General features: G+C 58.4%; 51 protein-coding genes (2 of these 51 cut by a window edge). 32 read left to right on the forward strand and 19 right to left on the reverse strand.

Translation table 11 applies throughout. The features are described from left to right. Nucleotides 1-16, forward strand: the end of a protein-coding gene (locus tag H8K11_16350) for a hypothetical protein (GenBank protein MCS6265322.1). The gene continues 1,469 nt to the left of window position 1, outside the view; 16 of the gene's 1,485 nt are visible here — the last part of the coding sequence; its start codon lies beyond the left edge, outside the window; the stop codon is at nucleotides 14-16. 17 nt (nucleotides 17-33) lie between these two features. On the opposite strand, the gene H8K11_16355 is transcribed toward H8K11_16350, so the two are convergent. Then, nucleotides 34-849 carry a glycosyltransferase family 2 protein gene (locus H8K11_16355; protein MCS6265323.1) on the reverse strand — a complete coding sequence of 272 codons (816 nt, stop codon included), beginning with the start codon at nucleotides 847-849 and terminating at the stop codon, nucleotides 34-36. A gap of 193 nt (nucleotides 850-1,042) precedes the next feature. Between H8K11_16355 and H8K11_16360 the strand changes: the two genes are divergently transcribed. The 11 genes from H8K11_16360 (at nucleotide 1,043) to H8K11_16410 (ending at nucleotide 10,855) form a co-directional block, all read left to right on the forward strand. Further along, the gene (locus H8K11_16360) at nucleotides 1,043-1,816 is read left to right on the forward strand and encodes a hypothetical protein (GenBank protein MCS6265324.1); all 774 of its coding nucleotides are present in this window, start codon (nucleotides 1,043-1,045) and stop codon (nucleotides 1,814-1,816) included. Nucleotides 1,817-1,945: 129 nt separating this feature from the next. After that, nucleotides 1,946-3,481, forward strand: a complete 1,536-nt coding sequence (locus tag H8K11_16365; GenBank protein ID MCS6265325.1) for a Do family serine endopeptidase — start codon at nucleotides 1,946-1,948, stop codon at nucleotides 3,479-3,481. 80 nt (nucleotides 3,482-3,561) lie between these two features. Beyond that, nucleotides 3,562-4,506 carry a twin-arginine translocase subunit TatC gene (tatC, locus tag H8K11_16370; GenBank protein ID MCS6265326.1) on the forward strand — a complete coding sequence of 315 codons (945 nt, stop codon included), beginning with the start codon at nucleotides 3,562-3,564 and terminating at the stop codon, nucleotides 4,504-4,506. A gap of 80 nt (nucleotides 4,507-4,586) precedes the next feature. Beyond that, nucleotides 4,587-5,543 carry an Mrp/NBP35 family ATP-binding protein gene (locus H8K11_16375; protein ID MCS6265327.1) on the forward strand — a complete coding sequence of 319 codons (957 nt, stop codon included), beginning with the start codon at nucleotides 4,587-4,589 and terminating at the stop codon, nucleotides 5,541-5,543. A 14-nt stretch (nucleotides 5,544-5,557) separates the two neighbouring features. Next, the gene (locus tag H8K11_16380) at nucleotides 5,558-6,856 is read left to right on the forward strand and encodes a molybdopterin molybdotransferase MoeA (protein ID MCS6265328.1); all 1,299 of its coding nucleotides are present in this window, start codon (nucleotides 5,558-5,560) and stop codon (nucleotides 6,854-6,856) included. A gap of 20 nt (nucleotides 6,857-6,876) precedes the next feature. Then, on the forward strand, nucleotides 6,877-7,386 hold the full coding sequence (mobB, locus tag H8K11_16385) for a molybdopterin-guanine dinucleotide biosynthesis protein B (protein MCS6265329.1): 510 nt from the start codon (nucleotides 6,877-6,879) through the stop codon (nucleotides 7,384-7,386). Continuing rightward, nucleotides 7,379-8,083: a NapC/NirT family cytochrome c gene (locus H8K11_16390; GenBank protein MCS6265330.1), complete on the forward strand. Its 705-nt coding sequence runs from the start codon at nucleotides 7,379-7,381 to the stop codon at nucleotides 8,081-8,083. The genes mobB and H8K11_16390 overlap by 8 nt, the downstream gene beginning before the upstream one ends. A gap of 20 nt (nucleotides 8,084-8,103) precedes the next feature. Next, nucleotides 8,104-8,832 carry an ABC transporter ATP-binding protein gene (locus H8K11_16395; GenBank protein ID MCS6265331.1) on the forward strand — a complete coding sequence of 243 codons (729 nt, stop codon included), beginning with the start codon at nucleotides 8,104-8,106 and terminating at the stop codon, nucleotides 8,830-8,832. Between the two features lie 45 nt (nucleotides 8,833-8,877). Then, nucleotides 8,878-9,348 (forward strand): hypothetical protein, encoded by a 471-nt coding sequence (locus tag H8K11_16400; GenBank protein ID MCS6265332.1) that lies wholly within the window; start codon nucleotides 8,878-8,880, stop codon nucleotides 9,346-9,348. A gap of 6 nt (nucleotides 9,349-9,354) precedes the next feature. Beyond that, nucleotides 9,355-10,146, forward strand: a complete 792-nt coding sequence (locus tag H8K11_16405) for an ABC transporter permease (GenBank protein MCS6265333.1) — start codon at nucleotides 9,355-9,357, stop codon at nucleotides 10,144-10,146. Between the two features lie 34 nt (nucleotides 10,147-10,180). Next, complete coding sequence (locus tag H8K11_16410) at nucleotides 10,181-10,855, forward strand: 2OG-Fe(II) oxygenase (protein MCS6265334.1); 675 nt, start codon at nucleotides 10,181-10,183, stop codon at nucleotides 10,853-10,855. 116 nt (nucleotides 10,856-10,971) lie between these two features. Here the strand turns inward: H8K11_16410 and H8K11_16415 are convergent, their stop codons facing one another. From H8K11_16415 to H8K11_16445, 7 genes are all read right to left on the reverse strand, one after another. Continuing rightward, nucleotides 10,972-11,580, reverse strand: a complete 609-nt coding sequence (locus H8K11_16415; protein MCS6265335.1) for a helix-turn-helix transcriptional regulator — start codon at nucleotides 11,578-11,580, stop codon at nucleotides 10,972-10,974. Nucleotides 11,581-11,712: 132 nt separating this feature from the next. Then, nucleotides 11,713-12,984 carry an ABC transporter ATP-binding protein gene (locus H8K11_16420; GenBank protein ID MCS6265336.1) on the reverse strand — a complete coding sequence of 424 codons (1,272 nt, stop codon included), beginning with the start codon at nucleotides 12,982-12,984 and terminating at the stop codon, nucleotides 11,713-11,715. Then, nucleotides 12,985-13,830 carry an ABC transporter permease gene (locus tag H8K11_16425; GenBank protein MCS6265337.1) on the reverse strand — a complete coding sequence of 282 codons (846 nt, stop codon included), beginning with the start codon at nucleotides 13,828-13,830 and terminating at the stop codon, nucleotides 12,985-12,987. A 172-nt stretch (nucleotides 13,831-14,002) separates the two neighbouring features. After that, nucleotides 14,003-14,230: an acyl carrier protein gene (locus H8K11_16430; protein MCS6265338.1), complete on the reverse strand. Its 228-nt coding sequence runs from the start codon at nucleotides 14,228-14,230 to the stop codon at nucleotides 14,003-14,005. Between the two features lie 151 nt (nucleotides 14,231-14,381). After that, nucleotides 14,382-15,953 carry an SDR family NAD(P)-dependent oxidoreductase gene (locus H8K11_16435; protein ID MCS6265339.1) on the reverse strand — a complete coding sequence of 524 codons (1,572 nt, stop codon included), beginning with the start codon at nucleotides 15,951-15,953 and terminating at the stop codon, nucleotides 14,382-14,384. Next, nucleotides 15,940-17,937 carry an HAD-IIIC family phosphatase gene (locus H8K11_16440; protein MCS6265340.1) on the reverse strand — a complete coding sequence of 666 codons (1,998 nt, stop codon included), beginning with the start codon at nucleotides 17,935-17,937 and terminating at the stop codon, nucleotides 15,940-15,942. Before H8K11_16440 ends, H8K11_16435 begins: the two co-directional genes overlap by 14 nt. Before the next feature lie 124 nt (nucleotides 17,938-18,061). Continuing rightward, nucleotides 18,062-18,640: a serine acetyltransferase gene (locus H8K11_16445; GenBank protein ID MCS6265341.1), complete on the reverse strand. Its 579-nt coding sequence runs from the start codon at nucleotides 18,638-18,640 to the stop codon at nucleotides 18,062-18,064. Nucleotides 18,641-19,383: 743 nt separating this feature from the next. Between H8K11_16445 and H8K11_16450 the strand changes: the two genes are divergently transcribed. Next, nucleotides 19,384-19,710, forward strand: coding sequence for an RNA-binding protein (locus H8K11_16450; protein MCS6265342.1), 327 nt, complete (start codon nucleotides 19,384-19,386; stop codon nucleotides 19,708-19,710). A gap of 121 nt (nucleotides 19,711-19,831) precedes the next feature. Here H8K11_16450 and H8K11_16455 read toward each other — a convergent pair whose 3' ends face one another. The 9 genes from H8K11_16455 to H8K11_16495 all read right to left on the reverse strand — a co-directional run bounded on the left by H8K11_16455 (nucleotide 19,832) and on the right by H8K11_16495 (nucleotide 30,389). Further along, a complete protein-coding gene (locus H8K11_16455) occupies nucleotides 19,832-20,551 on the reverse strand; it encodes a hypothetical protein (GenBank protein MCS6265343.1) in 720 nt (239 codons plus the stop codon). Nucleotides 20,552-20,698: 147 nt separating this feature from the next. Next, on the reverse strand, nucleotides 20,699-21,595 hold the full coding sequence (locus tag H8K11_16460) for a tetratricopeptide repeat protein (GenBank protein ID MCS6265344.1): 897 nt from the start codon (nucleotides 21,593-21,595) through the stop codon (nucleotides 20,699-20,701). A gap of 229 nt (nucleotides 21,596-21,824) precedes the next feature. Next, complete coding sequence (locus tag H8K11_16465; GenBank protein MCS6265345.1) at nucleotides 21,825-23,345, reverse strand: efflux transporter outer membrane subunit; 1,521 nt, start codon at nucleotides 23,343-23,345, stop codon at nucleotides 21,825-21,827. Then, nucleotides 23,342-24,334, reverse strand: a complete 993-nt coding sequence (locus tag H8K11_16470) for an efflux RND transporter periplasmic adaptor subunit (GenBank protein MCS6265346.1) — start codon at nucleotides 24,332-24,334, stop codon at nucleotides 23,342-23,344. The genes H8K11_16465 and H8K11_16470 overlap by 4 nt, the downstream gene beginning before the upstream one ends. Next, entirely contained in the window at nucleotides 24,331-25,098 is a 768-nt protein-coding gene (locus tag H8K11_16475; GenBank protein ID MCS6265347.1) for an ABC transporter ATP-binding protein, read from the reverse strand. The genes H8K11_16470 and H8K11_16475 overlap by 4 nt, the downstream gene beginning before the upstream one ends. Then, a complete protein-coding gene (locus H8K11_16480; protein ID MCS6265348.1) occupies nucleotides 25,095-26,225 on the reverse strand; it encodes an FtsX-like permease family protein in 1,131 nt (376 codons plus the stop codon). Before H8K11_16480 ends, H8K11_16475 begins: the two co-directional genes overlap by 4 nt. Then, nucleotides 26,222-26,638, reverse strand: coding sequence for a hypothetical protein (locus H8K11_16485; protein MCS6265349.1), 417 nt, complete (start codon nucleotides 26,636-26,638; stop codon nucleotides 26,222-26,224). Before H8K11_16485 ends, H8K11_16480 begins: the two co-directional genes overlap by 4 nt. A 176-nt stretch (nucleotides 26,639-26,814) precedes the next feature. Beyond that, on the reverse strand, nucleotides 26,815-28,857 hold the full coding sequence (locus H8K11_16490; GenBank protein MCS6265350.1) for a sigma 54-interacting transcriptional regulator: 2,043 nt from the start codon (nucleotides 28,855-28,857) through the stop codon (nucleotides 26,815-26,817). A gap of 68 nt (nucleotides 28,858-28,925) precedes the next feature. Beyond that, entirely contained in the window at nucleotides 28,926-30,389 is a 1,464-nt protein-coding gene (locus tag H8K11_16495) for an NFACT family protein (GenBank protein ID MCS6265351.1), read from the reverse strand. 321 nt (nucleotides 30,390-30,710) lie between these two features. Here H8K11_16495 and H8K11_16500 point away from each other — a divergent pair, with 321 nt between their 5' ends. Both H8K11_16500 and H8K11_16505 read left to right on the forward strand, forming a co-directional pair. Further along, nucleotides 30,711-30,938 carry a hypothetical protein gene (locus tag H8K11_16500; GenBank protein MCS6265352.1) on the forward strand — a complete coding sequence of 76 codons (228 nt, stop codon included), beginning with the start codon at nucleotides 30,711-30,713 and terminating at the stop codon, nucleotides 30,936-30,938. A gap of 244 nt (nucleotides 30,939-31,182) precedes the next feature. Beyond that, entirely contained in the window at nucleotides 31,183-32,730 is a 1,548-nt protein-coding gene (locus tag H8K11_16505) for a hypothetical protein (protein MCS6265353.1), read from the forward strand. Nucleotides 32,731-33,173: 443 nt separating this feature from the next. On the opposite strand, the gene H8K11_16510 is transcribed toward H8K11_16505, so the two are convergent. Continuing rightward, the gene (locus H8K11_16510) at nucleotides 33,174-34,295 is read right to left on the reverse strand and encodes a hypothetical protein (GenBank protein ID MCS6265354.1); all 1,122 of its coding nucleotides are present in this window, start codon (nucleotides 34,293-34,295) and stop codon (nucleotides 33,174-33,176) included. A 2-nt stretch (nucleotides 34,296-34,297) separates the two neighbouring features. Then, on the reverse strand, nucleotides 34,298-36,112 hold the full coding sequence (locus tag H8K11_16515; GenBank protein ID MCS6265355.1) for an APC family permease: 1,815 nt from the start codon (nucleotides 36,110-36,112) through the stop codon (nucleotides 34,298-34,300). Between the two features lie 356 nt (nucleotides 36,113-36,468). Between H8K11_16515 and H8K11_16520 the strand changes: the two genes are divergently transcribed. The 17 genes from H8K11_16520 to H8K11_16600 all read left to right on the forward strand — a co-directional run. Beyond that, on the forward strand, nucleotides 36,469-41,334 hold the full coding sequence (locus H8K11_16520) for a multicopper oxidase domain-containing protein (protein ID MCS6265356.1): 4,866 nt from the start codon (nucleotides 36,469-36,471) through the stop codon (nucleotides 41,332-41,334). A 158-nt stretch (nucleotides 41,335-41,492) separates the two neighbouring features. Continuing rightward, nucleotides 41,493-42,401 (forward strand): carboxypeptidase regulatory-like domain-containing protein, encoded by a 909-nt coding sequence (locus H8K11_16525; GenBank protein ID MCS6265357.1) that lies wholly within the window; start codon nucleotides 41,493-41,495, stop codon nucleotides 42,399-42,401. Between the two features lie 29 nt (nucleotides 42,402-42,430). Beyond that, entirely contained in the window at nucleotides 42,431-43,357 is a 927-nt protein-coding gene (locus H8K11_16530; protein ID MCS6265358.1) for a carboxypeptidase regulatory-like domain-containing protein, read from the forward strand. Nucleotides 43,358-43,388: 31 nt separating this feature from the next. Beyond that, a complete protein-coding gene (locus tag H8K11_16535; protein ID MCS6265359.1) occupies nucleotides 43,389-43,994 on the forward strand; it encodes a hypothetical protein in 606 nt (201 codons plus the stop codon). Nucleotides 43,995-44,023: 29 nt separating this feature from the next. Next, on the forward strand, nucleotides 44,024-45,421 hold the full coding sequence (locus H8K11_16540) for a HEAT repeat domain-containing protein (GenBank protein MCS6265360.1): 1,398 nt from the start codon (nucleotides 44,024-44,026) through the stop codon (nucleotides 45,419-45,421). Between the two features lie 209 nt (nucleotides 45,422-45,630). Further along, nucleotides 45,631-46,428 (forward strand): hypothetical protein, encoded by a 798-nt coding sequence (locus tag H8K11_16545; protein ID MCS6265361.1) that lies wholly within the window; start codon nucleotides 45,631-45,633, stop codon nucleotides 46,426-46,428. Nucleotides 46,429-46,710: 282 nt separating this feature from the next. After that, nucleotides 46,711-47,700, forward strand: coding sequence for a methyltransferase (locus H8K11_16550; protein ID MCS6265362.1), 990 nt, complete (start codon nucleotides 46,711-46,713; stop codon nucleotides 47,698-47,700). Between the two features lie 8 nt (nucleotides 47,701-47,708). Next, complete coding sequence (locus H8K11_16555; GenBank protein MCS6265363.1) at nucleotides 47,709-48,425, forward strand: DUF420 domain-containing protein; 717 nt, start codon at nucleotides 47,709-47,711, stop codon at nucleotides 48,423-48,425. 62 nt (nucleotides 48,426-48,487) lie between these two features. Next, the gene (locus H8K11_16560; protein MCS6265364.1) at nucleotides 48,488-48,961 is read left to right on the forward strand and encodes a PCP reductase family protein; all 474 of its coding nucleotides are present in this window, start codon (nucleotides 48,488-48,490) and stop codon (nucleotides 48,959-48,961) included. Nucleotides 48,962-49,037: 76 nt separating this feature from the next. Beyond that, nucleotides 49,038-50,123 (forward strand): hypothetical protein, encoded by a 1,086-nt coding sequence (locus H8K11_16565; protein MCS6265365.1) that lies wholly within the window; start codon nucleotides 49,038-49,040, stop codon nucleotides 50,121-50,123. Further along, nucleotides 50,120-51,985 carry a cytochrome ubiquinol oxidase subunit I gene (locus H8K11_16570; protein ID MCS6265366.1) on the forward strand — a complete coding sequence of 622 codons (1,866 nt, stop codon included), beginning with the start codon at nucleotides 50,120-50,122 and terminating at the stop codon, nucleotides 51,983-51,985. Before H8K11_16565 ends, H8K11_16570 begins: the two co-directional genes overlap by 4 nt. A 29-nt stretch (nucleotides 51,986-52,014) precedes the next feature. Further along, nucleotides 52,015-52,671, forward strand: a complete 657-nt coding sequence (locus H8K11_16575) for a DUF3047 domain-containing protein (protein ID MCS6265367.1) — start codon at nucleotides 52,015-52,017, stop codon at nucleotides 52,669-52,671. Between the two features lie 34 nt (nucleotides 52,672-52,705). Next, nucleotides 52,706-53,107 carry a hypothetical protein gene (locus H8K11_16580; protein ID MCS6265368.1) on the forward strand — a complete coding sequence of 134 codons (402 nt, stop codon included), beginning with the start codon at nucleotides 52,706-52,708 and terminating at the stop codon, nucleotides 53,105-53,107. Between the two features lie 15 nt (nucleotides 53,108-53,122). Beyond that, nucleotides 53,123-54,037, forward strand: coding sequence for a formylglycine-generating enzyme family protein (locus H8K11_16585; protein MCS6265369.1), 915 nt, complete (start codon nucleotides 53,123-53,125; stop codon nucleotides 54,035-54,037). Nucleotides 54,038-54,048: 11 nt separating this feature from the next. Then, nucleotides 54,049-55,002, forward strand: a complete 954-nt coding sequence (locus H8K11_16590) for an SUMF1/EgtB/PvdO family nonheme iron enzyme (GenBank protein MCS6265370.1) — start codon at nucleotides 54,049-54,051, stop codon at nucleotides 55,000-55,002. 512 nt (nucleotides 55,003-55,514) lie between these two features. After that, complete coding sequence (locus H8K11_16595) at nucleotides 55,515-57,434, forward strand: cytochrome ubiquinol oxidase subunit I (GenBank protein ID MCS6265371.1); 1,920 nt, start codon at nucleotides 55,515-55,517, stop codon at nucleotides 57,432-57,434. Between the two features lie 86 nt (nucleotides 57,435-57,520). Further along, nucleotides 57,521-57,671, forward strand: partial view of a nitric oxide reductase gene (locus tag H8K11_16600; GenBank protein ID MCS6265372.1) — the beginning only. It continues 1,169 nt past the right edge of the window; 151 of the gene's 1,320 nt are visible here — the first part of the coding sequence; its start codon is at nucleotides 57,521-57,523; the stop codon falls past the right edge of the window.

The following is a 57,671-nucleotide window of genomic DNA, read 5'->3' on the forward strand; positions in this document are numbered from 1 at the left end:
GAGACGGAGGGGATGATCGGGTGGACGGGGCTGCTAAAAATGGGTGGGTTCGACGGAAGCTAAGGCCGGTTCGACGGCGCTTGGTGCGGGACGGAGACGGGGCTCGTAGAGCCCTTGCTCTTCACGTTTCCGGATGGCCAGGAGTTCTTGCAGCATGACCAACCCGTCGCGCCAAGGGCGGACTTTCGAGCCCGGCTGGTCGATCCAATTGATGGGGACTTCCGCAAGCCGGTAACCGCGCTGCCGCGCGACGTACAGCAGCTCCAGGTCGAACGCATAGCCGTCGACACAGGCGACCGAAAACAGGTCCTGCGCGATCGATCGACGAAACAGCTTGAATCCGCATTGAGTGTCGGTGATATCGCGAAGACCCAGGTGCTGCACGATGTTGTTGAAGACGGTTCCCAACAGGCTTCGATGCCACCGTGCCCGGACGGTGAAGGCTGGATCTTGGGACGCCAACGCCCGTGATCCGATGGCGAGATCCGCTCCTGCCAGAAGCGCCGATTCCAGCCGTGCTAGTTCTTCGATCGGTGTGGCCCCATCCGCGTCCGCAAACAATTGATACGTGCCCCGCGCGGCCTGCATGCCACGGCGGACGGCCGCGCCCTTGCCCATATTGCTGGTCAATCGAATGAGTCGCAGGTGCGGGCAGCGATGGGCCACCGACTCGACGGCCTGCGCGGTTTGGTCGTGGCTGCCGTCATCGACGACGAGGACTTCATAGGTCCGGCCGCGCTGATCTAGGTAGGCAATGACTCGTTCCAGGCAGAATGGAAGACGGCGCGCCTCGTTATAGGCCGGGATGATGATCGAAAGAGAAGGCGTCTGAGTCGAGCACGGTGTCACGTTGGGACAGCCTCGTGTCGGAGTATGACGGGACCGATCCGTCTGTTGAAGGCGAATGGTGGCCCACGGTATCTGACCGAGGGGCGAAATGCAAGCCGTGGGTGCCGGGTCTTGACAGAGCCATCGACCGGGGGTGATCGTAATCTCACAGACTGTAGGTGCCCAGGCGTCGCTCTCTGGCCAGGAGGTTGCGATGAGGCGGACACAGTACAGGTTTATGTGGGTGGTCGGAGCGCTGTTGCTTGCCGGTTGCGCCGTGGCGACTCCACCCAGCCGGTTAAGTCAGTATGTCGCCCCTGTCGTGGCGGACGAATCAGCAAGCCCCGGGCTTCCGGTGCAGCGCCCGCTTCGAACCGCGCTGGTCGTGCTGGCCGATCGGTCGGCTCAGGAGGCTGCCCCGGGTTTGCCTGAAGAAGCTCAGGCAAGGCTGGCTGAGGCGCTCAGGGGGCAGGTCAATCGGGGCTTCCCCATCGCCATTGAACGGGTGGTGAATCTCGGTGAGATTCCGGTCGGAGCGCCTCCTCCGAATTGGATCGACCTTGCCGGGCAGCAGGGTGTGGATTTTGTCCTGGTCGTGATCCTTTCGAGTACGGAGCAGGAGTATCCGGTATCGCTGTTCCTCGGCTGGACGACCCACCTGCAGCCCGGATTCCGTCGCGACAATTGGTCCCTCGCGGAGGCCGCCTTCCTCGATGGACGAACAGGTCGGCAGCTTTTCCGTGCGGAGGGGCGAGCCATGGCGACGTTGGACCGCCCCACGGCGCCTGGGATTTCGCAGTGGTATCCGGTGATTTATCTGCGACCGCAGAATCCGGAGCGACGCATCTGGCCGCCATCCTATGAAGGCGCCCCTGTGACGCTCCGTGTGGTGTCGATGGAGCAGGCGGCGACGCGATTGGCCGGGAATCTGCAGCGAGCCTGGGTCGAACAGCGGGAGCTGGAGTTGGCCGCGCTGCCAGGACCATGACTCCTGTCCACCGGAGCAACGGGCCCTGCTTTTTCCTCTTTGAAGGCGATTCTGTGATTAGTGTAGAATGATTCATTCACGATGGCGCGGAGGATGGTCCCTCATTTTCAGGCTTCCAGAGGAGTACACATGACGTATCGACATCGGCGCAGGAACGTGCTGTCCGTGCTGGCAGGGATCCCTATGATTGCTGCCACGCTTTTAGTCGGCGGAATGCAGCCCGGGTCTCAGGCTCAGGCGGCGGGTGTCCCCCCGGCGTTTGCGCAGGGATTCTCAGAAATCGTCAAGGCGGTCACGCCTGCGGTCGTCAACATTGCCGTCACCGGTGGAGGGGAAGGCCGTCGTGAAGGCCGTCGTCAGCTTCCTCCAGGCGGACCATTCGGTGGCCCGCCTCCTGGACCCGGTGATGAGCCGCCCGGCATGGAACCGCCAGGTGGTCCCGGTGGACCTCCCGGCCCTCCGGGTGGTGGCCCTCATCGCCCCGAGCAGAGTGCCGGATCCGGTGTGATTCTCGATCCGAACGGATATATCGTCACGAATAACCACGTGGTCGAAGGCGCGACCCAAATCACCGTGACTCTGTCGGACCGTCGTGAATTTCCAGCCAAGATCATCGGAACCGATCCGAAGACGGATTTGGCCATCATCAAGATTGAAGCCAAAGATCTCGCGTCCATGAAGTGGGCCGATTATGATGAACTGCAGGTCGGAGACGTGGTGCTTGCAGTGGGCAGTCCGTTCGGCCTGAGTTCAACCGTGACCCTGGGCATTATCAGCGCGCTGGGACGCGGGAACGTGGGCATTGCCGATTACGAAGACTTTATTCAGACCGATGCGGCGATCAACCCCGGTAATTCCGGCGGCGCCTTGGTCAATATGCAGGGCAAGTTGATCGGCATTAACACGGCGATCTTCTCCCGCACCGGAGGATCCGAGGGCATCGGCTTTGCCATTCCGAGCAGCATCGCAACCGATATCGTTGAGAGTTTGACGAAGACCGGGAAGGTGGTGCGTGGTTGGATGGGCGTGGCGATTCAGGAAATTACCCCGGCGCTGGCAAAATCCTTCAAGTTGCCGGAGCAGCGCAAAGGCGTGCTCATCAGCGACGTGAACGAGAACGGGCCCTCTCATTCGGCCGGCATGCGGCGCGGCGATGTGGTCATTGCATTCAATGGTAAAGAGGTACAGAGCGTCAGCCAATTGCGGAACCTGGTGGCACGCATGGGCGTCGGGAAAGACGCCGACATCAAGATTTTGCGCGAAGGCAAAGAGCAGATCTTGAAGGTCAAGGTGGCTGAGCGGCCGTCGGATGAAGTGCTTGCCAAGAGGGAGCCGGGTCCTGCGGCCCCTCAGACCGAGACCGTGAAGCCGCCGGACAATGTCCTGGCGTCCTTGCGCGTCCAGATGCTTGATGCCGCGATGCAGAGCCAGTTGAATATTCCTGCAAAAACGAGCGGCGTGGTGGTCAGTTCGGTTGAGGCCGGCAGCGCTGCCGAATCCGCAGGGCTACAGCGTGGCGATGTCATCCAAGAGGTCAACCACGAAGTGGTCAAGAGCCTTGAGGACTACCAAAAGGCGTCTGCGAAGGTGAAGAAGGACGAAATGGTTGTGCTCTTGCTGAGTCGGCAGGGAAACAACCTGTTCGTCGCCGTCAACCCGAAATAGACAGCAACCAGCAGACAGCGTTCAGCTATCAGGCCGATTCCGGCTGATGGCTGAAAGCCTCCTGCTGAAAGCGATTGTGAATGGCTGACGGGTTCAAGTTTCAAGAGTGGCTGCAAGATACGGTCTTTAAGCCGCTTGAAGATAAAAAAATGCCGGTCATGGAGCACCTGGTGGAGCTCCAAGTCCGGCTGACCCGTGCGGTCATCGTGACGGCGATTATCTTTGTCGGCACGTTTTTTTATGCCGATACGTTAGTGAAGTGGATCCGGGTACCGCTCCAGAACATGTTCGTGCCCGGATCCCTTTCCTGGATTCCCACCGATCTTCCCACCGTCCCCTTCGTCTTCCTCGCGCCGGCAGAAGCGCTGTGGCAGAACGTGAAGGTAGCCGGCCTCTTTGCCCTGGTGTTAGGGACTCCGTATATTCTCATTGAGTTCTGGCATTTTGTGGTGCCGGGTCTGCACGCGCAGGAGCGGCGATTCGTCGGTCCGTTTGTGATCCTGAGTACGCTGGCGTTCTACCTGGGCCTGTTGTTCTCGTTTTTCTTCGTGCTCCCCTTTGCTCTGAACTTTTTGATTTCGTATGGCGTGAATGCGGGCTTTATTCCGCAACTGTCGATTGCGCAATATGTCGGATTCGCGCTGTGGTTCCTGCTGGTCTTCGGTCTCATTTTTGAAGTGCCGTTGGTGATTACCCTGCTGGCCAAACTTGGCTGGGTGGACGCCCCACTGCTGAAACGATATCGCAAGTGGGCCTTCCTCGCGGCGTTTATCTTCGCCGCCATTCTGACGCCGACGCCGGACCCCTTCAATCAGTGTCTGATGGCGCTGCCGATGTACATTTTTTATGAGGTCGGGATCGTGAGTGCCGGAATCTTCAACAAGAAGAAGGCGGGCGCTCCCGAAGAGGCGCTTGTGCCGGCGGTTGCCACGGCGGGCCCCGGTCTCGGGAAGCCGGGACCGTCCATGCCGTCCGGCGGCGGGGATAGTGAATATGTCGGTGTGCCGACTGGTCGTCGAGGGTAACGCAGGGCAGGAATCAGCAACGTGACGAACGCACATGTTTGTCCCACGCATCATGATATACGCTTTATGAGGAGTCTAGGATGCCACGTGAGTTAAACGTCATTTCACAGCCCGGTTCCAGCAGCGGCGGAGATGCCTGCACCTATATGTGGGCCTGCGCCATTTGCGACGAGAATGAAACCTGTCAGAAAGACAAGGAAGGCCACAGCCGGTGGCTCGTCGCCAAACGCATGGAACGGATCGAATATAAGGTCCTGGTCATGAGCAACAAGGGTGGAGTGGGGAAAAGTACCTGCACCACCAACCTGGCGGTCAGCCTCGCGCTCAAAGGCTGGCATGTCGGGATTTGCGACATGGATATCCATGGTCCCAACATTCCCAAGATGGTCGGGGCGGAAGGGCAGAAGCTGAAAATCAGCACGTCCGGGGGAATCATTCCGTTTCAAGCCTACAACATGAAGATTGCGTCGATGTCGTTCCTGTTGCAGAACTCCGATGATCCGATCATCTGGCGCGACGCGTATAAGTATGAGTTCATCAATCAGTTGCTGGGGGGGGTGGAATGGCAGGATCTCAATTTCCTGTTGATCGATCTACCCCCAGGCACCGGCAATGAGTCGGTGACGACCATCGATCTCTTAGGCGGAGTCAGCGGAGCGGTCATCATTACGACGCCGCAAGAAGTCGCACTGCTCGATTCCCGCAAGTCCGTGACCTTCTGTAAAGACAGCGAAGTGCCGATTATTGGCATCGTCGAGAACATGAGCGGGCTGGAATGCCCTCATTGCCACAAGGAAGTGAATGTGTTCCGCAAGGGCGGGGGCGAAGCGTCGGCTTCGGATATGGGCGTCCCGTTCCTGGGCCGGATTCCGCTCGATCCCGATGTCGTGACACAAAGTGATGCCGGTGAGCCATTCGCGCTCTTTAATTCCGATTCGGCGACCGCGCAGGCCTATCACGACATCGCAAATCAGGTCGAAGCGTTCTGTAAGAAGAGCGGATCGCTGGTCAAGCTGGCGCCGCGTCAACAGCATTGATGGGACGGTGACGCGTGAAAGCTCCTGATGCGACAACCGGATTGACTCCGCTCCACGAAGCTCAGCGCATTGTGCTGGACGCCGCGACTCCGCTGGGGCTTGAAAAGATCTCGATTCTGGATACCCTGGGGCGCGTGCTCGGCGAAGATATCATCGCTGAGCGCCATAATCCGCCGTGGGACAATTCCGCGATGGACGGATTCGCGGTGCGGGCGGAGGACATTCAGCAGGAGCACCCGATCTCCAAGCCGGTCACGTTGACGGTGATCGAGGATGTGCCGGCCGGAAAGATGCCCACCAAATCCGTGGGGCGGGGCCAAGCCATCCGGATCATGACCGGCGCGCCGATTCCGAAGGGCGCGGATACCGTACTCAAGGTCGAGGACACGGAACATACGCCCGATTCGGTGCGCGTCTTCAAGCCGGAACCCCGTGGCTCAAATATCAGGCCGCAGGGTGAGGATGTGAAAAAGGGCGATTGCATCATTCCAAAAGGAACGACAATCCGTTCCGGCGAAGCGGGGATGCTGGCCATTCTGGCCAAATCGTTCGTGCTGGTCTATCAGCGTCCGCGTGTCGCGATTTTATCGACCGGCGATGAGTTGGCCGACCTCGATGAACGATTCAGCGAAGAGAAGATCATCAACTCGAACAGCTATGGGATTGCCGCTGCGGTGCAGGAAGCCGGTGGCGTGCCGATCCTGCTGGGGATTGCGCGGGACACGCCGGCTGCGTTGAAGGAAAAGATTTCGCACGGATTGAATGCCGATATTCTGGTGCTCTCAGGCGGCGTGTCGATGGGGGACTACGACTTCACGAAAGCGGTCTTCCGGGATTTAGGCGCCGAAATGAATTTCTGGAAGCTGGCGATCCGTCCAGGCCAGCCCCTTGCGTTTGGAAAGATTCAGGGCAAATTGGCATTCGGACTACCGGGAAATCCCGTCTCCTCAATGGTGACCTTCGAACAACTGGTTCGGCCTGCCATGCTGAAGCTGGCCGGGGCGCGAGGATATGGGCGACCGCTGCTTGAAGCGGTGTTTCAGGAGAAGTTTTCGAAGCGAACCGATCGCCGTCATTTTCTCCGCGGGGTCTTGTGGCGGGAAGACGGGGTCTTCAAAGTCCGGACGACGGGCGATCAGGGGTCCGGCATCCTCACCTCCATGGTCAAAGCCAATTGTCTGATCGACATTCCCGTCGATGTGGAGCGGGTCAATCCCGGCGACTCAGTCACCGTACAGCTTCTCAGTGGATCGGCATGGCTGGAGCAGGCGGCCCCGATGGCCTCGACCGGTCATCGTCCTTCCTGTTGTTGAGCCGCGAAAGGAACATGTTCATGTCCGTGCCGATTTTATCTTTTGTCGGGCGATCCAACAGCGGTAAGACGACGCTGATCGAGCGTGTCATCCCGGAACTGGTGCGGGCGGGATATAAGGTGGCGACCGTCAAACATGCCGGGCATGGGTTCGATTTGGATACTGAAGGAAAAGACAGCTGGCGGCACAAACAAGCCGGGGCGAGCAGTGTCGTCATCATTTCCAAGAGCAGCCTCGCCATGTTCGCCGATGTGTCGGACCATATGAACGTCGAGGATGTTCGTGAACGGTATCTGGATGCGTCCTACGACTTGATCCTCGCTGAAGGCTGGCGGAGCGAAGGGTATGCCAAGATTGTGGTGGTTCGCGACCAGATCGGCGAGGTGCCGGTGTCGCAGGACGGTCTACTGGCTGTGGTGTCCAATAAGCCGGTCGAGACCTCGGTCCCACTTCTCGACCCCGACGATGTCGCCGGTGTCGCGGCGTTGATCATCCGACACTTTCCCAAATCTCAACGGGACGATGCGTAAATCCTCCGTCATTGTGCTCGGAGCGATTGTGGCCGGCGCAGTGGCAGTAGGGGGAGTTGCGGTTCCGCTGACCAACCACCCGAAGTTTTGTGCCAGTTGCCACACCATTCAGCCGGCCTATGAGCGCTGGCTGGAATCATCGCACAAAGAGGTGGAGTGTGTGGCCTGCCATGTCAGGCCCGGCGTCTCCGGTTGGTTGCAGGACAAGGCATGGCATGGAACCAGGGATGTGGCCATCTATCTCTTCGGCAAACCGACCGAGCCTCACAATCTGCAAGCGCATGTTGATTCAGGCGTGTGTCTGAGTTGTCATCGGAACATCCTTCGGGTGTCGGAGATTGCGACTCGTGATCTGCCTGCGCCTGTGAAGGATGTGGGCTTGGTCATGAGCCATCGCAAGCATATGGACGCATTCGGGCAGCGAGGGCAGGGCGAGGGCTGCACGACCTGTCACGCAGCGGTCGTGCACGAGAGGCCGATCAAAGGCTACCCTATCGTGATTCCTCGCGGGCACGTGTCGGCCGATAGCCGGCCCTGGAAGCCGGAGCATCCGGAAGGTTCCGTCCTGCACAAGCGGGCGCAGGCGGATTGTTTCCGCTGCCATGATAATAAAACCGAGTATGAAGGTAGAGTCCTGAGCCGGAAGTGCGAGACGTGCCATCTGCCTGAGAAACTCACAGAATTCTTGTCGTTTTAATCCACGGGAATACTCGCTCCATGTCGCCCTCGGTCGTCGAAGTGCGCAATCTGACCAAACGCTTCGGCGGGTTCACGGCAGTAGACGGGATTTCGTTCGACATCGGCCGGGGTGAGATTCTCGGGCTGTTGGGCCCAAATGGCGCCGGAAAAACGACGACGTTTCAGATGATGCTGGGACTGGTCACACCCAGTTCCGGCTCGATCCGGATGTTCGGACTCGACTTGCAGACCAATCGGGAGGCGATTCTTCAGCAGGTGAACTTTTCCTCCACGTACATCTCGTTGCCCTATTCTCTGACGGTGGAGGAAAATCTCAGCGTCGTCGCTCGGTTGTACGGAATGTCCAACATTGCCGGCCGAATCGATGACATGGTGAAGAAGCTGGAGATGGGCGAGTGGCGAAACAAGCTCACCCGCAAACTTTCGTCCGGGCAGATGACCAGGCTCACCCTGGCCAAAGCGCTGCTCACAGAGCCCAAGGTGCTGTTTCTCGATGAGCCCACGGCCAGCCTGGATCCGGATATCGCGCACAAAATCCGTGCGATCCTCCTGGAAGAACGGCAGGCCACCGGGCTCAGCATTCTCTACACCTCCCACAACATGCGGGAGATGGAGGAAATGTCGGATCGTATTATCTTCCTGCAGCGGGGCAAAATCGTTGCGGAGGGCACGGCGAAGGACATTGTCGCCAGATTCGGACAGGCCGATCTGGAAGAGGTGTTTCTCAAGTTAGCTCGCGAGCAGTAGCGGCAGATCGGGATCGCGGCTTCGTGGAAGGGAGTATGGGCAGTCATGGTTGACGCAGGAGTGTCCTTCGGAGTGGGTCTGCTCATCGGCGGGTTGGGCCTGATGTTGGGGTGGGGATTGTTGTGGCTCGCCGTCGGCGCCATCGGCCTGGCACGACAGACGTGCGGGTGGGCGATCTTCATGAGCAGCGTCAGCAGCACGGTCATCGCGGGGCTGTCGATGGCGGGAGTATTCTGGATGGTGGATTCGGCGAGGCTAGGTAGTTCTGCGCTGCATGCCGGTCTGGCCGGGGTGCCGCTGGCGCTGCTTGTCGCAGGGTTCTGCCGTTTGGAGGATGGACGGCAGATCGGTCCGGCCTTCCTGGAAGGCAGCCGTCTCATGTTGCATCAACTGCTTGGTGTGCATGACGAGGGATGCGGTCATTGCCACGAGAAACCTGTCGAGGAGCCGCCCTGTCACCAGAAACCCTGTTACGAGCAGTCCTGCCACGAGAAACCTTGCGAGGGGAAGCTCTAGCTGCCGATGGCCTATCATCGTATTGCAGCCCTGGTGATCCGCCACCTGTATCTCTACCGTCGCAGTCTGCCGCGGGTGATGGAGATCATCTACTGGCCGTTTCTGGACCTCGTGGTCTGGGGATTCATCACCGTTTATCTGGCGACGTTTCAAGGGCAGATGCCGGCGGTGGTCACGTTCCTCCTCGGGGCGTTGATTCTCTGGGACGTGTTATTTCGTTCGCAGCAGGGTATCACCATTTCGTTTCTCGAAGAAATCTGGGCGCGTAATCTGATGAACCTGTTCGCCAGCCCGCTCACGCCGAGCGAATTTCTGGCGGCCACCATGGTGATGAGCCTGTTTAAAGTGACCGCGGTGTCGATGGTCATGTCGGTCTGCGCCTGGATCTTTTACGGGTACAACGTCTTTATCATCGGGCTCTGGCTGATGCCGTTCATCGTGAATCTGGTGCTGACAGGCTGGATCATCGGTGTGTTCACGACGTCGCTGATCATGCGGTTCGGACAGGAGGCGGAAGTGTTGGCCTGGAGCATGGTCTTTCTGTTTCAGCCGATCTCCTGCGTCTTTTATCCCATGGAGGTCCTGCCGTCCTGGCTGAGAGCTGTGGCTTCGATCAACCCGGCCGCCCATGTGTTTGAGGGCATGCGCGGCCTGCTGGCCACCCATGCGGCTCCCCTGAGCAGCCTGAGTCTGGCCAGCGGGTTGAATCTTGTGTATCTTGGAGCGGTCATCCTGTGGTTTCATCACACCTTCAGTGTGTGCAAGGACCGTGGATCGTTGGTGCGGGTCGGTGAGTAGGTGATCTATCGGACAGGGAAGTGGGAGTAGCGGGATGAATATCACGTCAGGGCAAGTCAGGCAGGCACTGCTGCCGGTCGGTCTCGAATCGTTTTCGTTTCATCAGACACCGGTCCTCGTCATCGAGAATTTCTGGTCCGCCGAGGAGCGGGCCCAGTTTCGGCAGGCGATGAACCGGGCGAATTGGAATCAACTTCAAGACATGTCGTACGTGCGGCAGGACTTCCCCAATTCCGGGAACTGGGCGAAGGCCGAGATCGCCCAGCCACAAGGCCAGCTTCTGCTGAGCCGATTGGAGATGCCTTGCATTCAGCAGTATATCGAGTCATTTCCGAACATCACCAGGCGGCATTTGGGCTTCAGCTATTACTCCTACGGTGTCGGTGACTGTCTTCTGACCCACGATGATACGGATCAAGGTCGTCCGGTCGGTGGGAAGCCCGCTCCCCGTCGCCGTCTCGCAATGGTCAGTTATTTCCATGAAGAATGGGAATGTGATTGGGGCGGAGAGTTGATGATCTACTCAGCGACCGGCGAACCCACGAACGGAAAGCCGGATCTGGCCATTACGCATTGCATCGCTCCCAAGCCGGGATCATTGGTCATGTTTACCGTACCGCGGTTCCATCGGGTGTGCCGGGTGGATCAAACGGCGGGAGACCACAAGCGCCTCTCGATTGCCGGCTGGTTCATGACCGAACATGCCTGAGCATGCATTCTGTTGAAGCAGAATCGAGTGCAGCGTGAGCCGAGATTGCCGGGGGGTGTTTACGGGCCAACGAAGCAGAGCGAACTTTGTAATAGAAGCTGAGAGGGGCGGTGGGGTTACAAGTGCCGATGGGCGGTCACGATGAGGACTTGGGCCGGTTTTCGGCTCGTGTTGCGCCAACAATGATGGATGTCAGAAGGAATGCAGGCGGCATCCCCTCGTTTGAGGCTGTACGTGTTTTCTTCCAAGGTCAGTTCGACGGTACCCTGAAGCACGACGGCCAACTGTTCCGCGCGTCGTACATACGGACGTGATCCGCTGGCCCCACCAGACTCCAGTGTAATGACCATGGGCTCCAGCTGACTGTCTTCGCTGATCGGCCCGATCGCTTCGATTCTGGCCCGAGACCATTCGCTTTCCACTACCGGCCGGGCATCGGCGCGGATGACCGCTGCATGTGATGGACTGGTCGTTCTGAAAAATTCTCCGAGGGTTACGCCGAGCGCCGACGCAATCCGTTCGGTGGACGCAATAGACGGTGAGGCCTGCCGGAGTTCGACCTGTGAGATAAAACTAGGGGAGAAGCCGCATTTGTCCGCTAGGGTTCGGACGGAGAGGTGTCGGCTTTTACGGAGACGGCGGACGATGTCGCCGACATGCGTTTTCTTCCGATCCTCCGTTGGGACGCTCTTTCCGGGGGACTTTTTCTGGGTCTTTTTCTCCACCTCGTCCTATCCTTTGAGGCCTACCCAGGCCTTGCGCGGTTGGTGTAGCACGTTTATGGGCCTGTCGCAAGCCGGCCGAAGGGGCAGAGTTTTCGCAGGCATACCTGCGGTTGGCTTCCAATAGGGAGACGCTCATCCCGGCAGATACTTGGTTCTCCACTCCAACAACGGCCGAACGACTCCCGGCCACCGACCGTGAAAGTCTCCTCGCGCCGAATCTCCGGTCCCGCTGTCGTCCACACGAAAGCCAATTGCCCGGGGAGCATGGACATGCATGCGAAATGGATCTTCGGTCATCATGAGCGACGACACGGACATCATACCTTCGGCAAGCCAGTTTCCAGGAATTCTGGCCGTGGAAGTGTATCGACCGGTCGGGCGAAGGGTCCGCTGCCAGGCCCGGTCCCGGTCATGTGCAATAAAAACAAGGACATCTTCCTCATTGTAGAGATTGAAAACCGGCACGAAGATATGGCCGGCTTTCACGACGTCAAATTCCACTTCGAGATCAATCGGTTTTCGAATGTCAAAGCGGTCCGTGATGATGCCGGACTCAGTTCGGACCCGCACGGCGCGTAAGCGGACGACGTCATTGCCCGGGGCCTGGGTGGGATCCAGCCATTCGACTTCAGGCTGGATGTGTCCGGCATGGAGGTAGTGATTCACCACTTCATGTGCCGGGCCAGCCTGCACTATCTCGCCCTTGTTCAGCAGAATCGCGCGGGAACACATCCGGGTAATCGCCGGCATGTCGTGGGAGACGAGGATCACCGTCCGCCCGTGCTGCCCCACATCTTCCATCTTTCCCATGCACTTCTTTTGAAACCGGACGTCCCCGACTGCCAACACCTCATCGACGATCAGAATATCCGGATCCATATGGGCCAGCACGGAGAAGCCTAACCGGACATACATGCCGCTGGAATAATGTTTCACTGGCGTGTCGATAAACTGCTCCACTTCGGCAAACGCCACGATCTCGTCGAACTTGAGGGCGATCTCCTGCCGCTTCATGCCGAGAATCGCGCCGCTCATGAAGACGTTATCGCGACCGGTCAGTTCCGGATGAAAGCCCGTGCCCACTTCCAATAAGCCACAAAATCGGCCGTTGATGAGCGCACGGCCTTTGGTGGGTTCCGTCACTCGCGAGAGGATCTTGAGAAGCGTGCTTTTGCCCGAGCCGTTGGTGCCGATGACCCCGAAGACTTCGCCTTTCTTGATCTCGAACGACACGTCGCGTAGCGCCCACAGGGTGTCATGGGGCTGGGGGGACGCCGACTTCCCACCGATGAGGCGGCGGAGTCCACGCGTCAAGGCTCCGGCCAGGGAGCCGTCTTGAGCATGCGTCGTCCCCAGGCGATAGCGCTTGGAGAGACCGGTGACGCTGACAGCGGTGTCACTCATCTAAATTAAATCGGCGAAGGTACGCTCCACCCTCCGAAAAAACATGACGCCTCCGATCAATAAAAAAGTCACAACACCCAAACTCGCAGCCACCATAGTCCAGTCGGGAGCCGTCTTGCCAAGTAGCGCCCATCGAAATCCCTCAATGACCCCCGCCATGGGGTTCAGGCCGTAATACCACCGCAGCGACTCAGGCACCAGGGACGCCGGGTAGAGGACCGGAGAGGCAAACATCCATAACTGCGTCATCAAGGGGACGACCGAAGCTACATCTCGGTACTTGACGTTGAGGGCCGACAACCATAGGCTCACCGACAGAGCGGTAGCTAGGGCGACAGTTACTAACAATGGAAGGAACACGATTGTCCATTGGGGGACAATCTGATACCACAGCATCATCCCAACCAAAATCAACAGTCCGACGGCAAAATCAACCAGATTGATGAATGTAGCCGCAATCGGAATAATTAGACGGGGGAAGTAGACCTTCTTAATCAGCCCGCCTTCTGTCACCACACTTAGGGTGCTGCGTTCGAGGCTTTTTGAAAATAGCGACCAGGGCAGTATCGCAGCGAATGCAAAGATTGGATAGGGCAACCCATCCGACGGCACTTTTGCCAAATACCCGAACACAAGCGTGAAGATGAGCGTACTGAGCAAGGGTTGCATAAGAGCCCAGCCGGCTCCGATTGCTGTCTGCGCGTATCTCGTTTTGAGATCTCGCCACGCGAGAAAGTAGAATAATTCACGGGCAGCCCACAGCTCGCGCCACCCTATCTGGACATAGCCCGTACTGGGTTGGATCACAATTGATGATGGATTGCTCTGAGGAAATGCGCTGGCCATAGTTACGTGTGCTCTATTGTCGAAAAGAGTCCGCTCTGAGTCGCGAGCATGGAACTGGGTCCGGTATTGACGTTCCTCTGTGCCGATCGAAATGTGAATATCTGGCCTAGGAGGATGCATCGTTTCACCAGAGCCATCACTGCTTGGTGCGAACGATAGTCAATCGCTACGTTCATTTTCCATTCAGAAACTGCTTGAGTTCACCGATATTCTTCATTTCGGCCAACTCATTGCCCTTGAAGCGAACTCCGAAGGCCTGTTCGATGCCGAACATCAAATTGATATGGGCTACGGAGTCCCAGCCTTCGATATCGGGTGCCGTCATCTCATTGGTCAACGTGAGGGTCTCGTTGTCGAACACCTGGCGAAACACTTCTTCGAGTCGATCGTGCAGATCCATTCATTCCCCCAACTCTCAGTGGTATAGGTACCTGTCTGTCATCGTGTCGTGGCCGGAAAGACATCTTCCTGTCACCCCTGCTTCTGTGACGCTGTTTCAGGAAGCCGCAGCAGGCGGCCGACCTGCTGCGGCGCACAATGGTTCCGGAGGTTCATCGCGAAGCCTCAGGATTCAGCTCAAAAGTCTCAAGTATCTCTCCAGTAGGTGCTGATTCGGGGTAGGCGATCCGTGTGACGATCGCTGCCGCGGCTTGTTCGATCTCCATCGCTCCCTGTCGTCCCACCGTGGTGTTGGTTTGGTCTGTCAACAATTTCGGTGGCCTGACGATAAGGGTATGGACCTTCGGATACTGAACCGACGCCCACTGTGCCAGGCCCTCGATCGCACATTTCGCAGTGACGTAATGGGGCCATTCCGCAGGACGATCTTTCACAAATGCCGAAGAGACCAGCACGTTCCAGCCTGAGCGTTCGGACAAGTCGTGGAGAAACGTGGATATGGGCATACTGGCCAGTGCGACACTCTGCGCGAGGAATTTCTGAAACTGGGCGAGCTTCTCAGGCACGAACGACAGCGGGCGAATGGGCGGCGATGCATTGCCTATGAGCAGATCAAGTCCGCCGTATTGCTCGACAATTCTCTGCCGTAACGTGCGGCACCATTCGATCTCCGACGCATCCCCCTGAGCCAACTCAATGAGGCTGGAGGTGTCTCCAAGGCTCGCCCGAATTTTTTCCGCCTCCGCCTTGCATTGACGATAGTTCAGAACCACCGCGCAGCCCTGCAAGGCCAGCGCCTGAGTGATTGCCGCACCGAGTCCACGACTTCCACCGATGACTAACGCGACCTTCCCCTTCAGCCGGTCTGAGCTCGGTATCAGATCGGTAAGCCGACGAAGGGAGGGCTGCGGAGAATCCTGTCGTACAAAAGCCCACATGTCGGCCGTCGCACAACGGGTTCCGGCTGCCGAGAGAGTGCCCGCACTGTGCAAGAGATCGAATCGTTCGTCGAAGTCTTGAACCGCCACATCATAGGAAAGCAGCGTGTTCTGTGGTTCGTCCTCAGGATGAAAGGTGAGTTCCAATCGCCAGAAGACGGCGCGCTTGCCGGGGAGCTTCATTCCGACGACAAAGCTGGCCCACAGCATCGCCGCGAGCTGTCTCGTTGTGGCGCCTTTTTCGGAGAGTCTCCATTGAGTGATGAGCTGTACCAGTTCGCTGGTGGCCGGCCCGTAGACGCCGGTCACACGGGTACCTGCCGGAAGGTCCTCCTTCTTCCGATCCTCTGCTTCCGTAAAACAGGCCGCTTCAGGAACGCGCGTCTCACGTGTCTTTTTATACCCAGGAACAAATGTGAATGTCGCCTTCAGCATCAGGCGCGTGACGTCATAGAGTTTGACGCACGCCCGTTCTGCCGAGGTTTCAAGCGCTTCCAGGCGATAAGGTATGCCGACGGAGAGGGGATTTCGAAACTCGACCGAGAGGCGTTGCAGGAGCCGATCCTGGCGGTCGGCGAGATGGCCGAGGGCCGCCAGCACGCCAAGCAAGCCGAATACCACGCGCTCGCCGTAGGGTGTGGCTCGCGCATATTCTTCGGAGAGATGCAGGGGGTTTCTATCCCCGCTGGCTGCGCTGAACCGGGCAAGATCCTGCGTCGTGAAACAGACTGTGCTCACATGTGGCGGGGAGGGGCGAGCCCCGGACGGCGCTTCAGCAGGGGCCATCCGCGAGCTCCCAGGAATCGACAGGTTTCACGAACGTATTGGCGATCAGGCCTTTGGCCGTCAGGTCGTAGGTCCAGACTTCGGATCCTTGATCGTCTCCGACTCGCTTGAAGCCATGCTTGGCATAGGCGTCCGCCGCCATCGTATTCTTCTGTGTCGGAATGTAGGTGCCTCGCAGCGAAGTGCATCCCAGCTGTGCGGCGCGCCGACAGAGCTGTTCCAGCATCGTCGTCTCCACGGTCCGGCCGATGACACGGCAGCTCATGAGCCACGTGTCGATCTCGAGGATGTCTCCCTGTTGTCGCGCGATCATCACACTGACCAGTCCATGGTCGGTGTAGCGATCACGCAACCGTAGCGCCAAATGGACATAACTTTCGTCCCGGACGAAGGCGTCCAGCTGCGCCATCCCGTGGCGTCGAGTGGTGAGATTGAATTGGTTGGTTTTGCCGATGAGTTGGGCAATGCGCGGCAACTGTGAGGCATCGAACGGCCCCACGATGGCCTGCATCCGAAGGCTGCGGTAAAAATCTTCAATGGAACCGGCAGCCGCTTCCAACTCCATGATTTGCGCTCTGGCCCGATATTGGTCGGTCCGCTCCGCGTCTTCGGCGGTCAATGAGCTCGTCTCGAGCAGGAGATAGTCCGACAGAGTTCTGAGGTAATAGGAGGGGTCTTCCGGCAGCGGGATGACATCGACTTCGGGCAAGAACTTGCGCACGATCTCGCGCTCGACAGGGTTGTCATCGACGAAGACCAATGTATCCAAACCGATTTGCAGCGTCTTGGAGATGGTGCGGATGTTGTCGGGCTTGGACTCCCAATTGGCAATGAAGAGGGCGATGTCCTGCAGCTTCAGTCGCATCTCCGGATGTTTCTCGAAGGGTTGTATGGCATCGGCGTGGTTATTCTTTGAGCAGACCGTCAGGATCACTCCTTTGCGTTTGAGCTTCAGCAGATACTCCTGAAATGCCACAAACGCCTCGCCGTCCGGCCCTTGCCCCAACTTGATGCCCCCTAATCCGTCTTCGGCAATGACACCGCCCCACAACGTGTTGTCTAAATCCAGCACCAGACATTTACGGCTGAGCCCGAGATCTGCAGCTATCACAGCCGCGGTATGTCTTCCGAGCAGAGGCAGAGCCTCCAGTGCGACCGCTTGTTTCGACATATTCCAATAGCGTGGATCGCACCATCGTTGCTTTCCAATGAGTGCCGAAAGACGCTCGCAATCTACCAGAGAGACGGCGTTCGCAGCCGCTCCCCCCAGCCTCGTATTGACGGCCTGCGTCATCATGTATCGAGAGCCGGGCAGCCTGGTGGTGAGGTGGCCTGTGGGGACCTCGCAGGGCAGTGCAAAGTTATGCTGAACGATTCGGGCGCGGGAGCGTTCGGTGACCATCTGCCAGAGGCCGGTCCAACGCGTCACTTCTTTGTGAACGTCCTCTTCAGGGCGATGGCTGTATTCAGGCAGATGGAGGTCACCCTCGTGAACCGCAAGAACGACGACATTCGGGTTAAACGCATAGAGTCCGCTCTTGTGGTCGAGAATGTCCTGCTGGTATTGCCCGTATCGGCTTTCGTACAGGTCGATGTGGATGCCGAGTTTTCCCGCCGCAAGGCACAACATCGGGCCCAGTTGGGTTGTGGTATAGCTTCCGAGGAGCGCGACTTTGACCGACCTGACCGCCGGTCGTTGGGCTTTCGGTGCATTGCGTTGAAACAATACCCAGCCGGCCTGCCAGGACGTAAAATCATCGCCTGCCTCGACAATGGAAAGAGCCCATCGACAGGCTTCCGCATAGTTCGTCATCTGCTCGTAACATCGCGCAAGTTTGAGGCACAGCGCCGCCGATGGGGGAGCCGCCACACCCTCCAGATAGGCCTCGATCGCCTGTTCGATCTGCCCCTTCTTACGGAATGCGTCGCCACGTGTCTCAGGGGTGATAGATGAAGCGGCGCATTGTGCCCGGGCAATATTCATGAGGGACAGCCTGTCATTTCTCTAAGCAGTACACTCACCGGACAAGAGGTGTCTGTAGTCGAATCAAACCCTGGATGCTGAATAGCGCGAGATTCCTTCGTAGTCATTCTCCGGCTGTAGGGCGCTATTTCTTGCGAGCTACTTGATGAAGGGTCGGCAAATGTATGACCCGAGGCGCCTCGGCAAACACTCTTGCGCCGGCCGGAACATCCGACATCACCACCGCATTCGGGCCGATGACCGCGTCGTCCCCGATTTTGACTCCGGCAAAGATCACGGCGCCGGGGCCCACTTCCACCCGTTGTCCAAGTTTGGGACCCTTGTGCAACGTCTTTTGCCCGCCATATCCAGCTCCGATTGTGGCGCCGTGGCGGATCAGGCAGTCATCTCCAATCTCGGATTTCCAATGAAAGATGATTCCGTGTTGGTGGACAAGCCAGAGTCTCCGGCCGAGTGTGACCGTTAATGGAATTTCGATCCCGTAATGATTGCGCACATAGCGATAGAGCACACGGTACACCATGAGCAGCCCGGATTTGACAACGCCGCTGCGTCGGTTCGCGAGCCAGGTGCCGAGGCGATGCACGGCGATCGCTCGAAAGCCTGGCATCGTCCAATCGCGGCTGTTCACGGTCCAGTCTTCAACGACCTGCTTTCGTAGTTCCTGTATGCCTTGATAGAGCCTGACGAGTGTCCCCAGCATCGGCACCTCGGTCACGTGTATGAGTATGGATCGAACGCTCATGTGGTGCTGTCTTGTCGCTGAGTCTTCGTAGGTGAGGAACCCAACGACATCTGAGCAGTCGGCGAAGCTGCTGGAGCTCCGGCCGTGTGAGCGATGCTCAGTGGGGCTTCGCGAGTTGTAGAGAATTCTCCGAGCAGGGCGCTAGGCGTCATGATCCGGTCGCTGTGCTAACGAGTGGGCGCGGGCGAAGTCGCTCGGCATAGTTCCATTCGGCAAGAGCCTGTCAGGCCTGATACTCCATGTTGGATACATAGGCGTATCTTAGCATATGTCCAGTATTACTGGACAAGATAAAATCGGCGGTACGGGCAAGGAATGAGATGTTTTTTGGTGTGCGCTTGTTTTGCAGTCGGTTTCTGTGGCCAGTGTGACCTCTGTGTCAGGTTCGGCCGTCGTTCTTTTTATGCCTGGTTGTCGAGTATGATGTGACAGTCAATCCCGGTCGCGACGGTAGACCAGCACCTTAGTAGGCCTATTTCATGGCTTGTATGGCGGGGGGACGCGTGGTACTATTCCGCGTCTCCCGCTGGGGCCTGGTGAGAGATGCGTTGAAATAGTTCAGGCCTGACTCGATGTTGCCTTGCCCGGGAATCTAATCGAAAGCCAGACCCAAGTCGCCCCGTTGTCTAGCGTCTTCGGCCCGTCCTTTCCCTTTCTTTCCTTCGTTCAAGACAATGTCACTACCCAAGAGGAGGACCCACATGGGTTCTAAAATTTATGTTGGCGGGTTGCCCTATTCGGCAACCGAACAGCAGTTAAGCGATTTGTTCGCGGTGCACGGGGCGGTTGAATCGGCCCGTATCATCACGGACAAGTTTACCGGCCAATCGAGAGGTTTCGGATTCGTCGAAATGGCCTCTTCAGACGAGGCGCAGAAGGCGATTTCGGCTCTCAATGGGACGGACATGGGTGGCCGGACATTGACGGTCAATGAAGCGCGTCCTCAGGAACCCCGATCTGGCGGTGGACCTGGGCGGAGCGGCGGCGGGGGATTCAACGATCGCGGGGGCAAGCGCGATCGCTGGTAACGCCTAATTTCGTATCAGCTTCTGGGGCAGTCATCCTTGTGGTGGCTGCCCTTTTTTTATGCGCGGAGAGGGTGTGATGCCGTAAAGGTCAGGCCGTGCGAAGAATGGTGATCAGTAGAGGTTAGTCGAGGCGCCGAAGAAGCAGGTCGTCAAAATAGGTCACGGCATCGGCTTTCGTCCAGAGCCCGATCCGTCCGTTTGAGAACGTCTGGTCGCACACGCGAAAAAGCACGGCATCGTCATAGAGAGCCTTGATCTCGCATCCACGTTGCACAATGCGCAATTTGTGCCACCCGTTTGCGGGGAGCGGGCGGTCGAGCTGCTTGACGATCTGCTGGACACCCTTCACGACGCGATAGAGCCTGACTTTCTGTTCAACGGAGCTGGCTCTCAAAAGATAGTAGTTGCGGTCATCCGCGGCATGCCACACAAGTCCGCCGCCGAAATCGGCTTTCCCGGCCACGGCCAAATACGAGACCTCGATATCAATGTTGCCGCTGTCGGTCCCTTCCATCAGCAGCAGTTTGTGCGCCTGATCAGTTCCTTTCGGCTGTAGCTGAGCGAGCACTTGGGAGGGGCTCTTCGCACGGTCGGTGATGAGAATTTTCCACTCGCCGGCCGGGCGGCCGTCGAAGAGTGTGCCGATCACGAACGAGCCAGGGAGCGTTCCCGGAGCGATGGAGTCAAAATCCCATTGCCTGGTATGGGATGTTTCCGGATCGTCCTGCTCTGCCGGAAGGGATTGGCCGGGCCACAGTGTTATCGAGCACAGGACGGCCAGGATCCAGCCTCTTACCAGTGTGAATCTGCCGATGGCGGGCCCGGTTAAATGGTTGTGCATCACAGTACCCCGTCTGAACGGAAGCGTTGAGGACTCTACACTAAATGGGCTGGGATCGGCGAGAGGGGAATGTGACCATTCAGTCAGATCGGCGATGACTCCCGGTTAGAGGTTCCGGCCTCGCCGGACCGGCGATCGAGGTGCGGGTTACGGCATCTCCAGTTCACGGAGTTTCGCTTCGGCCTGTTCCAACCACCGACGATTGGCGGGCGTGTCCAGTTCAAGGCGCAGGTACTGTCTCAATTCCTGGGCCGCTTCCATCCGCTGCCCCAAGCCTGCCAGGGCATTGCCGAGGTTGAGACGGATCTTCGCATCGTTGGGCCGCAGGTGCAGGGCGGTGCGGAACTCGTTGACAGCCGCTTCCGGCTGGCGTTTCTCCATCAGTCCAAGACCTAAATTAAAATGCGCGTTGACGTCGTTCGGTTGAAGGCTCGCGGCGGTGCGATACTCGGCGATAGCCCCATCGAGATCACCCATGGCTTTGAGCGTCACGCCGAGGTTGTTGTGTGCGTTGACATCACTGGGGTTGTGGCGCAAGACCGTTCGAAACTCCGCAATCGCGCCTTCCAGGTTCCCCATTTCTTTGAGCGCGACCCCCAGATCATTGTGGGTTTTGGGGTCGTCGGGTTTGAGGCGTAGGGCTTCTTTGAATTCAACCATCGCTGCGTCGTTCCGCCCGACATCGAGCAGGGTATTGGCCAGGTTAAGGTGGGCGGCGAAGTAGTTGGGCTGGAGTCGGAGCGCATGTTTGAATTCATCGATGGCTTGCCCCAGGTCGCCCTTGAAAACAAAGGCCACGCCGAGATCGTTGTGGCGCATCGCTTCCGCGTCTGTGTCTACCGGTTGCGTGATTTTATCGGTGGTCGAAAGAATCTGCTCTTCTGCCAGTCCCGGCTTGTCGTCCATCCCGGGTTTGGAAACCGGTTTGTCGACAGGTACAGCCAGCACCTCTACTGTGACGGGCGTCGTGAGCCCGAGTGCCAGGAGAATAAGCGTAGGAGAAACCCGGCGTGCCAGGGACTGGCCGCGGACACCGTCGTGCATGAAAGGCTCCTTCCGAGAAGTCGTACGAAGAATTCGGCGAGAGAGCGGGACCGGTGTCTGATCCGCGACTCTATCGAGGAATTCGGATTGCATTCCGTCAAATAGCCCTATCCGCGCGAAAAATTCAAGTTGAAAGTCCCTGCTGTTGTGGCGGTGCGAGCGTGAGATGGCCGGCAATGCGATTGTTGACCGCTCCAGATGAGGGACTGACACTGACCGTGTGGATGACTTAATGGGCTGCGGAGCCGGCCGGCATCGCAGGAGGATTGTCGCCCGGCGTCTGCCATCCGCCGCCAAGCGCTTTGTAGAGGCCGACCATGTCGGTGAGGCGGGCGCGCTCGGTTTGCGCAAGCTGTGTTTCTGCGGCCAGCATCGTTCGTTGGGCATCGAGCACGTCAAGGTAGTTCACCAACCCCTTGCGATAGCGTACCTCCGCCAGCCCTACGGCCGCGGTGGCCGCCGTCGCCTGTTCACGCTGTCGTGCAAGTTGTTCCGAACGCGATTGTATCGACACCAGGAGGTCCGCTACTTCGCGGAAGGCGAGCAGGATCGTCTGTTGGTAACCTTCCAACATTTGTTGATATCGGGATTCGGCCGCCTCCAGTCTCGCGACGTTGGTCCCGCCCAGGAAAATGGGGAGGGTGACCGATGGACCGATACTGAAATTCGCGCTGTTTCCCGAGAACCAGTTTGCGAATTCGGCGCTTTGTAAGCCTCCCTGTCCCGTGATGGACAATGTGGGAAAGAAATAGGCCCGCGCTTGACCGATGCGGGCGTTGGCCGCCACGAGGGAGGCCTCCGCCTGCAGGATGTCGGGTCGCCGCTCCAACAATTGCGACGGGAGACCGACGGGGATTTCGGGTTGAACGATGACCTTCCGCAATGACGTCGGCGCCAGGACTATGCTGCCCGGCGCCGATCCCGTCAACACTTCCAACCGGTGTAATTCGACGGCGCGTAGACGAGTCAGATCCGGGATCTGTCCCGCGCTTTCCGCGACGAGAACTTCCGTTCGTTTTACGTCCAGGTCGGAGGCCAGGCCCACGGATGCCCGCTTGGTAATGATGTCGAGCGAATCTCGTCTGAGGGTCAGGGCGCGTTGGGCGATTTCAATTTGCTCATCCAGTTCACGGATTCGAAAGTAGGACTGTCCCACATCCCCAATCAGGGTCAGCGCAATCGCGCGGGCATCCTGTTCGATGGCTTGCGCATCTGCCGAGGCGGCTTCCATTCCGCGACGGATGCGACCCCAGACATCCAGTTCCCATCGGAGATCCGCCGCCCCGTTCCAGAGATCGAAACTGCTTCCGGGCTTGGCAAAGACCTGCGGCCCCGGTTGTTGGCCGGTGGCTAAGCCCAATCCTGCCAGGGTGTTTTTTGACACCACGATATTGCTGTAGCTGCCCTGCACATTCAGTTGTGGATAGAGGCCGGCGCCGGCGGTGGTAACAGACGCCCGTCCTTCGAGCACGCGTGACACGGCGCGGCGGACGTCGTGGTTTTGTGCGAGCGCGCGTTCCACGAACTGGGTCAACTCCTGGTTGTGGAAGGCCTGCCACCAGTCCGCTTCCGGCATCGTATCGGTCGCTCCGGCAGCCAATGGGCCGGAAGCCATGCGTGTCCAGTCGGCCGGTGTTTCGACCGGTGGACGATGGTAATTCGAGCCCTGTAGGCACCCGCTGGCGGACAGCGACAACATAACGAGGACGGTGGAAATGGCGAGCTGTCGGCGGGACGTGACTCGTTTCATTTGCTCGGTTCCTCAGCAGAACGTGCGCTGCCCGGTGCTGGTGCCGGTGTTCCGGCCGGTGCGCGTTCGATGAACACATCGACCTGCTGTCCGGCATAGATCGGAAACGCCGGCCGTTCGAAGCGATAGATGATCTGGAGAACCCGCGTATCAACTCGCTCGCTGTTGTCTCCGGTCAGGGATTTTTTGGGGACAATATAAGGCTCGATGCGCACGAATGTCAGCGGAATGGCCTGGGCCGTATTGCCCTTCAGGTAGGCGATCCCGGGTCGGTTGGGAGCCACCAATGGAGCATTGACCTCATCGACCTCTGCGCGGACTTGCAGTTGCTGCATGTCGCCCAGGAGCATGAGCGGCTCGGTCGCACCGGTGGTCAGGGCGAATTCACCGGCCCGGACATTGACCTGCAAAATCGTCGCGGCCCGCGGCGCACGGACTGTCAGGCGGTCCAGGAGCATCTGTGTTTCGTCGCGCTGGGCGATGACTTGTTTGAGGGTGGCCTCGTAGCGGCTCAGTGCGCGTTTTGCCATTTCCGAGGCGTACCAGGTACGCTTCACGTCGTCTTCGCTGACCGCCCGGCTGTCCCGAACCGATTTCAGCCGCTTGAGCTGTGTGTCGAGATCGCCGATGCGATATTTCTGCTCTTCGACTTGGGCCTCGGCCGGTGGAATCGCGGCCTGGCGAGCCACCAGTTGCGCGCGAAGGTCTCGATCATCCAATTGAAGCAAGGGATCGCCCTCACGAACCCGGTCGCCGACCGCCACGAACACTTTTGTCACCAGTCCCGCCATCGGCGGCCCGATACGGACGTTTTCGTTGGCCGCTTCGATAATGCCGGTCGCAGCGACGGTCGTTTCATAGGGAGACCGGGGCGGCTCTACTATCGGCTTCGGCATAGGCTGGTTCTTGCCGGCGGTCAGGACGACCCAGGCAGCCAGCATCGCGCCTGCGACGGCGAGCCAGACACTAACGCGGTTGAGAATGGTCATGCGGTGGCCTCTCTCTGAATCGGGTGAATGCCGACAATGCGGCCGTCGGTCAATTCCGCCATGCGATCACCGAACTGAAAAATCCGGCTGTCATGGGTGACGACGATGACGCAGCGATCGGGGGCACGCCCCACATCCCGAATCAATTCCATGATCTTCTGCCCATTGGGCCCGTCCAGCGCGGCGGTGGGTTCGTCGCACACCAGCAGTTGCGGCTCATTGACCAACGCCCGGGCAATGGCGACGCGCTGCTGCTGGCCGCCGGAGAGGTTGCGTGGCAAAAACTCGGTCCGGTCGCCGAGCCCGACACGTTCAAGCATCAGCCGCCCTCGTGAGATCGCCTCCTTCTTCCGACTGCCTTGGATCAAGAGCGGAATGGCGACATTCTCCGCCGCCGTCAAGGCGGGCAGGAGATTGAATTGTTGGTAGATGAACCCCATCGTTTGTCCACGAAAGCGGGTGCGCGTGCCCGGCGACATGTTGGTCAGTGAGGCTCCCAACACATCGAGCTCACCGGCATCGATATCCAGGATTCCGGCGATGGCCGACAGCAGCGTGGTCTTTCCTCCCCCCGATTCTCCGACGAGGAGCAGCAGCTCGCCGAAATACACGTCGAGGTCGATGCCCTTGAGCACCGTGACGGTGGTCTCGCCGGACCCGAACGACTTGACGAGTCCTCGGACCTGCACGGCGATGGCTTGCTCGGCTCCGTTGCCTTCCGTTGTGCGGCCCTGTGACTGTGACGAACCATCCATGGCGGTCATCGAAACACAATTGCCGGTTCAAGCCGGGCCAGTTTGATGATGCTGATCAGCGCCGATAACGTGCAGATCATGAGCAGGGCAACAAAAACTAACAGGAGCAGCGGCCAGGTTTCCAGGAACGGGAGCTGACCTTCTTGTGCCGTCAGGAGACCGAAGACGGTGGCGAGTCCGATTCCCACCCCATACCCGGTGATTCCCACGGTAAACGCTTGCAGGAGAATCATGCGGGCCAGAGTCGCGGTGGACGCGCCCATGGCTTTGAGCGCGCCGAACTGCCGCAGGTTTTCGACGGTAAAGAGGTAAAACGTTTGCCCCGCGATGGCCATCCCGACCACGAACCCCAACAGAATCGTGGTGCCGAAATTGATTCCGATGCCGGTGTTCTTCAGCACCCAGCCGATTGTTTTCCATCCGAACGCGTCGGCGGTGTAGGCGCCCAGTCCCGTGTGGTCGCGAATACGTTGGATCACCTCGTCCACCGGCGCGCCGTCTTTGGCTTTTGCGAGGACGTACGAGAGGGTGCGCCGTTCTCGCGGCACATATCGCAAGGCCCGCTCGTAGGTGGTGTAGACGACAGGAATGTTGGTGAAGGTCTTTTGCGTCTTGGCAATGGCGACGACGCGGGCCAGCTTGTCGTTGAGTTCGAAGACTGTCCCGACCGCGATGACCGTTGGCCCGCCCATGCGTTCGACGGCCCATTGATCAAGCGCCACGGCGTCAGGTTGCCGGAGGTCTTCGAATCGTCCCTCCAGTACTTCTGCCGGCCGGCCGATCAAGCTGGCAGCGTCCAGTCCGGTCAAGGTGATCTGGTGATACTCGCCGTTCGCAAGCCTGGCCCGTAAGAGCCCCTTATACAGGGGAACGGCCCATTCCACACCGGGGATGCTACGGACGCGATCGACCGTGGTGTCGGCAATCGGTTTGACTTCATCGACCTGCGCAATGCCGGGATCCGTGACCCAGATCGGCACGTTGAGATTACTGATACTCGATTGGGACCAGATCATGAGCCCCCAAAAAATTGAGCCTTGCTGCACGATCAGCATGACCGCAAAGGTGAGGCCGCACAGCAGCATGAGGTATTTCGCTCGATCGCCGAAGAGCATTCTGAGGGCGACGTAATTCATTCGTGCTCTTCCTGCGCCGGGCCGGTCGGGGCATAGGCCACCACGCGCGGCAATTGCGGAAGGCTCACTTGATCATGTCGATGGAAAAAATAGGTGCAGATCCTGGCGATGGGACAGCCATGGTGCAGGGCGACGGTCCAGAAACGCCGCACATGTTGGCCGTTCGGCTGTTGGTCTTCGTCCATCAGCCGTAAAGGGCCGGGAAAGGCATCGGTAAAAGTAATGCCTTTAGCGGCGAATCGCTCCGTAAGTCCTTCGGTCAGAAAGTCTAGAATTTCCCCGCACCAGGAGAACCGGCGCCCGTCTTTGCTTGCCTCGCCCGACGGGAGCAATTCGGCCTGTCTTGCGGCTACGTAGGCCTCGATGTCACGGCTGACGGTGTCTGGTGTCAGTCCCGGAGCGACGATCTTCATGTAGGCATACTAGAGCAGGCGGGATGCCAGCGAGGATGGCGGGGTCACTTTTGTGAGTAAGTTACTGAAAGATAAGGAGAATGGAGAGTAATCGAGACACGTGACCGGAGTAGATGATTAGGGGGAAGTGCCGAGATTTCGGCAAGGCTTAGAGTGGCATGCCCACATACGGGCACTCACGAGGCCTGTCGAGGCGGGCGGCTGATGTCGAGTTTTTTCATGCGGTGTTGGAGCGTGGACCGCTTCAGTCCCAATTTCTCCGCCGCTCCTTGTTTACCGGCCAGGATCCAATTGGTTCGAGAGAGTGTCTCAACGATGTGCGCGCGTTCGGCTTCTGCGAGCGTCCGCGGCTCGGGGGACGGGTCCTGTCCGAGGCCCAATCCATCCAGTTCATTGACGGTGATCATCGAGCCTTGGCTCACGATGACGGTGCGCTCGATCACATGTTCCAGCTCCCGGACATTCCCGGGCCAGTCGTAGCCGGACAGGGCGTTCAGGGCCGCACTGTTGATTCGGGTGACCGGCTTCCGGTGGCGCTGGCTGTATTTTTTCACAAAGTGGCGGGCCAGCAGTGGGATGTCCTCGCGGCGTTCCCGCAAGGTCGGAAGGCGCAGCGGGAAGACGTTGAGGCGATAAAAGAGATCGGTCCGAAACGAGCCCCGTTTGATGGCCTGATGCAGATCGACGTTGGTGGCGGCAAGCACGCGTACATCGACTCGAATGGTGTGGCTTCCCCCGACCCGGTTGAATTCCTGGGCCTCCAGCACGCGCAGGAGTTTCATTTGCAGATCGATCGGAAGTTCTCCCACTTCATCGAGGAAAATCGTACCGCCGTGCGCCAGTTCAAAGCGCCCCAATTTGCGGGATGTTGCGTTGGTGAAGGCGCCCCGCTCGTGACCAAAGAGTTCGGATTCGATGAGTGTGGGCGGGAGCGCGGCGCAGTTCACGGTGATCAGCGCCTTGTGTTGGCGCGGCGAGAGTCGATGAATGGCTTGAGCCACCAGTTCCTTGCCTGTCCCGGTTTCCCCGGTGATGAGGACGGTGGAATCGGTCGGCGCGACTTGCTCAATGGCCTTCAGCGATTTCTGCAGCGCGGCGCTGTTGCCGATCAGGCTTGTCAAGTCGAGAGAGGCACCCATCTCCTCACGCAGATAGACATTTTCCTGTTCCAGCTGATCCTTGAGCTGACGGATCTGGTCATAGGCCGAGAGATTGGCGATGGCGTGCGACAAGTGAAAGCCGATCTGTTCGGCCAGCGCCAGGTCGCGTTCGGAGAAGGCGTTCCGCCGTTTGCTTCCGATCGCCAGAAAGCCGTAGGGCGCCCCGCGGACCAGCAGCGGGCAGAGCATGGCCGAGAACACGCCGAGTGACTCGAAATACGTATGTTCCGCAAACCGTTCCTGGTTGTATCCGGTGAGCAGCAGGGGCTTCCCGGTGGCCAGGATTTCGGCCGGCGCCATCCGTTCGAAGGGAAATTGCCTCAACGCCTCCTGATCGACGGCGACGCCTTCACAGGACACGATCTCGAACCAGGGGCCGTGGGGGGCGCCGATGAACCTCACGAGGCCGGTCGTGTCGTGAGGGATAACCTCACGGAGAATGGGCTGTATCGAGCTCAGGAGATTATCCAGGGTCATGGTGCCCAGTACGACCTGGCTGTTGATGGCGACCAGGGTGTCGCGTTCTTCGGCGGCCAGGACCGCAGTCAGGACCGGTGCGATATGAAGGCCGAGCATGTCGAGAAACACCCGGTCCTCTTCAGAAAAGAGACCGGGCCTTCCCGGCGAGACGGCGACCATCACGGCCAAGGTCTTGGCGGTTCCGCAGGGCCGGGATTCAGCCGGTATCCTGATCGGGGACACCAGGACCGAGGTCGCGTGGCAGCTTGTAGTGTCGATGGCCTGCGCCTCGGCCCAGGGCGAGGCACTCAAGTCGTGTGTGAAGATGGCCTGCCCGGCAAGCACGGCTGCTTCTTTAATGGTGCCGGCGGCGGGCAACTGATCGATCGGATAGGCGGGCGACGCCGGTGTGCGGAGGCTTTCCGAGACGGGCGAGAAGGCTGCCGTGCTTTCACTGTACAGGTAGAGGCCGATGATCTCGCAGCCCAGGAGGGGTGCAAGTTCCTGCTGGAGACGTTCATCGAACTGCCGAAGCGTTTTTGCCTGGAGCAGCGCATTCAGGATGCGAAATCGATCTCGCCTGTCTGTGCCGGTGCCCATATGTGGGCACTCTATCATTTCTCGAACATTGAGGGAAAGGCGACGCGGAGCAGGTTGAAGTGTTTCGTCTAGAGCCCTCCTTCGGTGTTACGCGCCTTGAGCGCCGCCAGGCGCGTTTTGTCGAGGGTGACGTAGACGGTCTTCTCCTGGGTCACAGTCACCGCGCCCGGTGCCTGGCCCTTGGCTTTCTTGACCCATTTGCGTCGAGTGTAAATGACATCGCCCTTCCCGCTTTTCTTTAGATCGCTATACAGCAGGGCGAGCGTGGCTGCGTCCCGTATCGTCTCAGGCGGCGGATCAGTGCCCTTCTCCAGGCGCACGACGACATGCGAGCCCGGTGTGCCCCGGGCATGCAGCCAAAGATCCTCGCTCTTAGCCAGGCCGAAGGTGAGTTCGTCATTTTCGCGGGCGTTGCGCCCGACAAAGATCGGATGGCCGTCCGATGAGATGAAGCGTCGAAATGGTCCCCGGCGTTTCTCGTCGGCAGCGTTTTTCCGACCGGGGCGTGGCATCGCGCCAGCTGTCGCTCGTCGCTCACTACTCGGTGCCTGCCAGGTTCCATTCTTGATGGTCTCCAGCTCGGCCTGAAGTTGTTGGGCTTCCGTCTCGATGGCCGCCACGCGCGGTGAAATTTCTCGTTGGGCAGAGACGAATTTCCGATATTTTGCGAAGTACGCATCCATGTTGGCCTGTGGACCCTTGGTGGCATCGAGCGGAATCGTCAATTCCGGTAGACGCTCATCGTAATAGTCCACCACCGAGAAGGCGGTCATGCCTTTCTTCAGAAATCCGAGATTGGCTTTCAACAGTTCGCCGTATCGTGCGTAGGGCTCGTAGCGTCCAGCCTGTTCGAGGTCGCGGCGGAGACCTTCCGTCCGACGCAGAAGATTTTTGAGGGCTTTTCGTAGTGCCGATTCGCGCTGTCGGACCTGGGCGAGGTGCGACAGTTCTGCTTCGCGCTCCCGGTAGAGACTGTCCAGCCTGGATGAGAGTGGAAATGGATCAGCCTCCGTCGGAGGCTGAGGTTTCAGCGCGGGAGTCGCTGTGTCTGAGGGCGATGATCGTACCGGTACCGAGGCCGGTGCCTGGTAGATCTGGCCCACCCGCTCTCTATTGTGTCGAAGCGTTGCGAGCACACGTGTCTCTCCATCCAGGAATAACAGGTCGGCGTTCCGGCCGAACAGTTCTGCAACCAGCGCTACCGGTCCATCCCGGCTTGTCAGGTCCAGTCGAACGATCCGATCGCCGGGGACATGTGTGATGCCGTCGATACGCGCGCCTTGTATGCGTGCCCGCAGCAGCTGGCAAAACGAGGGCGGGGTTGGCGGATTGGGAAGGCTCTCGCGCACGAGGTGTATCCGTGCCGTTCCGTCGCGCAGGGAACAGAGCAAACGACGAGTGTGGCCGGGCACACGAATCTCCAGCAACAGGCCGTCGGGGAGTGGTTGGGAGATCTTCTGAATCCAGCCCTCGGCCAGGGCCGACGCCAGTTCCTGAACAATGGAACCAATTTCTGTCGCGCTGAGCGCCATTTTCGGTACGTGACTCCCGGTCCGCAGGGATAGATCTGAACCCTGATTCAGCAGGGGTAGATAGGTTTTCAGCGGAGTTAGTCGATTCTACCCATTTTTGTCCCATGAGACCAATTCGGTCACAGCCGAGTCAATTCGGCGCGAGAGGATCGGTTTTGGTGTGATCGCATCCTTCGGCCAGGTGAAAAAATGGCCCGGTGCGATCAGTGGCATCCACATTGCTTCTATTCAGGCCTGACGGGTGTTGAGTTGTTCACATGGGCACGAGATCTTTCCAGGCAGGACGGGAGATCTCAGCAGCTGTCCGAAGGGAGGCGACTCATGACGTGCACGCGATGTGAAGGTTTGATGGTGGCGGACGATTTGATCGATCTGCAGGAAAGTTATCACCCCATGCGGCTGAGTGCGCACCGGTGCCTGAGCTGCGGCAATGTGGTCGATACGCTGATCCAGCGCCATCGGATGGTGCAGAATTCTCATCTCCATCCTGTTCCGGCCTCGGCTCCCGAGAAGCCGTTCCTCTTTGATCTCATCAAGCTGACGGCGTAGGTTTTCCCCCGCGAAACCGGCGCCGGTTTCGCGGGGTTGTCCCGCCGACGCAGCAGCCTCGACGAATCGTCCTCCGCCAGGCGTGGCCGCTCTCTCGACATTTCTTCCCCTGGTTGTTCCTATCGCTTCATCGGAGATGACTTCATTCCCGCAGTCGGTCGCCACCTGGCTGGCTTGTCAGTCGGCGGGCACTCGCGTAGAGTGCCCGCGCGACACCCTATGTGATCCAGAAAGGCTGCAGCGGATGACGTTATTAGATGCGCGGGTACTGGAACAGCTGATGTCGGAATTCCGGCGCTCGATGCGAGGGTTGCTCAAGGAAGTATGTCAGGATTTTGAACGGAATTATGCCGACGCTGTCTGCACGTTCGGGTTGCCGGTCGATTGGTTTCGTACGTTGGGACAGTCGTTCGAATCCGAGGACTACGGCAATTGGAAGGTGGTCGGGTGGATCGAGTCGCTGAACGACTTGCTGTATTTTGTCGACATCCTGGTGCAGGTGCGGCAGGAGCGATCTCGCGGAGAGATTGCCGCGCAGCTCCGCGCGGAGTTTAGGGAAAAATTCTACGAGCACGGGTATGCCGATGAGATTTTCCCCAACGGCAAGCCTGAGCCTCGCCTCCTGCTTTCTCGACTGACCGCCTTTTGCCAGCGGTTGGCGCGGGAAATCACGCAAGAGTCTGTCTGCCTCGCTCCCCAGCTGGCTTGTGCGTGGGTAGCCGGGCAGGGTAAGGACGCGTGGCTGGTGCCCTGTGATTTGAATGCGAATGTGGAACGTGTCGAATTGCCCTGGGTCTGTGCGGTCGGCACGGCAGGCTTGTCCTATGTGGCTCCAGCCCCGGTCCGATCGGCGCTCAAACGGACAGGAGGGCAGGGTGAATTTCTGATCAAGCCGTCCGGGATCGATCTGCTGGTCGGCGATCAAGACTATGCCCTGGTTGCATACGGCAAGAAGGCGCGGTGGCATTGGCGGCGTCTCGAGCCCCTGTGCCTCAGGGAGAGCCAATATGGCGCGCTTGTACTCGGGCCGACACTGGTCTATGGAAAAGACAAGACGCCGGTGGCGGTGCGGCCGACGAGGCCGGAGATTGCCGCACGCATGCGACGGGCACTGTCTGTTATTGCGTCGGCCTGGCCGGAGGGGGATCGGCTGCTGGCGTTATTGACCTCGCGTGTCGTACCGCTCAAAGCCTCCGGTGTAGTGAGCTTCAGCTACCGGCATCGTCCCGGGCTCTCTGCCATCAATTGTTTTGACCGTGACCGGCTCGATTTGATCGACGATCTGATCCACGAGAACAGCCACCATCACCTCAATTTGCTGCTGCGCAAAGACGCGATGTATCAACACGATCACAACCAGGAGATTTTTTATTCACCCTGGCGGCGCAGTCTGCGGCCGCTGAGAGGGATTCTTCACGCGACCTTCACGTTCACCATGGGGGCGATGCTGTTCGAGAGGCTGTCTACGTGGGCATCCAGTCGGGCGGGGACTGCACGATGGAAAAGGGCTGGCCTCAGCCCGCGCGATCTTGAGCGGGCCCGCTATCGCTGTCTCGAAGAAATCGATTCGGTGCGGTACTCGTTGAACGATCTCGATCTTGCGGGCGGCCATTTCAAATGGCTGACTCGCGGAGGTAAGCAAGTGGTGACGCAATTGGCCGATGCGCTGGCACACATTGAACAACAGATGCTGACCCATGAGAAAGATGTGAGCCGGTCGTCGTTCGGTCCCGCCTTGCGCCGCCATCGAGCCGAGTTGGCCCGTGCGCGCGAGTTGTTTAGCCTGATGTAAGCACTGTCATGTCGCCTGCCCGGCAGTGACTGCTAACGCCACGGCATTTCGTGTGGAGAATTAGTTCTCTGGGTCCGGTAGCACGATGCGGATTTCCACCGCCGCGTGATGGACGTGATTCGAGCAGATTGTCCCGTCATACTTCCAGTCGTCGTATCCAGCAAGATACGATGAGTATCCAAGAAGATACGGTAGGCGGAGTCTTGGACTGAATGTCCTGGCCGCATGTCTCCTGTAGACCTTGCCAGGAGAGCGAACCTGTCTCGCAGTACTCGCTGTTGTCGGAACGAAGGGTCGTTGATTTAATCGGTGGTGAGTGCCTCGGTTCGGATTCTGCCAGGTGTCTGCCACTCCGCGCACTTCAGAACTGAGGCGTACCTTTATGGTACGTTGCAAGGAAGGGCACGACTGAGAACGCCGCCGGGGACCTTTTTCAGCAACCGTCAAGGCTCGACGGTGACGTCGACATATGCCGGCACACTATCGGCACCCTTTTTATCCGTCACGCGCAGCTTGAAGCGAAAGGTGCGGGTTTCTGAGACGTAGGGCGCGGTAAACGAGGGTTCGGCCATGTTGACATCGAGCATCGCCACTTTGCTTCCGCGCACCTGACTCCAGGCATAGAACAAGGCTTCGCCTTCCGGGTCGCGACTTTGCAATCCGTTCAAGCGTACCTTCGCGCCGGACTTGACCGTTTTCGGGGCGCCGGCATCTGCGATCGGTGCTGCGTTCGGCTCAGGATTAACCTCCACCCGGATATCGAGCGTGGCCTGTTTGCCGCTATTGGTGACGGTGAGCGAGGTTTTGCCGTTGCCGACAATCCGTAGCAGCCCATCCGGTAGGACTTTGAGGATGTGGTCGTCGCCGGAGCTGTATTCCGTGCCCGTGCTGGGGGAGGAGAGGGGACGCATCACGCCGTCGGCGAATTCTCCCACGACGGGAAGTTCGAAGATCTTGCCGAGGGAGTCGACGTGTCCGTAGGCGGAGGATTGTCCCGTGCGACCAAGTTGCAGCGGTTTCTCGGTCTCGAAGTCGATGGACAGCAGGTCTGCTGTAGGTCGGACGGTGACAAAGACTTCATCAAACACGGTTTTGCGGCCCAACCGGCCTTGTGAAATATCGGCGATCGCCAGGAGTCGCATGCGGCCGATGGCATCTGACGGGACAGGCAAGGCGCCACCATAGGGGGGGACGCGGTCGACGTTGGAGGTCAACGCGGGTAGGGCCACGACAGGCGCTCCGGTGATGCTGTCTTTCCGCCAATACTTCTCTGTGGCCATGCTTCCTTGGGAAGCCTTCCCTGCTCGATCTTCTCCCTGTTCCACCAGGGCCTCGGTCTGCTCCGGATACCAGTAATAGCGCACTTCGACGAGGCCTGCTTCTCTCCCTGCTTCAACCTCGACAGGAACTGCCTGGCCGGAGGTCAAGACTGCACCGTCGGACGGAGCAACAATCTTAAAGGCCAATGCCGGCCACACCTGGAGGGAAAGCAAAAGGGTGAGCGCAACCAGGCACGCACCCGCCTTCTGCCTGTTCGCTGAACCTCTGGATGGTGTCTGTCGCATGCTCACCTCGTGAGGTGGTAGGGCACGTCGGTTAGGATGACGCGATCCTTAAACAGGAGGGCGCCTTTCAGCATGAAGGCCCGTTGATTGTGGAGAATATTTTGCCACCAACGGGCGGGCAGAATTTCCGGGATCACCACCGTGACCCAGCATTCCTGATCTTTCTGCAACACCTGTTCGAGATAATCGAGCAACGAGCTCAATACTGATCGATAAGGTGAGGGCAGCACCGTGAGCGGTACGCCGCAACCCCACTGGGCCCATTGGATTTCCACCCGGGCGGTCTCCTCCGGATCCACATCGACGAGAACCGCACGAATGTCTCCGGAACGGCTCCGCGCATAGTCCACGGCGCGAATAACGGCCCGATTGACCCCGCCGATCGGGAGGACGACGATGTTGCGCCGGGGCATGGGTGGGCGGTGTCCACGGGACAGTGCGACCTGTTCCGAGACGGCCTTATAGTGGGAGCGGATCGCGCGAAAAAACGTAATGAGCAGCGGGATGAGCACGATGACGATCCATGCGCCATGGGCGAACTTGGTGCTGGCAATAATCAAGGTGGCGATGGCGGTGGTCACGGCGCCGATGCCGTTGACCAACAGCTTCTTTTCCCAGTGCGGCCCCTTCTTGACGAGCCAGCGTTTCACCATTCCGGCCTGGGAGATTGTGAAGGAGAGGAACACACCGACGGCATAGAGGGGGATCAGCGCATGGGTGTCGCCGTTGAACAGGACGATCAGCAGGCAGGAGAAGACGCCGAGAATGATCACGCCGTTCGAAAAGACGAGCCGGTCGCCCATCATGGACATCTGGTGCGGCATATAGCTGTCGCGGGCCAGGATCGAGGCCAGGCGGGGGAATCCGTTAAAGCTGCTATTGGCGGCCAGAATCAAAATGACCATGGTCGATGCCTGCACGAGAAAATACAGCGGGCCGGTTCCGAATGTCGCGCGCGCGATTTGAGACACGACAGTCTCATCCTCTTTGGGGACGATGCCGAAGTAGTAGGCCATGGCGCTGATACCGATGAACATGGTCCCGAGAATCGCCGCCATACCGATCATGGTAAATGCGGCGTTCTTCGGTTCAGGCTTCTTGAACGCGGAGACCCCGTTCGAGATGACCTCGACTCCGGTGAGCGCGGTACAGCCGGAAGAAAATGCGCGAAGCAGGAGAAACAGCGTCAACGGCTCCGTGGGCGCCATGCTGGGGAGCGGCTCGACACGTGCCGCATGGCCGAACAGAATCTGGACGGCGCCGACGCCGAGCATGGCCGTGATGGTTGCGATGAAGATATAGGTCGGCACGGCGAAGATTTGCCCCGACTCGCGGACACCTCGCAAGTTGACGACCGTCACCAGAAGGATTGCGGCGACGCAGAGAGCTTCACGATGGGGAAGGAGCGCCGGGACGGCTGAGGTGAGCGCGGCCATTCCGGCCGCGACGCTGACGGCGACGGTCAACACATAGTCGATCATTAAGGCCGCAGCCGCGACCAGTCCCGGCCATTCGCCGAGGTTCGATTTGCCGACAATGTAGGCGCCGCCACCCTCAGGGTATTCAAAAATAATCTGCCGATAGGACATCGTCAGGATAACCAGCAGCCCGATGATCGAGAGGCTGAGCGGGATGGAGTAGCCGACCATGGCTGCGCCGGCCAGGGTCAGGACGAGCAGAATTTCCTCCGTGGCGTAAGCCACCGAGGACAAGGCATCGGACGAAAAGACGGCTAGGGCGAGTCGCTTAGAAAGGCGTTCGTGAGCGGCTTCCTTCGTCTTGAGTGGCAGGCCGACAAGCCAGCGTTTCAAGATCATGGGTCATTATGCCCGAAGTTGCGGAAGAGAGACAATGGACCGGGAAATGTTGTTGGCGGTGATAGTGCGCGGCAACCTCAGAGTTCGCCCCGGTGGAGAACGTGTATGGAAGTCGATCAAGTGAGCGCACGACCGCTTGGCAGCATATGTTGTACGAGCAGGTGAGGGGGTTGACAGAGACGGATCAGTTCAGTAATCTCCGGCACTTGTTTTCTAAAGGAGTGCCCTGCGTGCGTGATGCCGCAGGATTACAGCCAGAATGCGTATCTCCAGTGTTGAGGATGTCATGTTCTGATCGTAAGCGCTCATAACTTTTCATCTGTTTCTTTCCAAACTCTATCCAAGGAGGCCGGTCCATGGATTGTCATTGGTTCACTCGTGTCACATCGCGCGCCCTCAGCGTCATCGCTGGTGGTGCGCTTGTGTGCCTTCCGCTAGCCGCATCGGCTGAAACTCAGCCGCATGTGGACCATGCGGCGCCGCAACAAACAGCGATGTCTCATCAACTCCCGTCTTGGGCGGAAAAGTTGAAGGGGCAGACGATCGTCGAAGATGCGATGGCTGGAAAGCCGGAGCGTTCTGCGATGGTTGAGCAGCAGCACCAACGGATCATGGAGCATTTAACGCATGATCCGCAGGCGCAGCAGGTCAATACGGGTATGTTCAATACCCAGACCATGATGCACCAATATGGAGCAGGCGGTCAGGACCTCCTGTTGATGTCCGACCCACGAGTGGAGCCAGTGGCACTTGCGGGAGGCGGGAAGTGCCCGGCCTCCGCACCAGTCAGGCAGTACAATGTGTCGGCGATCAATGTCGAGATCACGCTGAACCAGTGGCTCGATTTTTATCCCGGCTACATGTACACCCTGGATGAGAATCTCGACAAGGTCCGGGCGGAGGAAACGAAAAATCGGGAAGCGCGTGAGAAAGAGGGCTTTGACCCCGGCGCGGTGATTCCCGGTGTGCAAGCCCAGTGGATTCAGCCGTTGACGATTCGCGGCAACCAGGGGGATTGCGTCAAGATCAAGTTGAGCAACAAGTTGGAGGGTGGCGAAGACGTCAGCCTTCATATCCATGGCTCCAGCATGGTGGTGAGCGCCACCGGTGCCGCAGCCGCCACGACGAACTCCGACAGCATCGTTCAGAAGGATAAGAGCGGAGAGTTCGAGTGGTACATTCATCCGAGCACCCAGGAGGGTGTCCGGCAGTTCCACACCTTCGCCAATGACCGCGAGTTGACCGTGATGGGTCTCTTCGGGTCCTTCGTCGTCGAGCCGCGCGGATCCGAATACCTGGAAGCGCTGGGGAGCGGGGCGCCCACGCCCGCCTCAAGCGGCTGGCAGGTCATGATCAAGAACGGGACCGGACCGGACTTCCGTGAATTCGTCCTGTACTACCACGAGGTCGGCGACGAGGCCTTCCGCCCCGTCAACAAGAAGGGCGACTTTCTTCCTCAGCGTGATCCGCTGACCGACGCCTATCGCCCTGGCGGTCGTGCGATCAACTATCGCAGCGAGCCGTTCGGAATCAACAACATGCACGTGCAGCACGAGTACTTCGGATTCGAAGACGAGTCGATGGGCTACAGCTCGTACACCTTCGGGGATCCGTCTCCCACGATCCCGCGCTCGTACATGGGCGACCCGGCGAAGTTCCGCCTGGTCCACGGCGGATCGGAAGTGTTCCATAGCCACCATCCGCATGGCGGCACCATCCGGTGGCCGCGCAGCCCGCGCGCCATCGATGACATGAATCTGTGGACGACCGCCGGAAACGGACCGGTCAAATATCCCGTCATTCGTGCCAAGACCGACCGTGTCGACGTGGAAGTCATCGGGCCGTCGGAAGCGTTGGACCTCGAGACGGAATGTGGATCCGGCCTGTGCCAGCAGCTGGCCGGCGATTTCCTCTTCCATTGCCATGTAGCTCACCATTATGTGGCGGGTATGTGGGGATACTGGCGCGTGTACAATACCCTTCAACAGGGCGACATGCGTAATGACGTCATGCCGGATCTGCTTGAGCTGCCTGATCGGAAAGGTCGCATCAAGGGTCCGATCACGTCGGACAAGTTAGTTGGTCAGACCGTGGATTGGTTCGGCAAGTCCTTCAAGATCGTCGAGAAGGGCAAGAGCGATTGGAAGTCCAATCCGGCTACCGTCACGATCAAGGACTGGGTCGAAATGCAGCTCCCGACGATGGGCAAACCGGGACACAAGAACGATGAAAAGGGACAGACCGTGTCCTACGATGCCACGGTGTTGGATTGGGCTTGGGAAGGCACCCGTGCATTGAGCGAGCCGGAAAGCACGATCGACAACCCGAAGTATAAGTCGACCCATCCGGGCAAGCGGCATCCGATCACGTTCGAGCCGTTGACCGGTAAAGTGGCCTGGCCTCACCTCACCCCGCATTTCGGGAGACGCGTCATGTTCTCCCCGAACCATGTGGGTGCGCCCTGGTTGGAGATGATCCGCCGGGATGCCAACGGCGAGGAAAGTGTCGATCAGGCTCTGCCTGGCGAGAACGGTAACTGGAGTCTCTGCCCGGAGAATGCCGGACGGAAGCACTACAATGTCCACTTCATTAAGCTCCCGATCACCATCGCCAAGAAGACGGGCAAGGAGCCGCCGGTCATCGATCCGAACGGCTTGATCTATGTCTTGCACGAAGAAGAGGCGGAGATTCGGAAGAACGATGACCTGAAGTATCCGTTGGTCGTCCGCGGCAACATTTACGATTGCGTGGACTGGACCCTGACCAGCGAGTGGGACGACGATGACTACACCAACTTCCAGTCGTCGAAGATCAACACCCACTGGCATTTCCTGCAGTTCGACAACCAGGCGTCCGACGGCGTGATCACCGGATTCTCCTATGAACAATCGGTGCGTCCGTTCACGATGCTGGAAAAGAAGAACGCCAAGGGACTTCCTGTCCCGATGAACACCGTCGTAACCGCCGCCGCGAAGAAGGGCGCGAACACGATCACGGTGAAGAATGCTAAGCAGTTCCATGTCGGAACCCTGCTGCTTGTCGGGGCCGACAATGTGAAGGGAAATGAAATCTCCCGCATCAAGGCCATCAACGGCAATACGATTACGTTGGCCAAAGGGCTGAAGAACGATCACCCGGCCAATGACATCGTCACGGTCGAGTTCGTGCGTCAGCGGTTCTGGGTCGATGCGGACGTGGGGACCGTGTTCTGGCACGATCACGCGTTCGGTGCGACCACCTGGCCGCACGGCGGCTTCGGCACCTTCATCGCCGAGCCGGTTGGATCGACGTATCATGACCCGAAGACCGGAAAGTTGATTCGTAGCGGACCGATTGCGGACATTCACACGAATGAGCCGGTTGGTCATGGCGTGAACAACAGCTTCCGTGAATTGATGGTCCAGGTGCACGATACCGTGCCGCACACCGTCAATATTGTGACGGCGGGCAATCCTCCCGGGCAGCCGATTGAAGTGGCGCTCGAGGCGGGAAAGACCGTCTCCTTCATGATGCCGGAGAAGATCTACATGACGCCGATGCCGTTCTTGAACGGTGGAACGCACACCACCGGCAGCGGCTTGAACTTCAGGGCGGCGCCGGTTGCACAGCGGTTGGCGACCAATCCTGATTCGTCACAGATTTTCAGCAGCCTGGTTCACGGTGATCCCTATACGCCGACCTTGCGTGCGTATGTCGGTGACACGATGGTCTTCCGTCTGTTGCACACCCTCATGAACGAGTCGATGGTCTGGACCCTGTCCGGCCACACGTTCTGGACCGAGCGGTATGCGGCGGATGCCAATCGGAAGAATTCCATCCATATCGGTATCGCCGAGCGGTATGACCTGGTGGTTCCGGAAGCGGGTGGATCACGGCACCAGGCCGGCGACTACATCCATTTCAACGGCCGCTCCTCGAAGTTCTCCGAGGGTGGCTGGGGAATTATTCGGGTTTTGGACAAGGAGCAGGCTGATTTGAAGAAGCTGCCCGCGGGCTTCTCCAACAAGGGCGAGCTGCCGAAGCCTCTGCCGGTCTGTCCCGCCGATGCTCCCGTCAAGCAGTTCAACGTGGTGGCGATGGACTATGCCGGCATGAAGTTCAATGCCAAGGCACCGGAATCCATCGAGGTGGACTTTGAGCGACGGATCCTCATGACCAATGCCGAAGCCAAGATCTATGCATTGGAAGAGGACACCGCGAAAGTCGCCGGCGGTGCGCATCCAATGCCGTTGACGCTCCGTGTGAACAGCGGTGATTGCGTCAAGGTCCATTTGAAGAACAAGATGAAGGACAGCAAAGCCTCCTTCTCTGCGATCGGCCTGGCCTTCGACCCGAAGGATTCCATGGGCGCAAACGTGGGGAACAATCCGGGTGACCAGACCGTGGCCCCGGGGGGCGAGCGTGAGTACACGTACTACGCGGATCCGTTTAACGGTGAGACCACCTCGTTGGTGTGGGATTGGGGCAATGTGATGACCAATCCGCGGAACGGGTTGTTCGGTGCCGTCGTCGTCGGACCCAAGGGATCGAAGTATCGCGATCCTAAGACCGGCGCAGATTTGTCCAATAAGAACGCCTGGGCGGCTGATGTCATCATCGATCGCTCGGTGCCGGGCAATGAAATGCGGGCGAATTATCGTGACGTGGCGTTGTTCTTCCAGGATGAAGACAACATCATCGGCACGAGCTTCATGCCCTACGTGCAGAACGTGGCGGGTTTGACCGGCGTCAACTACCGGTCGGAACCGTACAAGTTCCGTGAAGAGCAGGGTTGCTCGCTCGGCAAGGTGTTCCAACCTTGCAAGGCGGACAAGCCGGAAGATCCGGCCACCCCGCTCATCGAGGCGCATGCTGGTGACCCGGTGCGCATCCATGTGCTGGGTGTGAGCAATGAGCAGAACGGCATGTTCAGCGTCGAGAAGCACGAATGGCCGATCGAGCCGTTCATGCGGGGCGCTGATCAGATCAGTGTCGTGGAATTCTCGGGTTCGGAAACGATCGATGCGTTCCTCCCTTCGGCGGGTGGAATGTATCGTTTGCCCGGGGATTATGTGTACAGCAACCAGCGCTTACCGTACTCGCAGTCCGGACAGTGGGGCTATGTGCGTGTATTGCCGTCCGGTGATACGCGACTGTTGCCATTGGCTGGCGCGAGCGCCGGTACCAAGAGTGCCGAGGTTGAGCAGCCGGTTGTGCACGCGATTCCTGTCGCGGCTAAGTAGACTGATCGCATCTCTCGAGAGATGAGGTGAGGAGGGGGGAGCCTGAAAGGGCTCCCCCCTTTTGTTGTTCGCCGGGGATTGTGTATGATGAGCGGATACGTCTGACTGTTTGTCGGCACTGTTTGTATCGATATCATACTTATTACTGGAGGAATGACATGCGACTAGTCGGCCTTGCCGTGCTCTGCGCTGTCAGTGTCTGCTGGTCTCCATCGTGGGCGTACGAGGAGATCGCGGTCACGGATGGCGGTACCATAAAAGGGACAGTCACCATGACCGGGGGAAAACCTACCCCGAAGGGATATAACCTGATCACATTCCCCGATCCGGTCTATTGCGGTCGCATTTCAACTGGAACGGGGTGGCGCATCCTCAATGAGTTTTCCCTGGCTTCCAGCCAGGGTCTCAAAGATGTGGTGGTCGTGCTGACCGATGTGACCAAGGGGAAGCCGTTCAAGTTTGAACCGTTGACTGTCGAGGCGCGGGATTGCCGGTTCCTTCCTTTTGTCACGGTTGTGAAAGATGGTTCTGAAGTAGCGGTCATGAACATGGATCCGGTCATGCACGATATTCAAGCCTATGAAACCTCGCAGCTCGGCCCTCGCGTCCTATTCAATACCCCGTTGCCGATGAATCCCCATCACAAACGTCTCGTGAGCGCGGAAAGTCATGAGCATCTGGCGGGAGAGCCGGTTACGGAAGTGATTCATATGACCAAGGGGCGAAGAATTTTTCTGATGCAATGCGGGTTCCATGCCTATATGGAAAGCTGGGGATTCGCCGTCGATAACCCCTATTTCACGCTGACGGGTGATGATGGCACCTTCAATTTGACGGATGTTCCGCCTGGCGACTATACGCTGATGGTCTGGCATCCCGGGGTCGGCACAATGTTGCAGAAGAAAGTGACCGTGACGGAAAAGGGCCTCTCGACCGTCGATTTCGACTTCAAGGCTCCGCAAGGACGTCGAAGCGTGCATGAAATCGAGCAGAATCCGCATTACGGCCCCGAGTCGCTTGGAAAGGTTGTGGATATTCGTCCGACATTGCAGCGTCAGGTTCCCTAAGGTCTCTTCGAAGAAGAAAGAGGGAGATTATGAGGGTGACTCGTTCCAGCCTGCTCCGTTGTCTTGCACTTATCGTCTGCTTGTCTCAGGTTGTGCCCCCGGTCTCTGCCTATGAGATTGTCGACGTTCAGCATGGCGGGACGCTGGAAGGACGAGTCACTTTGTCGGGCGCCGTTCCGGATCCGAAGGCCTTTAATCTCATTACCTTCCCGGACCCCACCTATTGTGGAAGGATCTCGAATGGGAAGGGGTGGCGTCTGCTGCGCGACTTCATGGTAAACGCCGAGGGCGGATTGAAAAATGCCGTCGTGCTGCTCGAAGGGGTCGAGTCCGGGAAGCCGTTTGATCTTTCGGTGCCGCTCATCGAGGCGCGGGATTGCATGTTCGGTCCCTGGATGACGATCGTGCGCAATGGCCATGCGGTGGAAGTGGTGAATATGGATCCGGTGATGCACGACATTCAGGGCTATGAAACTTCTCCCGAGGCCGGGGCCCGGGTGCTGTTTAATACGCCTCTGATCTTGAATCAACAGCATCAACGCGGAAATATGCACGCGATTCACAATCATGCGCCAGGAAAATCTCTGGTGGGACCGGTCTACCTCAACAAAGGGCGGCGGACGTTCTACATGCAGTGCGGTTTTCACGCCTACATGGAAAGTTGGGCGATGGCCGTGAACAATCCGTATTATGCGGTGACCGACGACCAGGGTGCGTTCAAGATCGACAATGTCCCGCCGGGGACCTATCAGATGGTGGTCTGGCATCCGCAGTCAGGGCCTGGGGTGACGCGGACGATCATGGTCGGTCCGGACGGGACGACGGTAGAACAAGTGGCACTGCCGGCTCCCAGGGGAACCCGGACGGCCTACAGGGTCATGGACAATCCCCGTTTCGGGCTGGAGTCCCTTGGCCATCCCGTGGAGATCGAGCCCCTGGTGGAGCATCAGCGCTAAGCCCAGGTGGGAGGACCTCTCACGGTGGTGCGTGGGAGTGTTTCTTTCGGCGTGTCTCTGTTGGCCCGGTGTCAGTGATGCCGCGGATACGAATCGCATATCCCCCGCCGTTCCGGCGGAATTTTCTGCCTCTGCTGTGAAGCGGGTGGAAGGGCGTCGTTTCGAGGCCCAGGTGTTTGTAAAGGGCGACCGCATCCGACTGGAGTACAAGTATGCGGTCAAGACTGAGCTCGGCTATTCCAGTATAGAAATCGTTCGATTGGATAAGCACGAGTCGTGGTTCTTGCTGGCCCAGCGCCGGCAAATTCTTCCGGTTCCCGTCAAGCCTGAAGAAATCCTGCCGATTCAACCCAGCCTTCCGGGAGAAAAGAGCCGGACGTTAGTGGGCGATGCCACCATGATCGGGCGCGCATCCCAGCTGTACGAGGTGCGGGTGGACTACAACGGCCGGGATGAACGATTTTACGAATGGGTGGATGGTGAGACCGGGGTGGTCCTGAAACTGGTCAGCCAGGACCGGGATTGGTCCATTGAGTATTCACGGATCCGGTTTTCTCCGCAGCCGGACTACTATTTCGAAGAACCGACGGGATATCGACGCTGGGCCCCGGCATCCGCAACACAAGAAAGAGGGTAGCGTTCGTGGTACGACCAGGAAGGGATTGCATGGCATTGCACGGTGAGTCGCGTTGGCGTCGAATGGCAATTGGGTGGATGGCAGTGGCGGTTGCGTCCGGGGTGCTCCTGTGTCTCTGGCCGTCGGCGGCATCAGCGCGTTCGCTGAAGGAAGCGCAGGCGGCGTTCGACAAGAAGCAGTACCAGGAGGCCCTAGACCTCGTCGAGCAGCTGAATAAGGAGCAGGGACCCCAACCAGAGGCCCGGCGGCTCAAGACTCGTGCACTAATTTTTTTAGGAAAGCCCAAGGACGCATTAGTTGAGTACGAGCGCCTGGAGCAGGACTTGAAGCAGGAGGACCGGACGCTGCTGAAAGACGTGGCGTTGGGCTTCGTATACGTGCTGATTAAGGACATGCGGGAGCAGATGCGCGGGGCGGCCTACACGGCGCTGAAAGACGTGGATTCTCCGGAGACGATTCCTGCGCTCGAGGACGGATTAAGTGACGGATCCGGGCTGGTGCGCGCCTTGGCGGCAGAAGCTCTTGGAAGGCTGGAGGCGGGACGCCGTTCGCCGCGCTTGCGGAATGCCTTGGAAGATCAGGCCGGGCTGGTCAAGGCCACTGTACTGAAGGTGCTGGGGAAGAGCGGGGACCGCTCGGTGATTCCGCTACTTGAGAATGCCCTGAAGGACGAACAGCCGGCGGTGCGGCTTGCGGCGGCGGGAGCGTTGTACCATACGGGGCAGACGGCGATGTGGGACACGATACTGAAGGCCGCCTCCGCCCCGAATCCGGAAGAACGCGCCACAGCGCTGCGGATGGTGGGGGAGCTAAAGGACGCGCGCGGGCTGTCGGTTCTGCTGGAGGCCATCACCAATACGCAGCCATCTGTGCGCGGGGCCGCCGCTTCAGCCTTGGGGGACCTTGGGAAGGTGCAGGGGATCCCCGCGTTGGAGCATGCGCTGGAGGATAAAATTCCAGCCGTGAAAACGTCGGCGGCGATCAGCCTGGGCGAATTAGGCGTGAAAGATTCACTGGTTGCCCTGAGGAAGGCGCTGGCTGATCCGAACCCGGTGGTCAAGGCAGCCGTCATATCGGCGTTGTTACGGGTCGAGGAACCGTTTGAATCCGTTGGAGAGGAACTGTACGAATTGGCGCAAAATCATGATCCCGGAACCCGCTCCGCAGCCGGTAAGGCAGCAGGGAGGGCGCATGGCGCCAATATGAAGGCTGCGATTGAGTTTCTTTCCGGCGTGCTGAAAGATCCCATTCCGCGCCCTCGGATCGCCGCAGCCAGGGCACTCGGGCAGATCGGAGGCGTAGACCTATTGCCGATGTTGAAGCTGGCCCTGCATGACGAAGACGATGCCGTTCGGGCTACTGTGGGAGGGTCGATTGCTCGCATTCTCACTCATGCCAAGTCATCCCCTAATCATGCGAAATCGTAGGGGGCTTTGGCGGCTGGATTTCAAGTTGACAGTGTGAGTATGATTCCAGTATAGAGAAATGTTCAGAGGCCTAAGCGTAGTCGACGTGGAGCCACGTCAAGTGAATGCGACTGTTATAACAAGGGTACGGGTCACCAGCCCTTGTGATTGCGTGGTGACGGAGTAGGTGTTCGGTTTCGGTTAATGTTCATTACTAAGGAGGCAGTGACATGAAGAAGGGTGCGATGAAAGTAGTATTCGGCGTTGCGGCCGCAGCATTTTTGGCTGCGCCCCTCGTCTCGTTTGCCGGAGGCACGATTGCCGGGAAAGTGACCTATGCCGGGAAGGCCGAGCAGAAGGAGTTCTCCTTCTCCAAGTTCCCGAACCCGAAGTTCTGCCCGAAGAACCCGAACAAGAGCCTCATGGATGGCGACAAGCGCTTTCTCAAGACCATTGAAGTTGCCAAGGATGGTGGTCTGAAGGGTGCGATCGTCTCCGTGGTCGATATCGAAGATCAGGCGTTCCAGGATGGGTTCAAGGGCACCGACGTGACGGCGGAATTCTGCGAATTCTTGCCCTTCAGCGGCGTGGTGGTGAACAACAAGAACTTCCGTGCAGAGAATAAGGATGCCGATCCCGATGATCCCAAGTCCGTGCTGGGCGTGTTGCACAACCCGCACAGCTTCGTGGTGAAGGGCTCCAGCTCGGCCACCGGTTTCAACATCGGTTTGGCGAAGAAGGGCGACAAGTTGGAGAAGCCGGTGACCTTCCGTGGCGGCGCGGAAAAGCAGGGCTTCTATCGTTTGCAGTGCGACCAGCACGAGTTCATGCAGTCTTTCTTCCTCCCTGTCTGGAATCCGTACCATGCAGTGGTGAAGGATGATGGATCGTTCGAGATTCAGGGCGTTCCTGCCGGAAAGCACAAAGTGGTGGTTTGGCACCCGTTTGTCGGCAAGGGCAAGCTGAATGAATTCGAGGTCGAGGTTGCAGAGGGTGGATCGGCCACGTTGAAGGCCGAGATCAAGTAGGTTCGCTTACCACGGTGGGATAGCCCGCTGACTGAGGGGCAGTGGTCCAAGTCGGATCACTGCCCCTTTCGTTTGTGCCCCCTCGTGTTCGGCCTTCCGTTCGACCTCCTCATCTGTGTCCCCTGTTGAGTTCATCGATTCCATCCGTAAGATCGTGTCGGCCGACCCGCATCGTTATTGGTGTTCAGAGGTTCTTTCCTGCCCGCTCCTCGCCTTGCGTTTCCCTTTCTGAACTGGGTAAGATGCCAAATTTCAACACCACATTATCTGAGTGGGTGATCTGTGCCTCGTGAATTGTCTCTCGCCGAAGTCTTCCAGTTGGGCTACTACTGGGAAACGAAAATCCTTTTGACAGCCGTGAAATTAGACGTCTTTTCGGTGCTGAATGGACGAGGCCGTACCGCCTCTGAAGCGGCCGAAAAACTCGGCGCCGATGTGCGCGCGCTGGAGTTACTTCTAAATGCGCTGGTGGCGATCAGGCTGCTGTCGAAGACCGGCGATCTCTATGCCAATACGCCGGTCGCCACGACGCATCTCGTCAAGCATGGGCCGCAATATATTGGGCACTTGCTGCTGTTGCATGATGCCGAATGGGGGAATTGGGGCAAGCTGGAGGAGGCGGTGAAAACCGGCCGATCGCCGGTGACGCAACATGTATTTGAGACGGATCCAGCGCTTGGCGCCAATGTGTTGTCCGTGTTGCACCGGATCGGGCAGCAAAGTGGTCCGGACTTGGCGAAACGGCTTGCGCTCGGTCAGGCGCGGACGATGCTCGATCTCGGGGGCGGAGCCGGGACCAACGCCATTGCGTTTTGCCGGGTGTATCCGCAACTTTCGGCGACGGTCTTCGATCTGCAGACGACGCTCCCGTTGACCGAACGGACCGTAAAGGATACGGGGCTTGAGGGCAGGATTTCCCTGAAGGCCGGCGACTTCAACCGCGATTCGTTGGGTGGTCCCTATGACGTGGTGTTGATGTCCGATATCCTTCACTATCAGGATCTGGCCACCAATGCCGCGCTGGTGAAGAAAATCCATAGCCACCTGAATCCCGGCGGGCGCTTGATCATCAAAGACCGGTTCTTGGATGCTTCGGGTACGAGCCCCGCCTGGACGGCGGCGTTTGCCGTTCATATTCTCGTCAATACGGAACAAGGTGCCTGCTACCGCACCGCAGAAGCCATGCAGTGGATGCACGATGGGGGATATGTCTCGGTTGATGAAATCGAGCGCACGGCGGTGGTGCAAGGTGTCAGACCCACGGTCGGGTAAGATGTACCATGTTTGAATTTTTGCGCCAGCCGGGATTCTTCGGCACCCATGCCACGATGGGGGCCGATCTCAGCCAGTTGATGGCCACGTTGTTTACCGGCCTCTTCATCATCGGATGGTTGCAGGCCAAGCAGCATCGTGGACACCACCATCACTGGCTCATGTTGGGCGGGATGGTGACCATGGTCGGATTCTTCACCGCCTACTATCTGTTTCGGCAGTTGGGGGTGTTGGCGTTCGAAGGAAAAGAAGGCTTCGGTGGTTCTCAGGCCTTGTATGACTACGTGTTCATCCCTGTGCTGACAATCCATATCATTCTGGTGATCATCGGGCTGGTCATGGCTGTGTACATGATCGTGCTGGGGTTCCGTTCGCAGCAGTTTCTGGGCGGGGCACGGGTGCTGAGCGTATCTCGGTTGCAGACATCGTGGAAAAAGGTGAGCCTGATATTTGCGGTGCTCCTGGCGGTGGTGATGCTGTTGTTCGGGACACGCGTCATGTCTGCCGGGTTTTCCATGCGCAAGCTGGAGGTCTATATCGGGTTTCTCACCCTGGTCGCGATCGTGTTTGCTGTGGAGATGGGCATTCAACGGATCTGGCCCGATGGGGGGCAGCGGCACCGCGCCCTTGGCCGGTTCACGATGATCGTCTACTGCATCCTTTTTCTGACCGGGACCTTTACCTATGCCATGTTGTACATCCTCTATCCCGGGAAAATCGGCTAGGAACGTCGAGCGGAGATAAGGGGCTGAGGACCGATATGCTTGTGTGCGGGTGCGGCGGATGGATGCATACCGAGGGTGTTGAGGAGCGTAGCTCCCGTGAGGGCGATCCCACGTGGTTTGTCCGTTCGGAATGTCGGTCCTGCCAGTGGGTAGTGGGGGTCGATGTGCCGGTGGGACAGGTCGAGGGGTTGGTCGATCGGCTGATGTGGACTGATGATGCCCGGCATCGGCTGGATCGTGTTCCTCCCTATGCCGTTCCAGTCCTGCGTGAACTGGTGGAGGGGTTTGCCCGGACCAGACGGCAGCGAGTGATTACCTACGATTTGATCGATCAGGCGAAAACGGGCGATATGGTCTCATGGGACCCGGATGCGGAGCAGCGCCTCGCCAATGTGCCGGCGCCGGTTCGGGCCATGGCTCGGGTTGAGTTGGAACGAACGGCGGTGGATCGTGGTGAGGGCTCTGTGACCGTCGCGCTGATGGAAGAAGTGAAGGCGCGGTATTTCGGCATGGCGGCTCAGCGTGATGACGCGTAAATGCTAAGGCAGCTCTTATGCAGAGTCCCCGGAGTCGTTCTCGCGCCCTCTATCATTGTGCTGGGCGACTGACAACATGTTGCACCGATTGGCATTACGAGTCCTTCCAAGTTTGACGCTGGCTGTCACCGAAGATTCGGTTCGCACAAGAAAGCGCCTGGTGATGTTTGTCCCGGGGCTGGTGGCGTTTGCGGTGTACCGGGCGGCGAAGCATGGCATGTCGCTGGCAGAGCCGGTCACGCTGCTGATCCTGAGTGGCCTGGTGTCCCTGGTGACGGCGATATGCGCCTATCGTGTCGGTCGAGCGGTGCCGTTTGCACGACTGATGAGCATGGATGGCGCCAGACGTATCGGATGGATTCTCGCCTGGATCGGTTTTGTCTACGGAGTGCAGTTGTCGCTGCTCGTGCTGGCGCTGCTCTGGCTGGTGGGCTATGACTATGCCAAGCATCCGGATGGTCCGGCCATGATGGCGATGATTATTCCCAGTACGGCCGTCGCGCGCGATGCATTTGAGATCGGGTATGTGCGATGGCTTGAAGCCAGCGGGCGGCCGTTCGTCACGTTTCCTGACGGCGCGGGACTTCGTGCGTTGCTGGCGCGAGTGAGTCCGGCACTGGCTGGGTGGGTGGCGGCGGGAGTCGTCGGCTGTGTGGGGCTCTCGATGTTCCTAGCGGCGGTCGTCGGCGGAGAGCTGGCCGTGTTGGCGCAAGGCGCTGTCGTGACGATGGCGGCGGGAACAGTTGGTCTCCTGGCGTTTTTCGCCGGGCAGGGGAACGGGACAGCCTGGATGGCCGGATTGACCGCGACTCGATGGGGTGAATTGGTGAAGTTTTGGTGGTGGCCCGGGTTGGCCTTTGCCTCGACCTACTATCTGGTGTTGGTCGGCGGTTGTCTGTATGTGTTGAAACAGCCGATGAGTTCCCCCGGACTCTTCGCTGGCGTCGCCGGCCTCGTCGGTGGCGTGATGGCGCTGTACTGCTATTACCTGGGACATCGGCGGGAGATTGAAAATCGTCAGCCTGGAGGAGTGCCCAGCGCCTTGTTGCGCTGCCCATTCGTCATGGGCATTCTCGGCAAGTCCCGTGAAGCCATTGCTGGTACGGCATTGACTGGGTCTGCGGCTGTCTTCGAGAAGAATAGCCAGAGAGCGTCGTCATGATCAAACGCCTTCCGCTTCCGTCCGTGATTCTGTTGCTGTGTGGGTTGCTGGTGGCCGCGAGTGTGCTGCTGCTGAATCCACCATTGCTGGTGGCCGCCGACCCCTCCGCAGATGTCTATTTCCATACGCCGGGGGTTCCGGACGGTCCCTCGGCGCCGACGGCGAATGAGAACCATTACCCACAAGTCGGGTCGCTCGATAGCCGGTTGCTGATGTGGTTTATCATTCAGCAGCATACGTACTTTGGTGGTTTCGTCTTGGCCCTGCCGATCTTTTGCGTCCTCTTGGAATTCCTGGGGCTGGTGGCGAGGAATCCCGCGATGGCTGTGCGTTATGACGGGTTGGCGCAAGATCTGTTGAAGGTGGCGCTGCTTGCACTGTCCGTGACCGCGGCGGTCGGGAGCGTGATGCTGACGATGTTTATCACGCTCTATCCCAGCTTCATGCAGTACATGGGCGGCACCTTTAAAGTCATGATGCCCCTCTATGCGCTAGTGTTTGTCGGGACGACGTTTCTGACGATCGCGTACTACTACAGTTGGGATCGGATGGCAGCGCCGGGATCGAAGTGGGTCCATCTGTCGATCGGTGTGCTGGCGGTGGTGTTCGGCACGTCGTTGCTGTTGTTGGCCAATGCCTGGTCGGCCTTCATGATGGCGCCGTCCGGCGTCGACGGGCAGGGGCGGTATTTGGGGAATCCCTGGCATCTGCTTCGCTCTGCACTCTGGAATCCATTGAACTTGCATCGATTCCTCGCGGACATCATGTCGGGTGGCGCGGTGGTCCTGGCCTACGCCTGTTATCGGTTCTTTTCCGGGAAGAGCCAGGAGGAGCGGGCCTACTACGACTGGGTTGGCTACGTGTTTTTGTTTGTGACGGTCTGCGCATTGCTGCCGATGCCGTTCGCCGGCTATTGGTTGATGCGTTCCGTCTATGCGTACAGTCAGAGCATGGGTGTCACGATGATGGGCGGGTTGCTGACCTGGCTCTTCGTGGTGCAGGCGTTGTTGATCGGCGCTCTCTTTCTCGGGGTGAATTACTATCTGTGGCAGAGTATGGGGCGGATTCGTGGTGGAGAGCGTTATCAGCCCTACTATCAATATTTGCTGCTCGCCCTGACGGGTTGTCTGTTTATCTGGTTGACGCCGCACACGATTCTGATGACCGGGACGGAAGTCAAAGCCATGGGCGGGGCACAGCATCCCGTAATTGGAAACTACGGTGTCATGTCGTCGAAGAACGGGGCGGTCAATGTGATGATCTGCATCACTGCGTTGAGTTACATCTTTTATCGACGCGCAAATCGAACGATGACGATCTCATGGGCCAAAGCAGGAAACGTCATTCTGGGGGCTCTGTTCGGCCTCGGAACCGCGCACATCATCGGCCTATCGGTCTATGGATTCTATCTTCCCGCCAGTCTCCGCGTCGGGCTGTCGGGTCCACAGGCCGTCACCACGTTACTCGTAGTCACACTGGGCTTGCTGTTGAACCGGCGTATGTTGCGCGGTGCCACGATTCACGGTCCTGTGCAATGGGGGCAGATTTCGGTTCGCGGCATGGTGGGCTTGTTCGGGTTGGCGGCGGCGTTTACCTGGGTGATGGGGTTGATGGGGTATATCCGCTCTTCCGGCCGGTTGGCCTGGCATGTCAATGAGTTGATGCCGGATACGTCGCCGTGGGCGTTTACGCCATCGCTCGGGTTCGCTGCCAAAATGGTCACGATCAATATGGCCTTGTTTTGGGGGGCGGTATTTTTCCTGTTCTGGGTCTGTCAGCGCGGACAGCAGCCGGTGATGCATGAGGATGTGAGTGCGGAGAAGGAGGCAGGCTTTCTGCCGTCTCCGTCTCATGAGGGCTAAGGACGTTGATGAAGGAATGTGAAATGACTATGAGGAAGTTTGTCGCGGCGATCGGCTTCTTGGGTGTGGTGGGAGTGTGCAGTGTGACGGGATCCGTTGCTCCGGCCTATGCAGGTGAGGCCGGCGTGTTGGTGCTGGAGGATTTTCAGTCGGCGGATCAGGATGGGTTTCCGATCGATTGGCAGCATGAGAACCAGCGTAGTCAGGCCAAGGGGCGCGATGCCTACAAGATTCAGTCGCAGGACGGGAAAAAGTTTCTCGCTGCCAAGGATGCCGGGCAGCGTGTGAAGAAACGCAAAATCGACTGGGACCCGAAGGTCTACCCGGTACTGACCTGGCGGTGGCGTCTCCATAAGGCACCAACCGGGTCGGAGCCGATTGCCGCGCTCTATGCTTCCCTGGATACTGATTTGATGTTCATCCCGGTATTTACGAAATACATCTGGAGCGCCGGAAAGCCGGAGGGGACGTTTGTTGAGGGGGGGATGTTCAGTGGATCCGAGTTGGTCGTGCAGAGCGGGGTGGTTCCGGTCGGGGAATGGGTCGAAGAGCGCGTGAATGTCTACGAGGACTTCAAGCGTATTCATAAGCATGAACCCGCGGAGAAAGCCTGGGGAATTTCGCTGTTTGCCGGCCCCGGTGTCGAGATCGATTTTGGCGCGGTTACGGTCAGTCAGGCCAAGTGAGTGTCTCCGCGGTTTCTACAACGATGAGGTCTGCATGTCAGCGTTGAACCGACCTTCGACCAGCGCGCTGGTCGACGTCGTATTCGGTGTCGTCGTCATGGGCACCGTCGGTGCCCTGATCGGCACGATTTTGGGCGGCTCGTCCATTCCCCTGGCATCCGGATTAGGATTGGTGCTTGGCGCGGTGGTTGGTTTTCTCGGTGGGCGCCGCTTCCTGGTCAGTATCCTGGTCGGTACGGTACTCGGTGGCCTGTTGGCGTGGTTTATTGCCGGAATTGAGAAGGTCTCGTTCGGGGCAGGGGCCGGCGCGGCGATGGGGGGATTTCTCGGCGTGCAGATTTCGATGTTGTTGGATGTGCGGGCAGCGAGAAAGGCTGCGGCACTGGAAGCGAGTAGTGACGAGGCTTCGGCTGACTCGGCGGTTATTAAATCCTGAGGTGCGAGTAACGAGATGGAAAATAGGGGTGTGCTGATCGGGTCGATCATCTTTGTGTTCGGGTCGTTTATTTTGATGATTGGCGGGCTGGTCTACGAATCCTATAAGGCGAAGCAGTTGCGCCAGCAGGTGCTTTCGATCACCACGGAGGTCAAGCCGGTTGCCGCGGCCGCCGCGCAGGACTTCTCGATGTATAAGACGCTTGTCGGCGATGACGGACGTGAGATGGTGCAAGTGTCTGAAGGGCCGTTTGTGATGGGCAGTCGAGATAACGATAGTGATCCGGATGAAAAGCCTGAGCATCAGGTCTACTTGAAATCGTATTTCCTGGACAGGCACGAGGTCACGCAGGATGCCTATGATCGTTTCGCCAAGATGACGAAGCGAATCAAGCGGAAGATCGAAGTGTTTGAAGAGGACCCTGCCAAATTGTTGAAGCCGGAATATCCGATGATCGCCGTGACATGGGACGATGCCGAGGCCTATTGCAAATGGGCCGGCAAGCGGCTGCCGACGGAAGCGGAGTGGGAGAAGGCCGCTCGTGGAGAGGGGAAGCGCCGCTATGCCTGGGGTGAGGAGTTTATGGTGGGCTACGCGAACATCGATGGCAATGAGGATGGGTTTCGTTACCTTGCCCCGCCCGGGTCGTTCGAGTCTGGCCGCAGTCCCTACGGAATCTACGATATGACGGGCAACGTCGGTGAATGGGTCGCGGATTTTTATGACGAAAATTCGTATCGGGGTTCTCCGTATCGTGATCCGAAGGGGCCTGACCAGGGCGAGCAACGGGTTATCCGCGGCGGTTCCTGGCGGGAGACCAAACGAAACGTGCGTGCGTCCAAGCGATTCCAGGCAAAGCCGTGGCGGCATGACATAACGGTCGGCTTTCGCTGCGCGAAAGACATCGAGGCTGATGTGGTCGTTAAGTAGTCGGTTGCATCATGCTCGAAACGCGATTCAAAGTGATCTTTCTTCTGGTGGTGTTGTTTGCCGCCAGCTTGCCCATCATAGCAATTCTTCGCGGGACGATATCCACCCCGTTCGAAGCTGAGCCTCAATCGGCCGAGCAGGATCAGAGCGCCTCCAATCCTGAGTCGGCCTCCGTTGAAGAACCCCTTGAAGAAGAACTCGTTGTGATTCCTGCGGGGCCGTTTGTGCTCGGGACCAACCGGGGCGGGTTCGACGAGCAGCCTGAGCGGACGATTTACCTCGACCAGTTTCTGATTGATCGTTACGAGGTGACTAATGCGCAATATGCCGCGTTTGTGAAGGCAACGGGACATCGAAAGTCAGGACCGCCCTCACGGTATGCGAAAAATACGCTGCGCATGCGAGGTGTGAATCAGCCTGCGGTCTATGTCTCCTGGGAGGATGCCAAAGCTTATTGTGAGTGGCGTGGAAGGCGGCTGCCTTCTGAGGCGGAGTGGGAAAAGGCCATGCGTGGGCCGGATGGTCGCCTGTGGCCATGGGGAAACGTGGAAGTGCCGAATGCGGCGAATTGGGCTCGCGTAGACGACGGGTTTGACGTGGCGGCGCCGGTGGGGCGGGTGAAGAGTGACGCCAGTCCCTATGGTGTAATGGACGGCGCGGGCAATGTGATGGAATGGGTGAACGATTGGTACCTTGAGGGGGCCTATGCCGCAGCTTCGGAGCGCAATCCGGAAAGTCCTGAATACGGGACCTACAAGGTGCTGCGCGGGGCTGCGTATACCAGTTCGGGATCTGATTTACGCATTACCGCGCGCAGCAAGATGATGCAGGATTTTCGGGATGAAACAATCGGCTTTCGTTGCGCTCAATCCAGTGCGGAAAATGGCCGGTTGTCTGGAGGCGTGGGGGCGGAGAAAATCACAGGAAATCGAAGTAGTAGAGGATCAGAAACACGGCCAAAATGATATTGACAACCATTCCAGCCAAAACTATAATGTCGAACACTTTTGAATTTTTAGCCATAAAAATCCCTTTAAAAATCATGTGCGTGAGGGATTTTGATTAACACAGCGTAGTTGGTGTGTCAATTCAAAATACGTACTTAAACCGTTGGGAGAATCAAGATGGAAGCTGCTCAGGATGACGTCCAAGTTAAGATCGGAAAAATGATTTTCTACATCACCCTGGCAGTGAGTCTTTGGTTTTTTTACTGGTTCGGCGGGATTCAGTGCCCTTGCTGATCCGGTATTCTGGCCTGGGAAATCGTTTATCAAGTTGAGGGGGGTTTGAGATGGGCCAAACAATTGTGTATGTCGTCGTATCCGTGCTGATCTGCGTCTCGTTTTTTGCAGCGGTTGATCATTTTCTGATGGATGCGCAGGGTTTGGACTTTTGGTATCTCCTTCGAAAGTAATTATTCGGAGGGTAGGGCTTTGAAGTTGTTGTTCACATACGCGATGTATCAAGGAGGTAACCCATGGGCTCTGTAACCCGCACGAAGTTGATGTCGATCATGGCGCTAGGCGCAATGATCGGCCTCCTCCTCTTGCCTATTCTGGTTGCGATCCCTGCCCTTGCTAGCGACGGTGGCGCTCCTGCTGCCGGCGTGAAGAAAGAGGGTGGTGACGCAAAGGTTGAGAAGGGTAAGGACGTTTATTACAAGACGGAAGGTATTGTCTCGGGCCCGCCAGCTCCTAAGACAACGGACAGCGAGAAGGACTATCCGCGATACAACTTCGAGAGTCGCGTCCTGCTCTGGTTTGCCAATCAGCAGCACCTTTACTATGGTAGCTTCGTCTTGGCTGTTCCCATTTTCTGTATGGTCATCGAATTTATGGGTGTGGTGACCAAGGATAAGGCGATGGCCAAGCGGTATGACCAGCTGGCGTACGACTTTATTAAGATCAGTTTGACGGCCTACTCTCTGACGGCCATTCTGGGCGGTATTCTGATCTTCACCTTCCTGACTCTCTATCCAGCCTTCTTCCAGTATCTCTCGGGTATCTTTAGGCCGGTCATGCATATTTATGCATTGATGTTCGTGGCCGAAAGCGGAACCCTCTACATTTACTACTATGGCTGGGACAAGATGAAGGAGGGGTTCCTGAAATGGATTCACCTCAGCATGTCCGTCGTCCTGAACGTCATCGGCACCATCTTGATGTTCCTGGCGAATTCATGGATCGGCTTCATGATGTCTCCTGCCGGCGTTGATGAGCAGGGCCGGTATCTGGGTAACATTTGGCACGTGATCCACACCGCATTGTGGAACCCGCTCAATCTCCATCGCATTCTCGGTAATATGGCCTTCGGTGGTGGTGTCGTGGCGGCCTATGCGGCCTACCGTTTCTTGTCTGCTAAGACCGATGAGGAGCGTGCTCACTACGACTGGATGGGTTATATCGCGATGGCTCTCGGTGTGGCGTTCCTGATTCCGTTGCCATTCGCCGGCTACTGGTTGATGCGCGAAGTCTATGCATATCGTCAGCAGATGGGTATTACCTTGATGGGCGGTCTGCTGGCTTGGCTGTTTATCATTCAGGCCACCATGATCGGAATTCTGTTCCTGAGTACGAATTACTATCTCTGGCAAGCTCTCGGACGGATGCGTGGTGCGGAAAAGTATCAGCGCTACATCAAGTATCTCGTATTCCTGCTTACATGCGGATATCTGGTGTTTATTACGCCGCACACCATCGTCATGACTCCAGCCGAGTTGAAGGCAATGGGTGGTCAGCAGCATCCAGTGCTGGGTAACTATGGCGTGATGTCGGCCAAAAACGGTGGAATCAACGTCATCATCACGACCACGGTCTTGAGCTTCGTGTGGTACATGCGAGGCAACAAGGTGTCCACGGTATCGTGGTCGAAGTTCGGCAATATCTTCATGGGCTGCTTTTTCTTCTTTGCGTACCTCAACATCATTATGTTGGCTGTGTATGGCTACTACATTCCGGCGAACGTACGAGTCGGGTTGTCCGTTCCGCAGGTGGCTACCACGCTGTCGTGCCTGTTCTTCATGTTCGCACTTAACAGCGTCATGATGAAGGGTGCCAAGCAGATGGGACCGATTGAGTGGGGCAAGATTTCTGCTCGCTCTCAATATGCGCTCATCATGTTGGCCACGGCCTTCACGTGGATGATGGGTCTGATGGGATACATCCGATCCTCCGTCCGCTTGTTCTGGCACGTCAACGAAATCATGCGTGACAATTCACCATGGGCGTATACCCACACGGTGGGTTTTGCCGCGAACATGATTTCTGCGAACGTACTGTTCTTCTGGATTTCAATTATGTTCGTGTTTTGGTTGGGAGCCCTTGGTGCCAAGAAGGCGCCAGTCGAGGCGAAGGCAGCCGTGCCTGGTCGGGCGGCTGCGCCAGCGGTGGGTCACTAGTCAAAACGCAAGAAATGAATCAATGAGGGAGGGCGTCTGGCTGTATCGGTGGCCAGCGCCTTCCCCTCCTGCAGGAGGTTTGAGCTGTGATTGAACTCATTAAAGCGGCCTTAGCGATGGGCTGGCCAGCATTAGGCATCCTGGTTGGCCTAATGTTTTATTTCAAGGCCTCCATTTCAGACCCAGTTGCCAACAAGCGTGCGGTGTTCAAGACGTTCATCGGCATCATTGGCGCGA

This window comes from Nitrospira sp., assembly GCA_024998565.1.
GTDB lineage: Bacteria > Nitrospirota > Nitrospiria > Nitrospirales > Nitrospiraceae > Nitrospira_A.

Excerpts from the sequence above, each read along its gene's own strand:
- tatC (MCS6265326.1), top strand. The coding sequence starts at position 3,562 with ATGGCTGACGGGTTCAAGTTTCAAGAGTGGCTGCAAGATACGGTCTTT.
- H8K11_16405 (MCS6265333.1), top strand. The coding sequence starts at position 9,355 with ATGGCCTATCATCGTATTGCAGCCCTGGTGATCCGCCACCTGTATCTC.
- H8K11_16505 (MCS6265353.1), top strand. The coding sequence starts at position 31,183 with ATGACGTTATTAGATGCGCGGGTACTGGAACAGCTGATGTCGGAATTC.
- H8K11_16375 (MCS6265327.1), top strand. The coding sequence starts at position 4,587 with ATGCCACGTGAGTTAAACGTCATTTCACAGCCCGGTTCCAGCAGCGGC.
- H8K11_16515 (MCS6265355.1), bottom strand. The coding sequence starts at position 36,112 with ATGATCTTGAAACGCTGGCTTGTCGGCCTGCCACTCAAGACGAAGGAA.
- H8K11_16430 (MCS6265338.1), bottom strand. The coding sequence starts at position 14,230 with ATGGATCTGCACGATCGACTCGAAGAAGTGTTTCGCCAGGTGTTCGAC.
- H8K11_16420 (MCS6265336.1), bottom strand. The coding sequence starts at position 12,984 with ATGAGTGACACCGCTGTCAGCGTCACCGGTCTCTCCAAGCGCTATCGC.
- H8K11_16395 (MCS6265331.1), top strand. The coding sequence starts at position 8,104 with ATGTCGCCCTCGGTCGTCGAAGTGCGCAATCTGACCAAACGCTTCGGC.
- H8K11_16585 (MCS6265369.1), top strand. The coding sequence starts at position 53,123 with ATGGAAAATAGGGGTGTGCTGATCGGGTCGATCATCTTTGTGTTCGGG.
- mobB (MCS6265329.1), top strand. The coding sequence starts at position 6,877 with ATGTCCGTGCCGATTTTATCTTTTGTCGGGCGATCCAACAGCGGTAAG.
- H8K11_16425 (MCS6265337.1), bottom strand. The coding sequence starts at position 13,830 with ATGGCCAGCGCATTTCCTCAGAGCAATCCATCATCAATTGTGATCCAA.
- H8K11_16580 (MCS6265368.1), top strand. The coding sequence starts at position 52,706 with ATGTCAGCGTTGAACCGACCTTCGACCAGCGCGCTGGTCGACGTCGTA.
- H8K11_16560 (MCS6265364.1), top strand. The coding sequence starts at position 48,488 with ATGCATACCGAGGGTGTTGAGGAGCGTAGCTCCCGTGAGGGCGATCCC.
- H8K11_16455 (MCS6265343.1), bottom strand. The coding sequence starts at position 20,551 with ATGCACAACCATTTAACCGGGCCCGCCATCGGCAGATTCACACTGGTA.
- H8K11_16435 (MCS6265339.1), bottom strand. The coding sequence starts at position 15,953 with ATGGCCCCTGCTGAAGCGCCGTCCGGGGCTCGCCCCTCCCCGCCACAT.
- H8K11_16595 (MCS6265371.1), top strand. The coding sequence starts at position 55,515 with ATGGGCTCTGTAACCCGCACGAAGTTGATGTCGATCATGGCGCTAGGC.
- H8K11_16510 (MCS6265354.1), bottom strand. The coding sequence starts at position 34,295 with ATGCGACAGACACCATCCAGAGGTTCAGCGAACAGGCAGAAGGCGGGT.
- H8K11_16485 (MCS6265349.1), bottom strand. The coding sequence starts at position 26,638 with ATGAAGATCGTCGCTCCGGGACTGACACCAGACACCGTCAGCCGTGAC.
- H8K11_16360 (MCS6265324.1), top strand. The coding sequence starts at position 1,043 with ATGAGGCGGACACAGTACAGGTTTATGTGGGTGGTCGGAGCGCTGTTG.
- H8K11_16460 (MCS6265344.1), bottom strand. The coding sequence starts at position 21,595 with ATGCACGACGGTGTCCGCGGCCAGTCCCTGGCACGCCGGGTTTCTCCT.
- H8K11_16500 (MCS6265352.1), top strand. The coding sequence starts at position 30,711 with ATGACGTGCACGCGATGTGAAGGTTTGATGGTGGCGGACGATTTGATC.
- H8K11_16540 (MCS6265360.1), top strand. The coding sequence starts at position 44,024 with ATGGCATTGCACGGTGAGTCGCGTTGGCGTCGAATGGCAATTGGGTGG.
- H8K11_16590 (MCS6265370.1), top strand. The coding sequence starts at position 54,049 with ATGCTCGAAACGCGATTCAAAGTGATCTTTCTTCTGGTGGTGTTGTTT.
- H8K11_16525 (MCS6265357.1), top strand. The coding sequence starts at position 41,493 with ATGCGACTAGTCGGCCTTGCCGTGCTCTGCGCTGTCAGTGTCTGCTGG.
- H8K11_16495 (MCS6265351.1), bottom strand. The coding sequence starts at position 30,389 with ATGGCGCTCAGCGCGACAGAAATTGGTTCCATTGTTCAGGAACTGGCG.
- H8K11_16445 (MCS6265341.1), bottom strand. The coding sequence starts at position 18,640 with ATGCTGGGGACACTCGTCAGGCTCTATCAAGGCATACAGGAACTACGA.
- H8K11_16570 (MCS6265366.1), top strand. The coding sequence starts at position 50,120 with ATGATCAAACGCCTTCCGCTTCCGTCCGTGATTCTGTTGCTGTGTGGG.
- H8K11_16440 (MCS6265340.1), bottom strand. The coding sequence starts at position 17,937 with ATGAATATTGCCCGGGCACAATGCGCCGCTTCATCTATCACCCCTGAG.
- H8K11_16545 (MCS6265361.1), top strand. The coding sequence starts at position 45,631 with ATGAAGAAGGGTGCGATGAAAGTAGTATTCGGCGTTGCGGCCGCAGCA.
- H8K11_16480 (MCS6265348.1), bottom strand. The coding sequence starts at position 26,225 with ATGAATTACGTCGCCCTCAGAATGCTCTTCGGCGATCGAGCGAAATAC.
- H8K11_16470 (MCS6265346.1), bottom strand. The coding sequence starts at position 24,334 with ATGACCATTCTCAACCGCGTTAGTGTCTGGCTCGCCGTCGCAGGCGCG.
- H8K11_16565 (MCS6265365.1), top strand. The coding sequence starts at position 49,038 with ATGTTGCACCGATTGGCATTACGAGTCCTTCCAAGTTTGACGCTGGCT.
- H8K11_16555 (MCS6265363.1), top strand. The coding sequence starts at position 47,709 with ATGTTTGAATTTTTGCGCCAGCCGGGATTCTTCGGCACCCATGCCACG.
- H8K11_16475 (MCS6265347.1), bottom strand. The coding sequence starts at position 25,098 with ATGACCGCCATGGATGGTTCGTCACAGTCACAGGGCCGCACAACGGAA.
- H8K11_16530 (MCS6265358.1), top strand. The coding sequence starts at position 42,431 with ATGAGGGTGACTCGTTCCAGCCTGCTCCGTTGTCTTGCACTTATCGTC.
- H8K11_16390 (MCS6265330.1), top strand. The coding sequence starts at position 7,379 with ATGCGTAAATCCTCCGTCATTGTGCTCGGAGCGATTGTGGCCGGCGCA.
- H8K11_16410 (MCS6265334.1), top strand. The coding sequence starts at position 10,181 with ATGAATATCACGTCAGGGCAAGTCAGGCAGGCACTGCTGCCGGTCGGT.
- H8K11_16365 (MCS6265325.1), top strand. The coding sequence starts at position 1,946 with ATGACGTATCGACATCGGCGCAGGAACGTGCTGTCCGTGCTGGCAGGG.
- H8K11_16575 (MCS6265367.1), top strand. The coding sequence starts at position 52,015 with ATGAGGAAGTTTGTCGCGGCGATCGGCTTCTTGGGTGTGGTGGGAGTG.
- H8K11_16400 (MCS6265332.1), top strand. The coding sequence starts at position 8,878 with ATGGTTGACGCAGGAGTGTCCTTCGGAGTGGGTCTGCTCATCGGCGGG.
- H8K11_16520 (MCS6265356.1), top strand. The coding sequence starts at position 36,469 with ATGGATTGTCATTGGTTCACTCGTGTCACATCGCGCGCCCTCAGCGTC.
- H8K11_16450 (MCS6265342.1), top strand. The coding sequence starts at position 19,384 with ATGGGTTCTAAAATTTATGTTGGCGGGTTGCCCTATTCGGCAACCGAA.
- H8K11_16490 (MCS6265350.1), bottom strand. The coding sequence starts at position 28,857 with ATGGGCACCGGCACAGACAGGCGAGATCGATTTCGCATCCTGAATGCG.
- H8K11_16465 (MCS6265345.1), bottom strand. The coding sequence starts at position 23,345 with ATGAAACGAGTCACGTCCCGCCGACAGCTCGCCATTTCCACCGTCCTC.